The sequence below is a fragment of the Desulfovibrionales bacterium genome (assembly GCA_028715605.1).
In the GTDB taxonomy this organism is placed as follows: Bacteria; Desulfobacterota; QYQD01; order QYQD01; family QYQD01; genus QYQD01.
Genome location: JAQURM010000009.1, coordinates 57,672 through 99,297 on the forward strand (window position 1 = coordinate 57,672; position 41,626 = coordinate 99,297).

Genomic DNA, 41,626 nt, shown 5'->3' on the forward strand with positions numbered 1-41,626 from the left:
CCGCGCGTAAGAATAAGCCCCCATCCCTGACGCCAGTGATAAAGAGCGGGCTCCGTCTTGTAGAAGGGCTGGTCATCCCGCATTAACGGAGGTTCGGCGTAGGCGTTTGTGGATCGCGTCAGGGTTGTATCTATGCCGGGCAACGGGAAGAGCAGCGCCTCTTCTTCAGTCAACGGCAGCTCAAAAAAAGAATTTTCTTCCTCTTCCAGCGGTCCCTGACAGCAAATGGTGCAATGATACTGTCCGCAAAGGGCAGAATTTATGTGCCCCAATTCCCGCCTCAGCAGCTCCTGCTTTATCTCCAAAATGGTACCGGCCAGGATATCCATGGGTTTGTGGTCTAAATCAACGATCAGCCGCCCCCTGGTTTTTAATTCTCCTCTTTTAAATCTTTCGTAGGGTTCGAACACATCCAGATAGTCCTTTAATATGACCTGAGGATTATCATAAAACACACCGTCCAGCGTTATATTTTCTTTTATTTTAGCGACGGTCGCGGCAATGTCCGGCAGGCCGGTAGTCAGAAACAGCCCGCTGACCAGAAAGGTAAGAGGTACCAACGGCCTTTTAAGCAGCTCCATGCCGGAATACTGACCATCCATTGATCGCTCCTTACTAAAAAATTTTGGGCACTTTACATGATTTCTCCCTTAAAGTCCAAACCATTATCTTTCACCTGAAAATCCCCCTGTATCCCCCTTTTCCAAAGGGGGGATTGATGTGCCCCCGTTTCCCCCCAAAGGGGAACTTAACGAATGCCCCCCTTTACTAAAGGGGGGGGTGAGGGGGGATTATTTCCATTGTTCTTTGTTCGCCATGTGACATGTGTGTTTCATAGGCGAAACTAAGGATGTGATTATTTTGACAACAGCGGCGCTATCTCTTATAATAACAGCCTGTTTAAAAGTTTCAGGCAGTTTCGGGCTGTACAATTACTTTAAAAAGAGAGACTTATGATCGGCATATTTGATTCAGGCATCGGCGGCCTTACCGTAGTCAGGGCCGTTTTTCAGCAACTCCCGGACTATGAAATCGTATATTTTGGAGATACGGCCCGAACCCCCTATGGGACAAAAAGCCCGGCCACCATTATCGACTATGCTATCCAGGATACTGAATTTTTGCTTTCCAGGGGGGCCAAAATTATTGTCGTTGCCTGTAACACCGCCTCCAGTGTAGCCACAGAGGCGCTGCGGGACAGGTTCCCCGGCGTACCCATATTCGAGGTGGTAACCCCGGCCGTCGTCAAAGTCACACAGGTCACAAAAAATCACAACGTGGGTATCATTGGTACCAGAGCGACCGTCAATAGCAACATCTACGACAAAAAGATAAAAGACCTATATCCGGACATTAAGGTGTTCTCTAATGCCTGCCCGCTCCTCGTGCCTCTAGTGGAAGAAGGATGGCTTAAGCGCCGTGAGACCAAGATGATCTTAAAAAAATACCTTTACCCGCTGAAAAGAAAACAGATCGACACCCTGGTGCTGGGCTGCACCCATTACCCCCTGCTTAAAGATATTATTCAGGTGAAAATGGGTAAACGGGTTAAGATTGTGGACTCATCAGCGGAGCTGGCCGGTTATATTAAAAACTACCTGGCCGGGCACCCGGAAATTGAGGTTATACTCAAACGAGGCAACAATAACCAATTTTATGTCTCAGACCTTACGCCTACCTTTGCAGAGATTGCAAAAAAAATCCTGGGTAGGCCTATACACCTTTTGCTGGCATAGACCCGGCCGGCAAAAAGGAGGAAAGCATAATGAATATCTGCAAAAAAGTTTTTTTGATTTTAACGATGACCCTATTACTTACTTCATGCGCCTGGCTGACCCCAAAGGCGTCAGTACCAAGGCCCGAGCCGCTCCCTGCACTCCCTAAAAGGCCTCCGGTTAATTTTCGTATTGAAGGAACTACCGCCTATGTCAGCGTAGATGAGATGAAGGCCCTAATGGAATATGTGCTGGACTTAGAAGAGAGAAACAAGGCGGCGGACCGGGAATTAAGAAAGATCCGCGAGGCGTTGCAATAACAATGTCTCTACAAAAAGATACCGCGAAAAAAAATAGTAACGCACGCCGGGGGAAAAGACATTATATCTGTCATGCCTGCGGGAAAGAACTCCCCTTCTGCTGGACATGCCGGTGTGGGTTCCAGATTTGCCCGGCCTGTATGGAAGAAAACATGTGGGGACTGTCCGGTAATGCGGTTACCTGGATATGTCCGGATTGCGGAGAGATGTGTGTATTCTAGAGGGAATACGGACCGATCTGTTTTGACACGAGAGAGTTAATAACGTATATCAAATCTATCAGATTCCCCTTTATAATCCTCCCAGTTTACATCGACCTTATTCACTACTGCATGTGGCGGTCCCTGATGGCACCATTTCAGCATCTTCTCAACAGTCGGTTCATCTCCCTCGAAGACCGCCTCCACCTGCCCGTCATGCCTGTTTTTTACCCAACCCTTGAGTCCGAGGCGGGTGGCCTCCTCTTGCGTGGAGTACCGGAAAAAGACCCCCTGCACACGACCATTAATTATAACATGCGCTCTTACCATGGCCTACCCCCAAGATGCTGAATTCTGTCTCCTGACTTCTAACTCACGTCCCGATCAGCCTTTTAAATTCCTCTTCAGTCAGTATGGTCACTCCTAACTCCCTGGCCTTGGCCAGTTTTGATCCCGGGTCCTTACCGGCTACCACATAATTCGTCTTGCGGCTCGCAGAGGAAGATACTATCCCGCCCAGTTCCTTGACCTTGTTCTTGGCCTCATCTCTGGAAAAGGATTCCAGGCCGCCTGTAAAGACAAAACTCTGCCCGGCAAGCGGACGGGGTCCAATGGGAACAGGCGGGGCGGGGCGCACCCCGGCGGCAAGGAGGCGATGGATCACATCCTGATTTTTCTTTTCAGCAAAGAACGTAGTGACGCTGGCCGCTACCTGAGGACCGATCTCATCTATCTCCATGAGTTGCTCCATAAAGGCCTTTTCAATGGCCTCCATGCTGCCGAATTTTTCGGCCAGAATCTGGGCCGTCTTTTCGCCCACGTAACGGATACCCAGGGCATACAGGAAACTCGACAATGAGGTTTGCTTGCTTTTGTCAATCGCGACCAGGATGTTCTCTGTGGACCTTACGGCAAAGCGTTCCAAGGCCAGAATCTGCTCCCGGCTCAGATAATAAAGATCGGCCGCATCCTTAATAACGCCGGAGTCCACCAGTTGCGCCACTATCTTTTCACCCAGCCCCTCAATATCCATACCGCCCTTGGATGCAAAGTGGGCTATGGATTCCTTCACCTGGGCCGGGCAGGAGGCATTGGGGCAGCGAACGGCCACTTCGTCCGGCAGTTGCACCACCCTGGCCCCGCACACCGGACATCTCTCCGGCATGACAAATTTTTTTTCTTTACCGGTCCTCTTTTCCGGAATCGATTTAACTACTTCCGGTATGACCTCACCCGCGCGCTGAACCAGAACAACATCACCTGTCCGGATGTCCTTGCGGGCGATCTCATCCTGATTGTGCAAGGTGGCCCGGCTGACCTCAACGCCGCCTATATTCACCGGCTCCATAATAGCCACCGGCGTCAGGGTCCCGGTTCTCCCCACCTGAACCTGGATATCAAGAATACGCGTACTGGCCTGGTTTGCCGGAAACTTATAGGCCACGGCCCACCTGGGGCTGCGGGTCTTGACACCAAGGCGATCCTGAAGGCTGAAAGAATCAACCTTGATCACCATGCCATCGATCTCGTAGGCAAGACTGCGACGTCTCCCTTCGAGTTCCTGAAAATAATCGATACACCCCTCAATCCCTTTGCAACGGCGAATAAGGGGGTTCACCTTTATCCCCCACTTCGGCAGTACCGTGAGTATCTCCCATTGGCTGGTAAATGACCTGCCCTCCACCACCCCTACCCCATAAGCAAAGAAATCAAGGGGGCGTCTGGCCGTAACTCTGGGGTCTAACTGCCTCAGGGAACCGGCCGCGGCATTGCGCGGATTGGCGAAGGGCGACTCGCCGTCTCTAATGCGCTGCTGATTAATCTCTTTGAAGGCCTTGAGGCTTAAAAATACCTCCCCGCGTGCCTCAAGGCGTCCCGGTATAGACTCGCCACGTTGCAGCCTGAGCGGGATGGACTTTATGGTGCGCACATTCTGGGTTACATCCTCTCCGGTTACCCCATCACCCCTTGTCGATGCCGTACTAAGCAAACCGTCTTCATAGACAATTTCTATAGCCAGGCCGTCCATCTTGGGCTCAGCCACGTAGTCAATAAGCCCGTCCATGCGCAGAAACCTTTTTATGCGCTGTTCAAACTCCCGCGCCTCGCCCTCATCAAAGGCATTCTCCAGGCTGAGCATAGGAAGAGCATGCCTCGCCGTGCCGAATTTTTCCAGGGGCGCTGCCCCGACCCGCTGTGTAGGTGAATCCGGGGTAATAAGATGAGGGTATTTCTCTTCCAGTTCAATAAGCTCGCGCATTAACTGATCATATTCCGCATCGGAAATGACCGGGCTATCCAAAACATAGTAACGGTAGTTATGGTAATGGATATCCTCACGCAGCTTTTTTATCCTCTGCTCGATCTCTTTAGTTGTTTTCTCCATCCCCTGCTACCTAATGAGAACATTCTCGTCAATCTGGTTAAAACAAATCAGGAGGCGTAAGAAATCGGGTCCGGCACACCGGCCAATCTGAACCCTTTGAGGCGCAAGATACAGGAATCGCATCGTCCGCAGGCCACATCTTCATTCTTATAACAGGACCAGGTCAGATGCAACGGGGCCTTAAGCTCCAAGCCGCGGCGCACCACTTCTTCCTTTGAAAGGTCAATCAGCGGGGTCTCAATGCTTATATCTGTCTCGGGCCGCGTACCCAGCCTTATGAGATTATTATAGGCATCGAAATAGCCCTTTCGGCAATCCGGGTAACCGGAACTGTCCACCTCAGTGGCCCCGATGAAAACCTTCCTGGCGCCGATTACTTCAGCCCAGGATACGGCAATGGCGACGAGATGCGTATTTCGGAAGGGGACATACGTGGTTGGAATCTCTCCGCTTTGGATACGGCCGGCCTCAGGGACAGGAATGTTCCGGTCAGTAAGGCTTGAACCGCCTATCTGAAGGAGATAGCCGATATCGACGATCAGCCGCCTCGAAACGTCATAATTATCAGCAATAGCGTAAAAGGCGGTAAGCTCCCGCCCTTCCGTGCGCTGGCCGTAATTCACATGTAAAAAGGCGACCTCATATTGATGGGCAGCGATAGCTGCGGTCACACAGCTATCCAGGCCGCCGCTTACCAAAATAATGGCCAAGTCTCTTTTCACCTGAAAATCCCCCTGTATCCCCCTTTTCCAAAGGGGGAATGTAAGGGCTTCCCTTTTTCAAAGGGGGACTTGACGGATGCTCTCTTTACCAAAGGGGGGATTGTTTTCATTGTTCTTTGTGTCTCTTTGAGGCATGAGTGTTTCATTACACCATCCGCTCCCGGTCCGGCCAGAGATACTTATGCAATTGTATCTGCATCCTGGCCGCCAGCCGGTCAGCCAACATCCACTCGGCCAGGGTTTTGGCATCCATCTTTTGCCAGCCCGGCGACAGGACAGCCTGGGTATAGACCGGGATATGATGCCTGGACATCTTTTCCCTTGCCCATTCGTAGTCACTGCGATCCTGAATAACGAACTTGACCTGATCTTTTAGGTCGAGATAACGCATATTATTAAAGTCCATGTAGGCGGACATCCCGCTGGACGGGCATTTAAGATCCATGATTTTTACTACCCCTTGCGGCACATCTCTTAAAGAGCGGCTTCCGTTGGTCTCCAGAAGAACGACATAATTCCTATCTGCCAGGGCGTTGAGAAGCAGTACGGTCTCCGTCTGTAAAAGCGGCTCACCGCCTGTGACCTCAACTATTTTAGACCCGCAAGCCTCCACCTGGCGCAGTATATCTTCCTTACTTAAAATGCGGCCTTCGGTGTAGGCATAGGTGGTATCACAATAACTGCATCTCAGATTGCAACCACTAAGGCGTATAAAAAAACACGGCCAGCCGGCAAAGGTAGATTCTCCCTGGATGCTGTAAAACGTCTCGCATACGGTCAGGGGCAATTTAATCCTCCAGATAGCTGACGCCCGTCTCCGGTGTTTCACCGACGGTCACCCGATGGAGCCGGCACTGCTTGCCGTCAAAGTATGGCTTCAATCTCTCATAGATATAGGCGGCAATATTCTCCGATGATGGATTCTTTTCCTTAAAGTAAGGCAGTTCGTTCAGGTCGGTATGGTCTAAATCCGAGAGGACCTCGGAGAGGGTCTTCTTAATAATTCTGAAATCCACGCCCATACCCATATTATCCAGGGAGGCGCACCTCACAGCAACCTCTATTGACCAATTATGCCCGTGGTGTTTCTCGCAGTTCCCCGGATAATCCCGCAGGTGGTGGGCGGCTGAAAAGTGGGAACGGATAAATACTTCGTACATGTACAAGACCTCCTAATCAAAGCTGGCCAGAAACATGCCGCTTTTATCATCGAGTTTTCTTCTGGCCTCAAGCCCTTCTATTTCCATAATCAGCGCCTCAATGACCAAAAAGGTGCGGGCATCGCGCCTGACACAACCGACAACCGCTTCATCCCCTCTGCCTATGGCAGTATGCACATGAATCAAGGGTTCCCGGTCATTCCAGAGTATGCTCCCCAGTCCGACGATCTCTCTGGCATCACCGGTAAACTCCTTCCACATAGGCTTAGGCGGAATGTCCGGCCTTTCCGGGCCGGTTACCACCCCGGCCTGCCGCAGCCCCCCGAGCAGGAAAAACCAGGCCACTCTGATCCCCTTCTCTATGGCGACCTTTTTGATCCCCTCCAGCGGGTCATCTCCGTCACTAAAGTATAAAACAAAGGTACGCGCAATCCTGCCTTCTCTGTATTCCATTATAACCCCCTTATCAGCCGCCAGTGTTCAGCAACTCATAACTCCTTGCCCTTCTCCTGTCTCCTGACTTCTGTCTCCTGACTACTGTCTCCTGACTCCTATTCCCTTGCAGTCCCCGACCGCCGTTCCATAAGCCATATCAAGAAAATACTTAATTCATAGAGCACAAGAAGAGGGCCGGCCATAAGCAACTGATTTACGACGTCCGGCGTAGGAGTAATCAGGGCGGCCAGGATAAATATACCTAAGATAGCATACTTCCGGTTTCGTCTCAAAAATGATACGGTTACCACGTGCATTCTGGCCAGGAAGCACATCACCACCGGAAACTCAAAAACCAGACCAAAGGCCAGAAGAAGACGCGTAGCAAAGGAAAAGTATTCGCCTATGGCAGGCACAGCGCTCAGGTGCTCGGAATTGTAGCCCAAGAAAAATTTAAAAGCCACCGGAAACACGACAAAGTAGGCAAAAAGTAGTCCACAGACAAAGAAGAAGGTGGAGGCCAAAACGAATGGTACGGCCATTTTTTTCTCATGCTCATAAAGCCCGGGTTCAATAAAGGTCCAGACTTGATAAAGAATAACCGGGCCGGCCTCAACCACACCGGCAAAAAAAGCCAGTTTGAGATAAAGAAAAAATGCCTCCGGATAACCGGTAAATATAAGCGCATCACCCGGCGGAAGCAGCCTGTAAAGGGGACGGGCCAATAGGTCAAAAATCTCCTGTGAAAAGGCATAGGAAAAGAGAAACCCAATACCTATAGCCATGAATGAGATGACCAGACACCTGCGCAATTCTTCCAGATGGCCAGTGAGGGGGAGTTTTTCTGTCTTCATTAGCTATTGGGATGTGATGAGCTAATCACAAATGTGGCAGGGAGACACCTGATATCCAGAATAACAAAAAGTGGTACTTACCTTTTTGTACAGGTAAGTACCACAAGAAAACAAGCAGATAGAGAGGATATTATATTCCTCTCCATATCTCAAACTATCTATTAAACTTATTAAGGTGTTAGGATTTAACGACCTGATCCTTTAATTATTACTAGTGATGCGAGCCGCCGCCCTTTTTGAGGTCTTCGACCGTCTTCAGCACTACGTACGTCAGGGCAACCCCCAGGACCACGATAACGGTATAGGTAATGCCGAAAAATACCCCGTGGCCGGCATCCCAGGGAATCCCCCAGGGCAGAAAATTATGCACCGTATGAATCATAACCACACCTCACTACGTACTTGATTGTATTTTTTTGTAGCAAAACTCGCCGGTAAAGTCAATAATAAAGTGCCAGAAATAATTGATAATGTCGGTTGATTGTTGCCAGGATTGACAAAAAGCAGCTAATTCAGGGGAATAAGGGACTATTTTTCTTGCAGGAAAAAAGAAGTTATGTTAATAAAATAGAGACGTTAGCCCGGTTTCTTGTTCCAGAAAGGACTGACCAAGAGGCAAAGATTACTTGAAAGCCCATTCTTCATCGCCGGTAGATACATCTACCCTCAAACTGGATTTTAAAGATAATGCCCTGGCCAAAGCGCTATTTGGCGAACAAAACCAGAATCTCAAACTGCTGGAGCAGCACTTGGGTGTTCACGCCGGAGTCAAGGGCAACACATTGACTTTAACCGGTCTGTTGCCGGACGTCCAATTGGCCGCGGAGATATGCCGGCAGTTATATGACCTTCTGCACTCCGGCTATCCCATATACCCGCATGACGCGGAATATGCCATCCGGATTCTGAGCAGCGATCCCTCCGTAAAGTTAAAAGATATATTCCTCGATACCGTGTATATTACTTCCGGCAAGAGGGTGGTTACTCCCAAAAGTCTTGCCCAGAAAGAATATATCGACGCCATGCGCAAGCATGACATTGTCTTCGGCATCGGGCCGGCGGGTACCGGCAAGACCTATCTGGCCATGGCTATGGCCGTCTCCGCATTGGTGAAAGAAGAGGTCTTAAGGATTATACTGGCCCGCCCCGCGGTCGAGGCCGGAGAAAGACTTGGCTTTCTTCCCGGTGATCTCTATGAAAAGGTCAATCCCTACCTCAGGCCCCTTTACGATGCCCTGTACGATATGATGAACTTTGAGAGGGCCACTAAACTTATTCAGCGCGGGGTGATAGAAGTAGCCCCCCTGGCCTTCATGCGCGGAAGGACACTAAACGACTCTTTTGTTATATTGGACGAGGCCCAGAACAGCACCTCCGAACAGATGAAAATGTTTCTGACCCGGCTCGGATTTGGGTCCAAGGCCGTAATCACCGGGGATATAACCCAGATCGACCTTCCGGAAGGCAAACCATCGGGACTGATCGAGGCGCGTAGGATACTGGAGGGCATTCCAGGCATACGTTTTGTGTATTTCTCTAAAAGAGATGTCATCAGGCACAGACTGGTCCAGGAAATTATCCACGCCTACGAAAAAGTAGATGCCGAAAAAGGGCGTGCACATTAGTCAACTAACCCCCATGCCAGGCAAAGAAGAAAAACCGGCCAAGCCCATGTCCATCAGCGGCGCATTGTCAAGGCTGGGCGAAAAGACGCCGCAACTCCTTAGGGATGCGTCCTTTCAGCGCTGGTTAATGCTGGTCACGCTTAGCCTTTTCATAGCATTTCTTTTATCTCCAAGCTTGTCACAAAAAAATGTCCGGTACAAACCCGGTGATGTGGCCGAAGAAGATATAAAGGCTTCCCGCGATTTTTCAGTTGAATACTATCCGCCCCTGGGGGGAAACGGGCCTGAAACGGCTAACCCCGGTCTATCTCAAGGTACGGCGCAAATCGAAGATCCGCCGGGGCAGACAAACCTTGCCACTAAGTCCACAGAGACAGGCCGAATATCTGCCGGGGCAGAAGCACCCCAGGATCAGGGACAATCTATAGCAGCGCCGGTTTATCTCCAGATCAAAAAGGGAGAGATAATCGTTCGCGAAGGAGAGCGCATACAGGACGCGCATCTTATCAAACTAAAGGCCCAGCAAAGCCCTTCCCGGCAGGTGGATACCATCTCTATATTTCTGGGTTCAGCGCTGCTTACTGCCATTATCCTCAAAACGCTTTATAATGCCTCACTCAAGCGGGTTAAATCCTTCATAGCCAGCAATAAAAATCTACTTTTCTTCTGTGTGCTCTTGGCTCTCGTGCTTATTGCCGCAAAGATATCTCTGTTTGTTGTTCGGGCAGTCACTGTCAATATGCCGCAACTGGATCCGAATGTCCTTTTATATGCCCTGCCCGTCGCTTCCGCGGCTATGTTGGTAAGTGTGTTTTTCACGGCAGACATGGCCATTATATTTTCTCTGCCCGCCTCTATCCTGGCCGCCCTGCTCCTCGCAAACACCCTGGAATTTTTTATCTACTTTCTGGTAGGCAGCATAATCGCCTCCCGCAACGTCTCCCAGTTCAAGGAACGGGGAAATGTATTGAAGGCCGGCGCCATAGTCGGACTGGTCCAGGTGCTCATGATTATTGCTTTTAACCTCTCTACCGGTTCTTTCTTTGCCTTTAAAACCATTGAAGGTATGTTTACCGCCTTTGCGGGGGGCTGCCTTCTGGGGATCATAGTCATCGGTCTCATCCCCATTGTAGAGATCCTCTTTGGATATACCACAAATTTCAAACTGCTTGAACTGGCCAGCATGGACCATCCGCTCCTGCAAGAACTGATGGTGCAGGCCCCGGGGACATACCATCACAGCGTGATCGTAGGAAGTATGGTAGAGTCAGCCGCCCGGGCCGTTGGCGCGAACTCATTGCTGGCCAAGGTCAGCGCCTATTACCACGATATCGGTAAAACAAAAAAACCCGTTTATTTTATTGAAAACCAAATAGGGATGGACAACAAACATGAAAGGCTCGCTCCTTCTATGAGCAGCCTTATCCTTATCTCCCATGTCAAAGATGGCGTAGAATTGGCCAGAAAACATAAATTAGGCACAGAGATGATCGACATCATCCGGCAACACCACGGTACAAGCCTTATTTCTTATTTTTATGAAAAGGCCAGGAGCGCGCAGGATTCAGACCAGTCTGCAGTCCGTATAGAGGATTTTCGCTATCCCGGCCCCACACCCCAGACCAAGGAGGCCGGGCTGATAATGCTGGCCGACGCGGCTGAGGCTGCCTCCCGGACCCTCAATGATCCTACGCCGGCCAGAATCCAGGGTATGGTCCAAAAGATCATAAATAATATCTTCGCCGACGGCCAGCTCAATGACTGCGAGCTCACGCTCAAGGATATGCATCAGATAGCAAAGAGCTTTACACGCGTCCTGACGGGTATATTCCATCAGCGCATTGAATATCCGGAAACGACTGCCAGGGGTAACGGAGTAAAAAAAACCAATGCCGATTCTGATCAGCAACAAACAAAAGACGATAAGGATCGACCGCCGAAAGATAAGGGAAAAAGCGGAGAAACTTTTAAGAAACTTGGCTCATCCTGACGCCGAGCTGAGTATTCTTTTCGTAAATGACGAAGAGATAACCCGCTTGAATGAACTCTATCTGAAACGGAGCGGACCGACCAACGTCATATCATTTCCCATGCAGTCCCCGGATCTCCCCGGCATACACCCTGAAATCCTGGGAGATGTGGTTATTTCCATGGAGACCGCCGGTCGGGAGGCCGGGCAGGAAGATATCAGCCTCGAGGCAAAAACAGACTGGCTTCTTGTCCACGGTATATTACACCTGTTAGGTTACGATCATGAAAAGGCGAAAGACGCCCGTGCGATGTTTAAAAAAGAAAAAGAAATGTTAGATATTTTAAGGAGGGACTAGAAGTGGCAAAACTGGCGGTAAATGTCGATCACATAGCCACAGTACGGCAGGCCCGGCGTACTATAGAACCGGATCCGGTGGCAGCCGCGGCTATAGCTGAACTGGCCGGGGCAGAAGGGATCATCATCCATCTGCGCGAAGACCGGAGACATATCCAGGACAGAGACCTCCATATCCTGAAACAGACCGTAAAGACCAAATTAAATCTGGAGATGGCCGCCACGGAAGAGATGATTAGCATCGCCGGCCAAATCAGACCGGACATGGTTACCCTCGTTCCGGAAAAAAGGGAGGAATTAACCACAGAAGGCGGCCTGGACGTAAGCCGGAAATCTTTATTGAAAAAGGCGATAGCCACACTCAAGAAAAACGGCATACTGGTAAGCCTTTTCATCAATCCGGAACCGGCTGATGTCAAGGTCTCGCAAGGATTAGGGGCCGACTTTGTAGAAATCCATACCGGACGCTACGCCGATGCCCAAAATGAGGTCGAAAAGAAGCAGGAATTATTTCGCGTTAGAAAGGCCGTGGAAACCGCCCATAGACTAAAGCTCAGGATCAATGCCGGCCACGGCCTTAATTATATAAACATCAAGCCGCTGGTGGCCTGGCCGGAGATAGAGGAATTCAGCATCGGCCATAGCATCATAGGGCGGGCAGTCCTGGTGGGTATGGAAAAGGCGGTAAGGGAGATGCTGGCCTTAATCAGGCAGGGGTGATAAGTGATGTGTCAAGCTGATCGCTGAAGGGGCTGATGGCTATTTATTATGATTTATGGCGTAGGTACAGATATCGTTGAGATCGCCCGTATCCGCGAGGTGCTGACAAAGTTCGGAACCCGTTTCCAGGAAAGAATTTTTACGCCGGTCGAAAATGCCTATTGTCTTAAAAAAAAGGAGTCGCACCTGCATTATGCCCTTCGCTTCGCGGCCAAGGAGGCCTTTGCCAAGGCGATTGGCCTGGGGATGCAGTCTGGTATAACTTGGAGAGACATCGAGATATCCAATGAGGCATCCGGAAAGCCGATATTGAACCTATATGGGCCAAGCGCTGAACTCTGTGGAAGGCTGGACATACAACGAAAATTTGTCAGTCTTTCCCATGAAAGAGATTATGGCATAGCCGTGGTTATCCTCGAAACGGATAGCTCGTAGCTATCCTGTTATACGTTCACCGTTATCCGTTTACTGTTGTCCGTAAGAAATCATAAGAGTCGAGTCTATGCGACCTAAAAACCGTCTTTTTTGGGAACGGTCAACGGTGAACGGTTATGTTATCCCGGAGGTTTTACATGAAGCTCGTTACTGCATCTGAGATGAGAGAAATAGATAGAACCGCCATCGAGAAATACGGCATCCCCGGCCCGGTGCTTATGGAAAATGCGGGGCACGGCGCGGCCGAGGCCATCCTCGCGGCCAGGCCCGAATTAAAAGGTGGACAAAAGGTGGCCATCTTCTCCGGCCCGGGCAATAATGGCGGTGACGGGTTCGTCATCGCTCGCTGGCTCGCCGAAAGAGGCGTACTGGTTACCGTCTATCTCCTCACCTCCCCGGAGAAGCTCAAAGGGGATGCCTTAACCAATTATAAGGTCATCACGCATCTCGATATCCCGGTCATCGCCGTCCCCGGCGATCAGGAATGGGCAAGATACCAGGATCGGGCGGCGAGCGAAAATGTCTTTTTTATTGATGCCATCTTTGGCACCGGCCTTAAAGGAGACGTCCGGGGGGTAATGGCCACGGTTATAAACTGGCTGAATGAGCTAAAGAAACCGGTCTGGTCTCTTGATATCCCATCCGGTCTGGATGCCGATACAGGCCGGCCTTTGGGCACGGCGGTGAAGTCGGATTGCACCATAACCTTCGGCCTGCCCAAGATCGGCCAGATAGTTCCTCCAGGGCCGGAATTTATCGGCTCCCTCAAGATAATAGACATAGGAATACCGGCAAGGGCCGTAGAAGAAAATAGAATCCGCCGCGAACTTCTCGACCGTAATATATGCTATGATTGGATTTTGCCCCGGCCGCCGGACAGCCACAAGGGCACCTATGGCCACGTCCTGATTATTGCCGGTTCACCCGGGAAGAGCGGCGCGGCCATCCTCACCTGCCTGGGGGCCCTACGTTCCGGAGCCGGATTAGTCACGTGCGGCCTGCCGAAGAGCCTCAACCCTGTATTTGAAACTAAAGTGACCGAGGCTATGAGTGAGCCGCTTCCTGAGACTATTGACGGCACCCTTTCTACCGCCGCCTATGATCGTATTATGGAACTCATAGAAAACAAGAAGGTCCTGGCCATCGGGCCCGGCCTCTCCCTTCATCCTGAGACCCAGGCCCTCATACGACGTTTGGTGGCCGAAGCAGATATCCCTATGGTTATTGATGCCGACGCCATAAGAGCCATAAAAGGATATTTGCATATATTAAAAGAAAGCATTAATATACGTATTTTAACGCCACATCCGGGTGAAATGGGCCGGCTGGCGGACAAAAAAACCTGGGAGATACAGGAAAACCGCCTGTCTATGGCCGAAGGACTATCAAAAGAATATGGTATCTATACCGTGCTCAAGGGAGCAGCTACGCTAATTGCGGCCCCTAACGGAGAAACGGCCGTAAACTCTACCGGCGGCCCCGCCCTGGCTAGCGGGGGCATGGGTGATGTATTGACCGGAACGATCGCGGGATTTATGGCTCAGGGGTATAACCCTTTCCGGGCGGCCTGCCTGGGGGTATTCTGCCATGGGCTGGCCGGTGACAGATTGTCCGGTCAGAAGAAAATCTCCGGAATCCTGGCCACGGAAGTAGCTCAGGCCATACCCGGGATACTGGCTGCACTTCGCACCCCCGGAGACAACGCGCATGGCCAAAGCGATAACCATCACCTGTAAAAATCCCGTTGAGACCTTTAACCTGGGTATCGGCCTGGGGAAAATTTTAATGGGCGGCGACGTGGTGACTTTACAAGGCGAACTTGGGGCCGGTAAGACCTGGTTCACCAAAGGAATCGCCCACGGATTGGGGATAACGAATACTAATGCCGTAACCAGCCCCTCTTTTACCATAATTAATGAATACCAGGGGCGTTTGCCGCTATTCCACATGGATTTTTACCGGCTGGAAAACGAAGAGGCGGCATCTGATCTGGGGCTGGAAGAATATCTCTATGGGCAAGGAGTGACCGTAATAGAATGGCCGGAACGTCTGGCCGGGATTATACCTGCCGGCCGTCTGGAAGTCCGCTTTATCTTTTCGGCGGAAGATAAAAGAGAGATTGTACTTATACCCCATGGTAAAGACTGGGAAGAAAGAATTGCAAAAATTGCCGAAAATTTAGTATGGTAATTGGACGCAGATAAACGCAGATTACCAGGATATTAACAGCTTCATATTTACCGCAGAGATCGCAGTAGTCAATAGTCAGTGGTCAGTAGTTATTTGCAACGGACAACGGACTACGAACAACGGGCAATAGGCGCTCAGCGGTAAAAAAGCTTTTCTGCGGATATCGGCGAAAATCTGCGTACTATTTTATAAGGCCTTGGAGGAGAATTCTGAAGCATGGCTTTAATCGTACAAAAATACGGCGGGACATCGGTCGGTGATACAGAACGGATCAGACGGGTAGTCCGGAGGGTCATCGAAACCAAAAAACAGGGAAATGACGTGGTGGTCGTGCTTTCCGCCATGTCCGGCGAAACAAATAAGCTTATCTCGCTGGCCCATCAGATAACTGAAGACCCTGATCCGCGCGAACTGGATGTACTTGTTTCTACGGGTGAGCAAATAACCATCGCCCTCTTTGCCATAGCCGCCAAAACCATGGGCTGCGATGCCCGTTCTTTTCTCGGCCACCAGGTCCGTATTCTAACCGACAACGCCTATGGCAAGGCCCGTATTACAGATATTGATACATCTCTGATCAGAGAAAACCTGAAACAGGGACGTATTATAGTTATTGCCGGGTTCCAGGGCATAGATGCCGATGGGAACATTACCACCTTGGGGCGGGGCGGATCAGACACTACAGCGGTCGCGCTGGCGTCCGCGCTGGGCGCCGATCTATGCGAGATATTTACAGACGTAGAAGGGGTCTTTACCACCGATCCCAATGTCTGCTCCAATGCCCGCAAGATAGATCGCATCTCTTATGATGAGCTGCTGGAAATGGCCAGCCTGGGGGCAAAGGTCATGGAGATCCGGTCGGTAGAATTTGCGAAACGATATAATGTTCCCATGCATATACGTTCATCTTTCAACAACAATCCAGGAACAATGGTTGTACAGGAGGAAGAAGAAATGGAAGATAGAGTGGTGACGGGCGTGACCTATAACAAAAGCGAGGCCCGCATTACCCTGACCAAGGTGCCGGACAAGCCGGGCATTGCTGCCAGGATATTCACACCTATTTCAGATGCCAACATTGCTGTGGATATGATTATTCAGAACACCCGGGCCTCAGACCTGACCGATCTCACCTTTACCGTACCTAGGGCCGATTTCAGAAAGGCCATGGAGATAGTGCAACGGCTCGGAAAAGAGATCGGCTGTGAACGCGTTATGGGTGATGAGAACATCGCCAAGGTCTCCCTGATCGGTCTGGGTATGCGTAACCACGTAGGTATCGCCGGCAAGATGTTCGGCGCCTTGGCCGCACACAACATAAACATCATGATGATAAGCACCTCTGAAATAAAGATTTCAGCAATTATAGACGAGAAATATACCGAGCTGGCCGTGCGTGTCCTGCATGATGCATTCGAATTGGGAGGCACAAAAGACCTGCCGGAAACCACGTAGTAAATTCGAATTTCGAAATTCGAATTTTTAAGAGGTATCAAGAATGCGACGTATAGAAGTCTATGATACTACATTAAGAGACGGCACCCAGGCCGAAGATTTTAACGTTTCGGTCGAAGACAAGGTACGGATTTCTCTAAAGCTCGATGAATTGGGTATCCACTATATTGAGGGTGGGTGGCCCGGGTCAAACCCCAAGGACGTACAGTTCTTTAAGGAAATAAAAAATTACGCCCTTTCCTCAGCCAGGATTACGGCATTTGGCAGCACCCATAATCCGCGCGCCACACCGGAACAAGACATCAACCTGCGCGCCCTTGTAGAGGCACAGACAGAGGTTATTACTATCTTTGGCAAGACCTGGGATGTACACGTTCGTGATGCCTTGCGTATCAGCCTGGAGCGTAATCTGGAGATAATCCGTGATTCCTTAGCTTATCTCCGTCCCCATGTAAAGAGGCTTTTTTATGATGCCGAACATTTCTTTGATGGATTTAAGGCCAAGCCGGATTATGCCCTGGCCACGCTGGGGCAGGCTGTCGCTGCCGGTGCAGACTGCCTTGTCCTCTGTGATACCAATGGCGGGACGTTGCCCCAGGAAGTGGCTAAGATCATCGGTAAGGTAAAAAAAGAATTTAAAAATGTCTCCTTTGGCATTCATACCCACAACGATAGCGGATTGGCGGTGGCTAATTCCCTGGTTGCCGCGGAGCTGGGGGCTTCTCAGGTACAGGGAACGATGAACGGCTATGGTGAACGCTGCGGGAACGCCAACCTGTGTACGATCATTCCCAACCTGATGCTGAAAATGAGGATACCGTGCATCACAGATGAGCATCTCACCAGGCTCAGTGAGATATCGCGGTTTATAACGGAAATTGCCAACCTGCCCCACAACAAATATCAACCCTATGTAGGGGCCAGCGCCTTTGCTCACAAGGGAGGCATCCACGTAAGCGCCGTGCAGAGAAATCCGGAAACCTATGAACACATCCGTCCGGAAAAGGTGGGAAATATACAGCGGATACTTATATCCGACCTCTCCGGAAAGAGCAATATCCTCCATAAGGCCATGCGGTACGGCCTGGACCTCGAAAGTCGTGATCCGGTTGTACTGGAGATATTGAAGCAACTCAAGGAACTGGAAAATCAGGGATATCAGTTTGAAGGGGCCGAGGCCTCCTTTGAACTCTTGATGCAAAGGGCCCTCGGTACGCAGAAAAAATATTTCGATCTTCTCGGGTTCCGGGTCATTGACCAGAAATCAAAAGAAGCCGATGAGGCGCAGGCGGAAGCAACCATCATGCTTGGAGTCGGCGGGAAGGTCGAGCATACGGCCGCCATCGGCAATGGGCCGGTAAACGCCCTGGACAATGCCATCCGTAAGGCCCTGGAAAAGTTTTATCCGGAACTCAAGGAAATTCACCTCGATGACTATAAGGTACGCGTCATCCCTGATAAGACCGGCACCGGCGCCCGGGTAAGAGTGCTTATCGAAAGCAGCGACAGGGAAGATACCTGGGGCACGGTGGGCGTTTCCACAGACATCATCGAGGCCAGTTGGCAGGCCCTCGTGGATGGCATTAATTATAAGCTCCTTAAAGACAGCAAAAAGAAAAAAGGGGTGAGTTAGCGTTTACACGTTTGAACGTTTATGACCAGATACGAGCAACAGGCCATCCTATTACTGGCTGTTATCTTGCTCGGTGTCTATCTTTACCTCTCTTATGGCAGAACTCCCGGGTCAGCCTCACCTACAGAGTCATTTCCCACCCAGGGTCTAAAATACGTCCGAGTCATGGGTGAAGTCCGATCTCCCGGCCTCTATACTTTCTACTTACAACCATCAGTCAAAGAAGTAATTGAAAGGGCGGGCGGTTTGAAACGAAATCACTTGCCCTCCCCTGCCCTCCCGTCACAGAAAGTGCCTACCGCTACAAAGCTTCTGGTTACCCCTAAACCGGAGGGGACAGATGAGGTTAAAATTATTCCCATGACGAATCCCGAACGCCTTCTCCTGGGCATACCCATGCCCTTAAGCACGGCCACGGAACAGAATCTGGAACTCATCCCCGGCATCGGGCCGCAACTTGCCCGGCGCATCATTATCTTTCGCGAACAAAATGGACCGTACGAAGACCTTGCTGATCTTATGAATATCAAGGGGATCGGGGAAAAGAAACTAAAAGAAATAGCACCCTATGTAACTGTAAAAAATTGAATTCCCCCCTTTTTCCTAATTTTTGGTCAATACCTGTAAAAATGTGAAAAGTTTTACACACAGTGGAAATGAAGTTCTCACAATTGGTATTTCATTTCCACTTCTTAATTGATTGACGGCCTATACCAGATTTCCCCATTTATTATAACTAATTGACAACGTTATATTTATTATATTCCGGAGTCATTTTAAATACGTTGGCATAAAAGTTGCTTTTTATTCCAGACAAAAAAGTGTCGGCAACAATCATCGTTGCCATATGGCATGTAGGTATTGCATTACATCTCAGGAGAACAGTATGAAAAAGCGGTTGGCTTTGCTTGTTTTATTGATCATTTTTGTCTCGTCACAGGCTTTTGCAATAGAGATCCCCTTTAGCGATACTTCTTACTATTGGCCTACATGGGAAAACGGAACGACTGATGATACTAGGGATACCATTGGAATACCAAATTTTACCGGAGGTAAGGTATCTATATCAAGCAATGGTCACCTTGAAAACATTTGCTTTAATTATAAGGCAGATAATTACCTGAGTATTTGGAATGTCCTGAAACCGAGCGACCTTTTTATTGATATTGGAGCGGATAATACCTGGGACTATCTGGTGAAGACAAATGGGCAAAAAACAGCGGGCGATTACGGTCTTTTCTCTATTAATATTTCCTCGATAAAGGGTGACAATGACTCATCCTATATACTTTCGGGTAATGACAATACAGGTACTTGGTATGGTTACTGTATCAGGGACCGTCACCCGATTGCGATTAATCTGGGCACTTCCACTACTGCACAAACCACCTATTTTTCGGGTTGGCAAATCCCCGGAGCCACAGGCACTGAAGTCACCTCTTTTTTTGACTTCTCAGATTACCCAATATACCTTGGTTCAGATGACTTCATTATCAGCTGGACCGTGAATTGTTCCAACGATGTAGTATATGAAAGGTTTACGGGGGGCGGCACTCCGGTTCCTGAACCGGCTACCATGACCCTTTTGGGCTCCGGGCTGATAGGCCTGGCCGCGCTCGGCAGAAAAAAATTTTCTAAAAAATAAAGCTCTAGGCCATTAGAAATTAATCTGGTAGTCTGAGTGCCGAAAAGGACCACTTTGTGGGCACCATTTAAAGTCGACAAATGTTTCTTTGGGCCTGCCAGAATCAGAGGCAGACTTGGCCTTCAAAAGAGGCCTAGGAACCAATAAAAGGAATAATGACAATGGAAAAGAGATTATTAGCAGGATTGGTCGTAGGATTTTTTATAGCCTGGATAACTGGAACGGCAGAAGCTATACAGCTAACACCATCATCGGTTACGGGCACTGGAACTTTTAACAACTCAGTTTCGCTTCTGTACGATAACTATATCCCTACCGAAGGGACTCAATGGCAAACAAATACAGTTTGGTGGTATGGCACATCACCTACTTTTACTTTCGATTATGGCACGACATTTCATATTGAAGATATGATTCTTTCTATTGACAATAATGATACATACAGAGTGGACTATTCGCTGGATAATCAAAACTGGAGCGAATTGTTCACAATTGCCAGTTCATACGGTGAGATAGGGTGGGGCATGGACACTATGAGCACTATTTCCGGTGGTCCTGAATACATTTCGCAAATTGATTTTGTTAATCCTATTTCAGCCCAATACCTTCGCATTTATGCCACAGGAGGAGATAATAAGTATTCAGTTGGTGAATTTCAGGCTTTCGGCACAACTCCAGTCCCTGAACCTGCCACCATGCTTCTCTTTGGTACCGGTATAGCGGGCTTTGCCGGAACCAGGCTAAAAAGAAGGAAAAAGTGACCAATTGAAAGGCAGGGTCATTAAGGCTCTGCCTTTCCCATTTTAATCGGCGGCAAAAAACACCGAACCAGGCATCCAAGCGGACGGCGGGAAGCTGGTTGCGTCGTTACACGGCAAGGTTCTTGGCCACCGCTGCTTAGTTTGCTTGTTGAGTCTATGGGAACAGTCCGAAACACTTCAATAATTTCTTGACCTCTCATAAGAATCTGTGCTGACATTGAGGCAGTTGGAGTTTACCAAGACCATTAAGGATATCCGAAAGCCTGACCTTCTAGTTCTCGGTGAGGTTCCAGAGATTTTTCAACCAGATGTATTTGGTCCCTTTAAGTTCTTTGCACTCTGCTTCGGCCAATGTATCGGCCTCCATTTTTCGGACCTTATCAATCGCCTCCATGAGATGACGTTGGCCAACTGATCCCATGTTCCGGACATTCCACTCTCCTGGGCCGGTAGCAAAGAAAGACCGGGATACCCCAGAGGAAAATATGTCTCCAACTCCTCTCTTGAGTTTGTCCTTTGGGCGGATGCGTCTCCCGCAAACACTGCACGGCAACTTACGCCCCTTTTTTGGCTTCAACTTCATCCTCAGTTCGTTAACGAAAAAATTAGCCGAAACTACACAATGGTCCTTGCCTCCGAACGTAAAATGTATAATACTGTTAACAAACATGAGTCAACCTTCGTTCCGGGCATTCTCGCGAACCCTACAAAGGGATTTGGCTCATATTCTTACGAAGAGCCAAAAGCTTCTCGTCTAAACCTATATAACAGGGGTATCCAATCCAGGGGAGGGAAGGATGTCATTTATGCGTAAGTTCTTACTTATAACGATAAGCTTCCTTCTGGTAGAAATAGCATCATCATGGCTGATGGATATACCTTCTGCTGCTGCCTTACCGATAACTCTCTCAAATGTCCCGGCCTACAATTGGTACCACGGCTGTGGGCCTACTGCCGCCGCCTCTGTTATCGGCTACTGGGACCTCCACGGCTATGACAACTTATTTGATGCCAGTGGATGGGATAGCGTCTATCTCACGGCGAACGTCCAAAACCATATTTCCAGTCCGGCACACAATGAAAAGTATGATCCGACGCCGGATAACAGCAATTTACCTGAACCGCCCGACACCAGTATCGCTGACTTTTTTCATACCTCGGAAGATCCTCTTGGCTACGGTTGGAGTTACCAGTCTTTCTCCAATGACGCTTTTATCGGATACGCCAACTATCGTGGATATACTTTTGACGCCTGGTACGAGCCATATAGTAGCAATTCCACATGGGACAGTTTGATTGCTGAAATCGATGCCGGACGGCCTTTGATGTTCCTGGTCGATACTGACGGCAACGGGGGTACGGACCACTTCGTACCGGTATTGGGATACGACCCGGATAATCTTTGCTATGGACTGTATACTACCTGGAGCGAATATGAAACCCTTGTATGGAAACCCTTTCTTGGACTTGGTAACCCTTGGGGAGTGGGATACGCCACGTTTATCCAACCTCTCGATCCTCCAGATGTAACGATCCCCGAGCCTTCAGCCATACTTCTCTTAGCCAGCGGCCTGATTGGCCTCGTAATAAGAAAATGGACGACTCATCGCTCCTAATTTACTAAGTTACATTAAACCTAACAGTACATAAACAAGGTGAAAATAAATTACTAAAAGAAGAAAAATTTTTCTCCTCAAGTGGTAACCTTTTTCCACTTTTTATAAAGACTCATTTAAGCATATGTTATAAAAACAATAAGTTAAAACTATGGCATAAGATTTGCTTTTCTTGGAATAAACTACCATAAAGGGCTTATATTGACGGAGAGAAATGAGGATGAAAACTTTAAAAAGTTTTTTTATATTCGTATGGATGGTTCCCGTTGCGCTGGTGAGTTTAGCTTTATCTCCGATACCTGTCCTGGCGCTGCCATTGACGATTGGACTTGATACCGAGTTCTCCGGCGCACAGGCTCCTTCTTCCCCATCCACTCCATGGCTCACTGCGACTTTTATAGATAACACTGATGGTACGGTTGTATTGAAGATGGAGGCTACGAACCTGACTGGATCAGAATTTGTAAGTGATTGGTATCTCAATCTCGATCCCAATCTTGCTGTCACTTCCTTAACCTTTACTTACGATACATATTACTCTAGCGTCCAGGCAACCTCGTTTTTGACCGGAAGTAACGCCTTTAAGGCAGATGGAGACGGGTATTTTGATATCAAATTCTCTTTTGATACAGCAAGCGTATCTACTCGATTCGGTGAGGATGATTATTCGGTTTACGTAATTTCAGGTATCCCAGGACTTACCGCTTCATCCTTCAATTTTTATAGTGCTCCAGGAGGCGGCAACGGTAGCTATAGATCAGCAGCCCATGTCCAGGGCATTGATGATCCAAATTCCCCAGGCATAGACACTGATGGAAGTGGCTGGATCGGAGATGGAGATACAGGTGGTGGAAATCCTCCGGTTCCTGAACCCGCTACGATGCTTCTCGTCGGTTCCGGTTTGGTTGGTCTGGCAGGAATCAGGCGAAAAAAGTTCTTTAAAAAAATATCGTGATCTCACCGGGTCAGTCTCTCTATCCCTAGTTTCTCAAGTGTCTCCTTTTTGGGAATACCATTATTGTCCCAGCCGCGCAGTTCATAGTATCTATTCAGACACTGCTCTTTATCTTCCTCACTAACAAACGCCTTACAGCCTTTGGCCACTCCAGAAGGCAGGGGTTCATTCATGGCCCTGGCCGGGAGGCTATCGTCCTTGCGCGTTATCCCCTCTCCACAATTAAAGCCTCGAATAAGGGTGAATATTCGATTACCTATCTCCTGAATCTTCTCTTTATTCAATCCCAAACCCGTTGCGGCCTTAAAATAATCAAGACACATCTGGTGCGTAATAGTGTACAGGGCAAAAGCGCATATTATGTAGTTATCTCTGGCAATAGTCTCGTTTTGGGCCTCCACCAGCTCCTTGACAACCTCCATGGCCGGTTTATCAGGCGGACTATGCTCCGCAAGGCCATCGCGTAAGTGGCTGGCCCCGATATCAGCGGTCATATAGGCCAGCCCCTGGCCTAACTGTCCCCGTGTATTCCAGGCTGGAATCTCAAGACCTTTCACATGCATGGCAAAATCACGCGAACCGTGTCCCCACATCCCGGCTAATCTTTTGGCGCCCAGCCCCAACTGCCCGCCTATGCCCCTGCGATAAGCAATCTCCTCAATCAATGACAAAAGCCTCGTTTCATCGCCGAACTTAATCTTTTCTTTTATTATCCATTTTTCCGAACATTCCATGGCAAAGGCGATGACATTGCCGGTCGAAATCGTATCCAGGCCGTAAAGATCACATAGCTCATTGGCCTTAACCACGGCCTCATATCTCTTTAAGCCGCAGTTTGCCCCCAGCATAGCCAGGGTCTCATACTCCGGCCGGTCTTTACCTTGAGCAACCATAATGCCGCCACAGGCAATCGGGCAGGGACAACAGGGATTGAATTTAACCTTATTCTCCCTGTGGATGGTCTCCCCATCCAGTCCCTCATAGTATTCCCACTCACCTTTTTGAAAATTGAGGACCGGTAAGCGGTCTTTCCGGTGGGAATATTCCAATACTGACGAGGTGCCGTAAAGATAAAAGCCGGCGTTATCTTTACGCCTCTGCGCTGCGGCCCGAACGGCCCTTTGATTTAATTCCTTTATCTTTTTAGCATCATGAACCGGTATAGCCAGCGTGCCGTTTACCGCTACGGCCTTAAGGTTCTTCGCCCCGAAGACCGCCCCGGCTCCTCCCCGGCCCGCGGCGCGGCGCCTGTCACTAATCAGGCAGGAGAAAAGCGCCCTGTTTTCTCCGGCCACGCCGATGGAAACTACCTTCGTATCCTTGCCTTCCGCTGACTTTATAATCTTTTCTGTTTCAGCCGTGGTCCTTCCCCACAGGTGCGTGGCGTTCTTTATCTCAGCGCGGCCATTGGTTATAGAGACGTACACTGGCTCCTTGGCCTTGCCTTCTATGATCGCCAGATCAAAACCGCAGTATTTGAGGCCAGGGCCAAACAGCCCCCCGCTATAGCTATCCAGAAATATGCCGGTAAGGGGAGACTTGGTAATGACCGCGAAACGGCCACTAGATAGAATTTCCGTACCCTGAAAAGGCCCTGTAGCCAGGATAATTCTATTTTCAGGAGAAAGGGGGTCGATGCCCTTTTTAAGACCTTTTATAAAGTAGTAGGCCCCGATACCCTTGGCGCCAAGGTATTTGGTGATAATCTCCTCAGGTATCTCTTCTGTCTCGGTTTTCCCGCTGGTAAGATTTACCCTAAGAAGCTTCTTCCAATAACCGGTCATTTCGCCCCATCCTGCCTTGCTAAAGATCAATCCAGGGATTTACTGACAAGCAAAAAAATTCGTATCAGATTAGCTGGTTGAAAGAGTATTCTTAAATCCCTCCCAACCTCCCTTTTCCAAAGGGAGGAGAAACACCTCCCCCTTTGAAAAAGGGGGATTGAGGGGGATTTTGGCTTTTATAGCGCCTTGCCCAGGCATATTTTTCAAAAACCTAAGGTGTTACTTCATTTATTATTTCTGCGGCCCGCAGAGTGAGGTCTTTTAGTCGCTCAGGTAGGACAACTGAAGGAGGTTGGCGGCTTTAGGCGAGGCACTACCCACTTAAACAGCGCCACAAAAAAGGCTATGACCAGTATTATAATCAGCACATTTTCCATGTCGTCTCCATTTCATTAACACTCCAATAATGTACCCAAAAACAGTTCCTGTCAAGTTTGTACTTAGTGGACTTTTCCCACATATTATGGAAGCCATTGTTCCTGAGCGTAACTTGCTGGAGCAATGGGGTACCTTTCGAGGAGGAGCAGGAAGGGGAAAGTCCGCCTCAGGCGGAAAGGGGTAAAACCCTTCCCCACCTGCGAGCCCCGAAAGGGTCACTGCGCAGGCCGTGAAGCGAAGGAATGAGGGCTTCCATAAAATATGGAGATGTGGCCCCGGCAATCTCTACCTCCGGGGAATAATGCTGAAGATTCTCCCTTTATCGTGCGCTCTTTTCTGAATCAGGTAATCTCCATACAGGTCCAGGCGGATTCGCTCCATGCCGGGGAGGAGTTTTTGCGGGAACCTTTTCTTTTCAATCTCGCGGGAAACTTTTTCATACAACCAATAGACAGAGCCCTTAGGTCTTTTGGAAAGAAAGCGAACCAGCTTATCCTTTATCTCCTGGTCCTCTTCGTTCTCCGCTAGTTGTTTAAGCTTTTCTTCAATTACGTCATCGACATGAGGGCTAAGGAGCGTTTTTAAAAGGACCAGGGCCTCATTGCCACGCCCCCAATCAAAAAACAGTTGTATCTTTTCGCCCTGGTAAAGGGCATTATTGGGATCGATGGCCAGAAGCTTATCATACCGGGCCAGGGCCTTAGAAAAGGCAAACTTCCGGGCGTAAAGCCGGGCCAGCTTGAGCAATCCCCCCTCATTATCCGAATATTTCTCCACCCAGTCTTCATATTCCTTTAGTGCTCTATCCACATCCACATGCTCCAGGGCCTGGGCCAAAAACCATCCGGCCAGGAAGTGCTCGGGATTGTTCTCTTTGATCTTCCGGTACAGAGTCACCTTCTCCGGCCAGTCAAGGAGTTCACTTTTAAAGAAATCATCATTCCAAAAGATATCAGGACGGCGCCGGCATAGCCCTTCGATCTCCAGGCCAATAGTCTCAAAATATATGCCGTCACCGGCTTCGACCAGAGATTTTCTGAGTCCGGTTAATGCCAGCGCTGAGTATGGCATTTCCTGTAACGCCGCATTATAAACGGCCACGGCCTGCGGAAATCGTTCGCTTCTATAGTAATTTTCGGCCAGCCCGGTCCGCGCCTCTCCGGCCGTATCGCCACTGCTAAACATTGATTGATAAATACCCGCGGCCTCGTCCCATTTTTCGCGCCCCATAAGTATTCGGGCCAGTAGAAGACGATACCCGTCGCTGCCGCTGTGAGAGGCAAGATAACTCCTTAGAAGTTCCTCAGCCGCCTTGTACTCATTATCTCTCAGATGGAGAAGGGCCAGGCCCCGAATCCCCGCCGCCAAACCCGGATCTTTTAAGATCATCTTCTGATATTCCGCCCGGGCATAATCCGCACGTCCTTCGTCAATGTAAAGCTCTGCCAGTCCGCCGCAGGCGACTTCAAGGTCAGGGCAGCGTTTTAAAATGTCTGAATACATCATCCGACTCTTATAGTAGTTACCGGAGAGCCTTGCCAGACGGGCAAGGCCAAGCAGGGCCTCCTGGGAGTCGGGATTTTCGGCCAGCAGACGGACATAACACTTACCGGCCTCTTCATAATCCTTCAGGCCCTCGTAAGTGCGGGCCAGACCGAACGTTGCATCCTTATCATCGGGATAAGTAGCCAGTATCTTCTTATATGTATCCAGGGCTAAATCCAGCTCACCCCTTACCTCATACGTCTTTGCCAATCCCTTCGATGCCTCCGGGTTCTTAGCATCAGCAGCAAGAACAGAGCAGAATAACTTTTGGGCCGCAGCCACCCGGGCCTGTTCAATAAGGAGATGGGCCAAGGCCAGCTTTGCTGGCGAGAGGTCAGGATAAACCTCGACCACCGTCTGCCAGGCCCGGGTGGCCTCACCTATCCTGCCCAATGTCTGTAGTATTGTGACCCTCTTCACCAGGGCCTCTTTATTCTTAGGCTCAAGGGATAAAACATCCTCAAGGGGCTTAAGGGCCTTTTCCTGTTCACCCATTTTCAGCCATATATCAGCCAAATCAATTTTAAGGCCTGTTTTTTGGGGGTACTCCTGGCTTAGTTTCTCATATATGGCAGAGGCCTCTGTATATTCTTTGGTCTTTAGGTAAATTCCGGCCAGTTCTTTAAGAGCCTCTTCGTCCTTTGGGGCAAGGGACAGGTAGGTCTTATACTGTTCTATAGCTGCCGGGTATTGTCCGCCGGCAGAAAGGGCTTGAGCAAGTACAACCATCCCCTCTCTGTGTTTCGGTTCAATCTTTAACAGGGCCTGGAGGCTGACTGCGGCATCTTTGTAAAGCCCGAGTTCACTTTCAATCTGCCCTATCTTAAAAAGGAGCTTACTGTCATTTCGATTTTTGGCCAGCGCCTCTTTCAGATGAGGCAGCGCCTCTTTCTTCTTCTCTTTCTTAAGATAAAGCTGGGCAATCTTATCATGGCCCGCCAGATTATCCGGATAAGTTTTCAGAAATCCGGCAAGCACCTCTATGGCCTCTGTCTCACGACCGGCGCTTATAAGAGAGTCCACATAACGGTGAATAAAAACCGGATCGTTGCCTTTAAGGCCGATCAGCCTTTGGTAATAGGCTACGGCTTCGCCGTATTTTCCCAGGTTATCCAGACAGATAGCCATCTTATAAATCAGATCCACGTCTCGGGGGTTTAAACTCAATGCCTTAAGTAGATAATTAGATGCCTCTGAATAGCTTTTTAGCTTAAGATAAGCCTCTCCCAGACCCTTCAGGGCGGAAAAATTCGCGGATTCCTTTAAAAGTATCTGTTCGTAAAGTTTTACGGCCCTTTTTTCATTCTCGTGGGCAGCCAAAAGTTCGGCCAGAGGAAGCATGGCATCGGTGCGGTCAGGCTTTGACTCTAAAAAAATCTCCAGGGCCTCTATAGCCTCTGTATCTTTCCCCATATATCTCAATATCTGGGCCATCTCAAAACGGGCGTCATCCAGGTTAGGCTTGATCTCCAATACTTCCCTGTACAGAACCAGGGCTACGTCATATTTCTTCTGGCGGGTAAATTTACGCGCCAGGTCCCATTTGCTTTTCCATCGCGGCGCATCTTCCTGTTTCATAATTATTCTTGTGCCGGGAACCGCAGGCGGAGAAGCGGCCTTATTACCCGACACCTTGTCGGCTGCCGTTACATCCGCAACCCCCATCAGGAAAAACCAGATTAGGAGGACACAACCCTTTCTTATCATCCTCTTCCTTCCCTCAGTCGTGGATCGATAGCATCCCTTATACCTTCACCAAGGAGGTTATAGCCAAGCACAGTAATAAGTATAGCCATACCCGGATAAAAAGAAAGCCACCAGGCTACTTCAATACTGTCCTTGCCCGCGGTAAGGATATTACCCCAACTCGGCGTGGGCGGCTGGACACCAATACCCAAAAAACTCAGGGCAGATTCGGTCAGTATGGCCGCAGCTACGCCCAGAGTGGCAGCGACCAGTACCGGAGCCATGGCATTCGGTATAATATGCCTCCATATTATGCGGGTATGGCTGGCTCCTAAGGCCCGGGCCGCCAGGACATAGTCCCTCTCCTTTATGGACAGTATCTCCGCCCGAATCAAACGGGCCATTCCCATCCACCCCGTTGCCCCGATGACCACCATGATATTCCAGATGCTGGGCTCAAGCAAGGCCACGACCGCCAGAATCAAAAAAAACGTCGGGAAACAGAGCATAATATCCACAAAACGCATAATAATCGTATCCACATAACCAGCGTAATAACCAGCCATAGCCCCTAAAAAGACACCGATAACCATAGCGATACCCACGGCTACAAACCCTACCATAAGGGATATGCGCCCTCCCCAGATAATCCGGCTGAGGACATCGCGGCCCAACTGATCAGTGCCAAGGGGATGGTCATAACTGGGTGGTTCCAGGATAGATTTGATATCAATATAACTTGGATCGTAGGGAGAAAGTACAGGGGCCGCCAGAGAAATGATAAAAAGAAGCCATACAACCCCCGCCCCTATTAACCCCAGGCGATGACGTCTGAAGCGCCGCCAGAATTCTTTAACCAAGGCCCTTGTCATTACTTATCGCACCCGTATCCGTGGATCAACCAGGGCATAAGAGATATCCGCTACCAGGTTACCGATAAGGGTCAGAACCGCCCCGATGACCAGCTCACCCATGACTACCGGATAGTCTCTGGCCATGACCGCCCCGTAAAATAGCTGTCCCATGCCTGGAATGGCAAATATCGATTCAAAGATGACGCTGCCGCCGATGAGGCCGGGGATAGACAGGCCCAGGACAGTCACCACCGGAAGCAAGGCATTGCGCAGGGCGTGTTTATAGATAACCACCCGTTCAGGCAGGCCTTTAGCCCTGGCCGTAAGGATATAATCCTGCCGTATTACCTCCAGCATGTTGGACCGCATATAGCGCGAAAGGCCGGCTAACCCGCCGAACGCCGAAAGCAGGACCGGGAGAATGAGATGCCTGCCCAGGTCAACCGTTTTACCCCAGAAACCAAGGTATTCATAGTTCAGGGACTTGAGGCCGGATATGGGCAGCCAGTCCAGATGTACGCCAAAAACGAGCATCAAAAGCAGTGCCAGCCAGAAGGTCGGGGTGGCAAACCCTATAAAGACAAAAAGCGTGGTGGCCTTGTCAAAAAGAGAATACCGGTGAACCGCAGAGAGTATCCCGATGGGTATGGCCACAACTAAGATAAGAACCAGAGAGAGGATGTTGATAAAGAGGGTGACCGGCAACCTCTCCATGATCTTCTCCTGTACCGGCCGGTTGTCAGACGAAAAAGACCGGCCAAAGTCAAATCGCACCAGTCTCTTCAGCCAGTCAAAATACTGTATAGGGAGGGGCTTATCCAGGCCGTAGATGGCGTTGAGGCGGGCCCGGGCCTCCAGAGAGACCTTGGGCTGCATCATGGTCTGCATCTCCGTGGGCGCGCCAGGGGCAAGATGCAGGACGGCAAAGGAGATAACGGTTATCCCCAGAAAAATTGGAATCATGAGGAATAATCTTTTCAGGATATAAGTGGCCATTATCTATTAGCTTTCAGCATTCAGCTATTATCTGTCAACTATCATTTGAATCGTTCACCGTTATCAGTTCGCCGTTGTCCATGAAAAGGGCGAAAAACGTCTTCTTCGGTGAACGGTCAACGGTCAACGGTTACTATCTTATACCTCTGCTCCGTCTTTGGCACATACCACTTAATCAGGTTATAGGTTATACCCGCGGCGGCGGGTTCAATACCCTGAAAACGGGCCTGAACCACGGGAAGGGCGTCCGGGACATAGAGAAACACATAAGGCACTTCCTCGGCCAGTATCTCCTGAATACGCCAGTAAATTTTTCTGCGTTCCCCTTGGTCAAAGGTGCGTCTGCCTTTTTCCAGCAAGGCATCTACCTCTGTATTTCTATAAGAGATGAAGTTTAACTCTCCGGGTCTTGTCTTGGAAGAGTGCCAGACGTCGTATATATCGGGGTCCTGGCTTATTGTCCATCCCAGGAGAGTAGCTTCAAACGCCTTTTTCTCGATAAATTCCTTGATAAAGGCAGCCCATTCAATAATCCGGATATTGACATTAATGCCGACCTCTTTCAGCCGGCGCTGGATGATCTCTGCCGTCCGAGCACGGATATCATTCCCCTGGTTGGTAATAATGGTGAAACGAAATGGTATCCCACCCTTGTCCAATATGCCGTCACCATCCGCATCCCGCCACCCCGCCTCTTGTAGAAGTTCCCGGGCCTTGACGGGGTCGTAGGGATATTGCCTTATATTGGGATTATAGGCCCAGGTGCCGGGTTTATACGGCCCGGTGGCCTCCTGCCCCAGACCAAGCAGAACCCCTTCGATAATCTCTCCGCGATCGATGGCATAGGAAATGGCCTGCCTTACCCGCCTGTCCCTGAACTTTTCATCTTCCAGATTAAACCCCAGATAGGTATAGGCAAAGGCCGGATAGCGGTACTTGTTAAAGTTCTCTTTAAACTTTCGATACTCCGTCTGCCGGGCATATTGAAGCGGGCTAAGGCCCATGTTATCTATACCTCCGGCCTTAAGTTCCATGAACATGGTAGCAGAATCGGGGATAATCCTGTAGATAAAGCGATCGATATAGGGACGGCCCTCGAAGTAATCGGGATTATAGGCAAGGACAACCTTTTCCCCGGCCTTCCATTCCTTGAAGATAAAGGGGCCTGTGCCTATGGGATGGCGCACCAGAGGGCTCTTCATGATATCCCTTCCTTCCAGAAGATGTCCGGGCAGAACAGAAATCCCCCAACTGGCCAGGGCCGGGGCAAAAGGCTTTTTATAGGTAACCCGGAAGGTATAAGGGTCCGTCGCCTCCGCCCTTTCCACCTGAAGGAAGTCTTCGGCATAGGCGGTTGGGGTGCGAGGATCGATCATAGTCTTATAGGTAAATAAGACGTCTGCGGCGGTAAAAGGTTGGCCGTCATGCCACCTTACCCCCTTTCGCAGATGAAAGGTAATGACCAGCCCGGATTTTGAGACCTCAAACGATTCGGCCAGATCACCCACCAGCTTCAGGTCTTTGTCATATTTCACGAGGCCGTTGTATATGAGGCCGGCCACCTCATGAGAAGAACTATCGGAAGCAAGGATCGGAATTAAATTTGAAGGCTCTCCGATAGACCCGGTGATCAGGGTGTCGCCATAGCAGGGCGGTCCGGCTGCTGCCGGACGCCCCGGGGTCTCACTGCTGTCTTCCGGCCGGGAGCAGGCCGGGCAAGATATGAGGGCAAGAACCCCCCAGACCAGGAGCATGCGGCCGCTGATTTCCAATATCTTTGCCGGCGCTTTCATATCCAAGAACGCATTATACGGCAAACATTCCCTTGAAACAATCTTTGTTTTATTATAGTCTGGTCGGCAGTCGGCCATCAGCATGAAGCCGGTTCACCGTTTACTGTTGACCGTTTACCGAAAGAAAATATCGGACAACGGTGAACGGATAACGGATAACAAACATGCTGACAGCTAATCGCTGATCGAAGAGAACTCCCAGCCGGCCTCAGGCCGACCGTAGGCCGGAAACGGTTGTTTTTTTGAATGAGCGCCGCCCATGACATCCCAGCCACTACTTTCCGTCCAGGACTTAACGACATATTTTTACACCGAAGAAGGCACCTTAAAGGCGGTTGATGGCGTAAGCTTCACTGTGGAAAAGGGCGAAACTGTCTGCGTCGTAGGCGAGTCCGGCTGTGGCAAGAGTGTCACGGCTCTGTCCATACTGAGGCTCATCCCGGACCCTCCCGGCAGGATAGTCTCCGGTTCAATCCTGTTCGACGGCCGGAATATTATGAAACTGGGAAAGGAAGACCTGCGCAGACTCCGGGGACGACGGATTTCCATGGTCTTCCAGGAGCCGATGACCGCGCTCAATCCGGTCTTCACCATAGGCGACCAGATCACAGAGGCCATACTCGTACATGAAAAGATGACGCACCATCAGGCCGAACAAAAGGCCGTTGAACTCCTCGGCCTGGTCGGCGTCCCCTCACCTGCCGAACGGATAAGGCATTACCCCCACCAACTGAGCGGCGGACTAAGACAAAGGGTTATGATCGCCATGGCCCTGGCCTGCCGGCCGGACCTTGTAATTGCCGATGAACCGACCACGGCCCTGGACGTCACCATCCAGGCCCAGATACTGGATCTGCTCACCGGGATCAAAAAGAAAACCGGCATGGCCCTCCTTTTGATTACCCACAATCTCGGCGTGGTGGCCGAGGTAGGCCAAAGGGTTATCGTCATGTACGCCGGACGCATAGTTGAAGAGGCCGATGTCGATAACCTCTTTTCCCGGCCGCTCCATCCCTATACCAGGGGGCTCCTGGCCTCTCTGCCGCACGTCTCGTTGGATAAGGAACCACTACACCGCCTCACGCCCATACCCGGCACGGTCCCGGCGCTTTCCGCCCTGCCCGGAGGCTGCACCTTTCAGAACCGCTGTAACGAGGTACATAAAGAATGTCTCAGCACCGAACCACAACTTCTTGAGGTAGAAAAAGGGCACTTCGTGCGGTGCTTTTTAAAGGCAGACCGGCCATGAAACCAGTGGTTGAAGTCAAAGACCTGTTTAAACATTATCAGGTGCGGAGCGGCTTCTGGGGCGGGAAAGACCACGACTTACAGGCCGTGGCCGGCGTTAACCTTACCATCATGCCGGGCGAGATATTAGGGTTGGTGGGTGAAAGCGGCTGCGGCAAGTCCACATTAGGCCGCCTCATACTGAAACTAGAGGAACCTGCCTCAGGCCAGGTTTTCTATAAGGGCCGGGACGTCTCCTCTTTATCCCAGAGACAGATGCGGAATTTGCGCAGGGATATGCAGATCATATTCCAGGATCCCTACTCGTCGCTTAATCCACGCCGGAACATATTCGATATTGTGGCCGAACCGTTCGTAATCCACAAGCTCTGCCGCGGCAGGACAGAACTGATCGAAAAGGTCACCCATATACTCGGAGAGGTGGGTATTGGCGAAGACCAACTCTATCGCTATCCGCATGAATTCAGCGGCGGACAAAGGCAGAGGATCGGCATCGCCCGTGCCTTAGCCCTGCATCCGGAATTCATCGTGGCGGACGAGCCGGTCTCTTCCCTGGACGTCTCGATACAGGCCCAGGTAATCAATCTCCTCCTGGACCTCAAAAACAAATTCAATCTTACCTATCTCTTTATTGCCCACGACCTTCAGGTCGTACATTACCTGAGCACCCGCATCGCCGTCATGTACCTCGGAAAAATCGTGGAAATAATAGACAAAAATCTCCTCGGACAGGTCCCCCACCACCCCTATACCGAGGCCCTCTTGGCGGCCGCCCCTTCTCCTGACCCTACCCGCCGTCAAAAGCGTATAGTCCTGGAGGGAGATCCACCCAGCCCCTTAAACATTCCACCGGGCTGTCCCTTTCACCCCCGCTGTCCATACCAAAAGGACATCTGCACGACGGATAAGCCCCTCTGGCACGAAGCCAGCCAGAGGCAGTGGCTCTCCTGCCATATCCGGTAGGGCCAGTGGTTTTGGTGGGTTTAATGATTTCCTCTTTGTTTTTAAGCACGCAAACCGCGCATGGAATAAAATAAGAATTGACATTCCAATTTTACACGGTATAATTGAACTATGATTACAAGAATGCCTAATCTGCCCTTTAGGCGCAGAAGTATCTTCCTCTTCGGCCCGAGACAGGTGGGGAAGAGTACGCTGGTTAAGCACCTGTTAGCGGGTACGGATTATCTTGAGATCGATCTCTTAAAAAGGGATGTGTTCTTGAAATACAAGACGAACCCGGATCTGCTCAGGGCGGAGACAGAGTTTTTAGCAAGGAGTAAAGGCAAGGTCTTCATATTTATAGATGAGATACAGAAATGTCCCGAACTCCTTGACGAAGTGCACTATCTTATCGAGAAGTTCAGAAATAGAGTATCTTTTGTATTGACGGGGTCAAGCGCCCGGAAACTGAAAAGGGTCTCCGTAAATATGCTGGCCGGGAGGGCCTGGCAATATTTTTTATTCCCTTTTACTCATATAGAACTAGGCGAAAAATTCGACCTTGACGAAGTCCTGCTCAGGGGAACACTTCCTCCGATAATTGACGAACCGCTTGAAGATGCGTTCCGGACGTTGAGGGCCTACGTGCAGACCTATCTGAAGGAGGAAATACTTGACGAGGCTATCGTCAGGAATATCGGAGCATTCAGCCGGTTCCTGGACATGGCGGCCGACCAGAGCGGGAAAATCGTAAATTTTTCCACTATATCCCGGGAGGCCGGAGTAAGCAGTAAAACCATAAAAGGATACTATCAAATACTTGAGGATACACTGATCGCCGTTAAACTGGAACCCTACCTGAAAAGCGCCCGGAAGCGGTTGACGATACATCCCAAATATTATCTCTTTGATCTGGGTGTCATCAATACCCTTAACGGCAGAACCTCCGTTTCATCAGTGGGAGGGCCAACCGTATATGGAATGTTATTTGAACACCTTATAGTCCTGGAGACCTATCGTCTTGTCCGGTATGCCGAAAAACCTATTCGCATCTTCCACTGGAGGTCTGCGCATGGAGCAGAAGTAGATATGGTGTTAGAAGAGGGAGACAACTTATGGGCCATTGAGATCAAATCGTCACGGGTAGTAAAATCCGGCGATCTCAGGGGGCTAAAAGCGTTCAGGGATGATCACCCCCGTGCCGTATGCCTCTGTGTTTCTACGTGCGATACACCGTATATGGTCGGAGAAGTTCCGGTTATCCCCTGGAAGATGGCATTTGGAATGGGTTACCTTAACCTTGTTACATAAGTTGTTTCGGTGGGCACAATAACACTGTCACCTTACGGGGCTAGGCTGTAGCTGTGGTCACAACATGAAGCCATAGATAACGTTTTCCATCTCGCTGTAGTTTTTCGAAACGACTTTAAACCCTTTCAATTTCAGTTCCATGGCTATGGACCTGAGCCTTTTAACGTCGGATGCCTGAGGACTGACCTTAACCTCGTAAGCCTGGCTTTTGTCCACAATGAAGTCTATTTCAGTTCCGCCTTTCTTCTGATAATAGTTGAGTTCTCCCTTGAGCGCGAGACTTTGAAAGATACTGTTTTCAAAAAGGCTGCCCGGATCCAGTCTGGCAAGATGATTCGCCAGACCGGTGTCACACACGTACACCTTGGGCATCTTTCTGATCTCAGTGTCTTTTCCACTGCTGAATGGTCTTATTCTCTTTATAAAGTACGTTCCTTCCAAGAATGAGATATATTCACTCAACGTAGGTCTGGAAATTCCCAATTCCTTGGAAATCCTTTGAATGTCCAGTCTGGAGCCGAGTCGTTGCATCAGGAGCAGCATCAAGTCACGAATCACGTCATTTCTGCGGAAATCTCCCAACTGGAGGATTTCCAGTTGAAAAAAGGAGGAGAATATCTCTTCCAGCGCCCTCCTTTTTTCTTCGGCGCTGCTTTTCAACACCACCCCCGGGAAACCGCCGAATAAAATATACTCGTCATAGAGCGGCCTGATCGCCTCATAGATAGGACGGGTGATATCGGTAGCCGTTTCGGGTATCCTTAGAGCGCTCCCTTTGAACAGAAGAAATTCCCTGAAGCTTAAAGGAAAAAGCTCAAAGATATACTTTCTTCCGGCAAGGGACTCGGTAAACAGGTTCTTAAGGTAGAAGCTGGCTGAGCCGGTTAAGAAGAATTTTACATGGTAATGATCGATAAAATATTTGAGCACAGACGGCAGGTTTTTTACCATCTGTATCTCATCCAAAAAGACAAGAGGCCTTCCGGTGAAGTCGATTCCCAGGAACTCAAGGGATACCTTTATGCGGTCGTAATTAGTCTCCTCGAAATATTTTCTGTTTAATGGATTTTCCAAATCCAGAAAAAGCTTGTTCCTGGACTTTATCTGGTCAAAGACCAGATGGAGAAGCGTAGTCTTGCCGGTTCTACGCATGCCGGTAACAATAATCGCCTCCGGAGAATCGAAATACGGTCTGATTTTTTCATAGATATCTCTTGGTTTAATCATGCCGCTAATTTACATTAAGTCAAACTATTTGTCAAATAATACCTGCATAATGTTAATATGCTATTTCTTGTCTAAAGGGAGGATGACTTGGATGGGCCGGAAAGCGATACTAGTATCTTGATGACCCGGGCCATTTCTTATATCTCATTGTGCAATGCTTTCGGTGGGCAAAGCCCACCCTACAGGGCTTCTCAATCAAGCACGTAGAGAATTGCATTATTTCATGGCTGTCCCCAATTTCCCAACACTGTGGATTTTGTTCAACGATAGTGTCTTCACGAGTTAATTCCCGGTATCAATATCTTTATTCCTCCTATAGCCCGGTTGTGCTCATAAGGTTACACAATTTGTCGCGACAATTTGTGCCCGCCTACATCCCGCACTCGGGTTCCTAGGAAGTGATTTTGGAAGGTCTTTGTGTAGCGCCATTATGATAATTGTCTAATCATTTTATTTATGGTTTGCGCCAGTTCGGGAATATGGTTTTTGCAAACGTCGTATATTACCTCTGCATCCGTTTCAAAATAATGATGGCTTATGATATCCCGCATGCCTTTGGCTTTACTCCAGTCAACCTGAGGAAACCTCGGCAACAGGGATTTGTTTGTGGTTTTGTCCAGATTTTTCAATGCTTCACCAATTGCAATCAGCAGCATGCATATGCTGTCAAGTTTTTCCATGCCTGCCGGCGAGCCTGTAAAATCGCTTACTGTTTTTACAGGCTCAAAACGTTCTAAAATTGTCTGCGCTGCCTGATAAATCTGCCCCAGTATTTCTAAAACAAGCTCTCTGTCATACATATACGGCTTCCTTGTCTATCCTTTTCTTTAAAAATGCATTCATTCTGTCCCTGTATCTTACTATATCCACAGGCTTCTGAAACTTCTCCTCCAGATCCTGCTTAATGCCGACAAGGTAGAACAGATCCGGTTTGCCAAGCTCAACAACAACGTCAATATCGCTTTGCTCATTCATGTTGTCTCTGGCCGCTGAACCGAAGACACCGATCCGTTTGATTTCGTATTTATCCCTGTTCATCTCCACAAAGCCGCGCAGGGTCTGTATTATTTCATCCCTTTCCATTTGTTCGCCCTCCTGTAGTCACTTCCATAATTGCGTCCTACGGGACGTTTCTTACGTTGCATAACACCCATCCGCCTTCTATCCAATCGCTTGTGTAATACTGACGGAGTTTACACTCTTTTTCAAATCAAAAGAAAAGCAACGCAAGAAACAACGCCCCTGCCGGTCCTTTGGGCTGACCCCTATATATACTGCTGCTGTCTTGCGCCTTGGTGGTCCCTATGGAACTATATCAAAGGATATCTAATCCTTTTCTTATATCAGCAATAGAAAACATTTCCAGCCTCTGAAAGAATTCAACATTCTTGGCCGCAGACAGAACCACGGCCTTATCATCATCGCTGGTGACAAGGAGCCATATTTTCATTTTTGCAAAGAGGCTCTCTACCAGTTTTATCTGCTCTAGCGTAACCAACTTAAGCTCGATCCTCTCGCTTAGAGACGACATCCTTTCCCGTATTAGGTCATTAAGCATGTTTAATCGCCAAATAATTATTTCTGGACGAAGGGCGGTGAAATTGCCGAAGAATATATAGGTCATTCCTGAAAAATCGTTCAATAAATTGAAACCGAACGGGGCTCCCATACGAAATATGTCTTTTTCGCCAGCCCAGTAGGGTGGGCTTTGCCCACCGTCTTTGTCGTCCTTCATTCTCTGCCGACATCGATCGGAATCTCCACCGGTGTCGCACCCCAATCCGGCGAGTACATCCCTTTCTCAACATAACGATGAAATGTCGAATACGGCCAGTCCTTCGGTGCATCTACAATCCGATGCTTTACCAGATTGTAATGGATGTAATCACAATGAGCCGAAAAATCCTGATCGTCTCGAATCATGTGTTCCCAAAAACGTCTTTGCCACACCGTACCTTCTCTATGCTTCTTTCGAGACGGGGTTGGATTCGGGGTGTCCAGCCAACCCCGGGCCCTCTTGGTAAACTCAGTCTTTATCAGCGCCCAACGCAACGAATAATTGATGTCTCCATCCGGTAAACGCCAAATGCAGTGCATATGATCCGGCAGCAAGACCCAGGCTTCAATGATGAAAGGATGCGAATTGCGCACCCTTGCGGTGATTTCACGTAACAGTGCTCTCGATTCTTCCAGACAAAGAATCGGCTGCCGTTGGTGCGTAACCACCGTGAAAAAATATGTATTTCCCTCCCGTGCCCTTCGATAATTCGGCATTTAATATTACCTGTCTCCCCAACATATTGTCAGGATTTTCGGTGGGCAAAGCCCACCCTACGGGGCTGTAAGAGGCTATGGCCTGTTGCCCTTCCTTTGATATGAGCCAGTCTATAAACGCCGTCGCCTCTTTGTATTTCACATGCTTATGCCTTTGTGGATTCACCGCCATAACTCCGTATTGATTAAAGAGGGTGGGATCGCCTTCCAGGGCAATTATCATCTCCAGCTTATCTTTGTCTTTTGTCGCCAGCCAGGTACCTCGGTCCGTAAGCGTGTAGGCGCGCTTTTCGTTGGCAATCCTCTGTGTCTTTTCCATTCCCTGGCCCACTTCAAGATACCACTTCTGTCCCTTCGGGTCTGTACCGGTCTTTTCCCATATGGACAATTCCTTCGTATGCGTGCCTGATTTGTCACCCCGTGATACAAACGGACAGGCGCTTTCTACAATTTTATGAAATGCTTCTGCTGCGGATTTGACGCCCCTTACCCTGGCCGGATCATTTGCGGGGCCGATAATGACGAAATCATTGAACTCGGATTCGCGCATGATTTAATAGCCCTCACAATTCATTCTAATGTGAAGAGTAACCGACTAGCAATGGAACGCACCATAATTGCCAGTCCACGCAATGGATTGATTCCTCATTTTTTCTTGCACACACACTTTCTGAGAGCAACTAAACGCCAAATTTCTTTGCGAGCTTATCAGCCTGTTTCGTATCCCAACCGTATTGCGTGGCAAATTGTTTTATTTCTTCCTTTGTTGGTAAAATTCCAGCTGATTTCAGCTTCTTGAAAATAGCTTTAGCCAATGACAGATTAGAAGGCTCCAAAATCGAGAGTCGACCAAGTGGCCTTAGTGAGCTTGTCAGATCTTTAATAGCATCTTCCGTCGATTGGTATTGGTCTGGTTCGATCATGCTGTTTTCCTTTCTAACGAGTCTGTAGAAAAAGGTCAAATTTAGAGGACTCTGAAGCCTTTCACGTTTATAACCTATCGAAATTATTAGATTGCAATTTCTCCAAAACGGCCCGAATAGGGTTTTTCTACAGGCTCAACGCCCCGCATAACCGACTGGCAATTCCGCTACGCGGAATTGCCAGTCCGAGTTGATGCGGTTGTTAGGTCTATGCGGTCTATGAATATATTTTTGCTCCACATGAACTTATGCCCTTTTCATCTATAATCGTTGCTTCATAGAGTGTTCGTTCTATTCCAAATTCTTTCTCTGGTTGCTGGCCATATTTCACAAGAAAAATATCAAACTCACGGATTGGATTGCCTGTCACCCAGCCTATATCTTTTTCTAAATCCTCTTGCTTTGTTTTTGATACAATTTCCCGAGCTAAATTTATAGCAGGTTTATACATCTTTTCGCTTGTGTATTTGAACCGTTGTCCGTATTTTCCTTTGCCCTGCAAATCTTTAAAGCTTAAATCTTTCGGAAGTCCTGGGATTTTCTTATGCAGCCAGCCCCAGTCTAGAAATATCTTTGAAATAACGATATCTGGTTTTATCACCTGAAAACCAAGATCCATCATAAAGTGTAAGGCTGTCAGATTGCCTCGATATCCTATTTTCATCAAATTCCCGTGTATGGCCCACACATTTTCATCGCTGTAACCATTTTTTACAAAATCAAGAACCGGTATGTTTGTACCCTTATTGTTAAGAAAATCTATTAATAGCCTCGCCACAGACACTATCTTAACAAGTTTCTGGACATTGCCGATTGTTTGCTTATTTAAAAAGTCACCTGTCCTATTAAAAAAGTCATGAACTTGATGCCCACCTCTAATAAATGTATGTCCTAATGCTTCTATATTCCAATCTTCCCCAGAAAATCTTTCGTAATCATCGAAAATACTTTCTATATCATTTATCTCTGTTGTAGCGGTCTGCGATAAAATGTAGGCATATCTGATTTTTGTCCATAAGTGATGCCAAATAGCGGTTGCTGTATTCTTATCTGTTCCACGATATTTCCTTAATTCAGCGTCATCACACAGCTTTTCCACGCCTTTTTTTAGTCTTTCTTTATTCTTCCTATGTATATCTGGATTATTAGACAGGGGTCGAGTTGCCTCTTCGTAAACAGCCTTCCGAGTTTTGCGATAAAGTTCGGACATCTCATGTACATCATTTCCATTCATGATGTTTTCCCCCTTTCTTGGACCTAACGGTAAAGATTGTATACGGAGTGAAGCGTAGCGGAATTCCGGATACAATCATGTTGAACGGAGCCGCGCCCCCATTGTCTATGGGGATTCAATCGAGCGACTTCGTTGTAACAAGTTTCATTAATGGTGAATTCAAGTTGCAAGTGCACCACTTGATCTATGCCAGAAGACTTCATGGGGAGACCGGTAGCCAAGGCACTTTCTTGGTCTATGATTAAGCTTTTTAACTGCAACCGCAATATCTTTTTCAG

General features: G+C 49.0%; 43 protein-coding genes (1 of these 43 running past the window's edge). 20 read left to right on the plus strand and 23 right to left on the minus strand.

The window, feature by feature from the left end; translation table 11 throughout:
* Window positions 1-602: the 5' portion of a YkgJ family cysteine cluster protein gene (locus PHT49_09515; GenBank protein ID MDD5452116.1), read on the minus strand. Its footprint begins 313 nt before the window's first position; only the first 602 of its 915 coding nucleotides appear in the window; its start codon is at window positions 600-602; its stop codon lies off the left edge, out of view.
* A gap of 351 nt (window positions 603-953) precedes the next feature.
* Here PHT49_09515 and murI point away from each other — a divergent pair, with 351 nt between their 5' ends.
* The 3 genes from murI to PHT49_09530 are packed head-to-tail and all read left to right on the plus strand — an operon-like array spanning window position 954 to window position 2,256.
* Complete coding sequence (gene murI, locus PHT49_09520) at window positions 954-1,736, plus strand: glutamate racemase (GenBank protein ID MDD5452117.1); 783 nt, start codon at window positions 954-956, stop codon at window positions 1,734-1,736.
* Between the two features lie 29 nt (window positions 1,737-1,765).
* A complete protein-coding gene (locus tag PHT49_09525; protein MDD5452118.1) occupies window positions 1,766-2,035 on the plus strand; it encodes a hypothetical protein in 270 nt (89 codons plus the stop codon).
* 2 nt (window positions 2,036-2,037) lie between these two features.
* Window positions 2,038-2,256: a hypothetical protein gene (locus PHT49_09530; protein ID MDD5452119.1), complete on the plus strand. Its 219-nt coding sequence runs from the start codon at window positions 2,038-2,040 to the stop codon at window positions 2,254-2,256.
* 36 nt (window positions 2,257-2,292) lie between these two features.
* On the opposite strand, the gene PHT49_09535 is transcribed toward PHT49_09530, so the two are convergent.
* The 8 genes from PHT49_09535 to PHT49_09570 form a co-directional block, all read right to left on the minus strand.
* On the minus strand, window positions 2,293-2,565 hold the full coding sequence (locus PHT49_09535; protein MDD5452120.1) for an acylphosphatase: 273 nt from the start codon (window positions 2,563-2,565) through the stop codon (window positions 2,293-2,295).
* 43 nt (window positions 2,566-2,608) lie between these two features.
* Window positions 2,609-4,621 (minus strand): NAD-dependent DNA ligase LigA, encoded by a 2,013-nt coding sequence (gene ligA / locus PHT49_09540; GenBank protein ID MDD5452121.1) that lies wholly within the window; start codon window positions 4,619-4,621, stop codon window positions 2,609-2,611.
* A gap of 47 nt (window positions 4,622-4,668) precedes the next feature.
* Window positions 4,669-5,343, minus strand: coding sequence for a 7-cyano-7-deazaguanine synthase QueC (gene queC, locus PHT49_09545; protein MDD5452122.1), 675 nt, complete (start codon window positions 5,341-5,343; stop codon window positions 4,669-4,671).
* Between the two features lie 145 nt (window positions 5,344-5,488).
* The gene (locus tag PHT49_09550; GenBank protein ID MDD5452123.1) at window positions 5,489-6,130 is read right to left on the minus strand and encodes a radical SAM protein; all 642 of its coding nucleotides are present in this window, start codon (window positions 6,128-6,130) and stop codon (window positions 5,489-5,491) included.
* A gap of 1 nt (window position 6,131) precedes the next feature.
* On the minus strand, window positions 6,132-6,503 hold the full coding sequence (queD, locus tag PHT49_09555) for a 6-carboxytetrahydropterin synthase QueD (protein ID MDD5452124.1): 372 nt from the start codon (window positions 6,501-6,503) through the stop codon (window positions 6,132-6,134).
* A gap of 12 nt (window positions 6,504-6,515) precedes the next feature.
* Window positions 6,516-6,956, minus strand: a complete 441-nt coding sequence (locus PHT49_09560; GenBank protein ID MDD5452125.1) for a DNA-binding protein — start codon at window positions 6,954-6,956, stop codon at window positions 6,516-6,518.
* A 98-nt stretch (window positions 6,957-7,054) separates the two neighbouring features.
* Window positions 7,055-7,792 carry a twin-arginine translocase subunit TatC gene (gene tatC, locus PHT49_09565; GenBank protein MDD5452126.1) on the minus strand — a complete coding sequence of 246 codons (738 nt, stop codon included), beginning with the start codon at window positions 7,790-7,792 and terminating at the stop codon, window positions 7,055-7,057.
* A 211-nt stretch (window positions 7,793-8,003) separates the two neighbouring features.
* Entirely contained in the window at window positions 8,004-8,174 is a 171-nt protein-coding gene (locus PHT49_09570; GenBank protein ID MDD5452127.1) for a hypothetical protein, read from the minus strand.
* Between the two features lie 244 nt (window positions 8,175-8,418).
* On the opposite strand from PHT49_09570, the gene PHT49_09575 reads away from it, so the two are divergent.
* The 12 genes from PHT49_09575 (at window position 8,419) to PHT49_09630 (ending at window position 20,582) form a co-directional block, all read left to right on the plus strand.
* Window positions 8,419-9,417 (plus strand): PhoH family protein, encoded by a 999-nt coding sequence (locus PHT49_09575; protein MDD5452128.1) that lies wholly within the window; start codon window positions 8,419-8,421, stop codon window positions 9,415-9,417.
* A gap of 13 nt (window positions 9,418-9,430) precedes the next feature.
* Window positions 9,431-11,407 carry an HDIG domain-containing protein gene (locus PHT49_09580; GenBank protein MDD5452129.1) on the plus strand — a complete coding sequence of 659 codons (1,977 nt, stop codon included), beginning with the start codon at window positions 9,431-9,433 and terminating at the stop codon, window positions 11,405-11,407.
* On the plus strand, window positions 11,307-11,744 hold the full coding sequence (gene ybeY, locus PHT49_09585; protein ID MDD5452130.1) for an rRNA maturation RNase YbeY: 438 nt from the start codon (window positions 11,307-11,309) through the stop codon (window positions 11,742-11,744). The genes PHT49_09580 and ybeY overlap by 101 nt, the downstream gene beginning before the upstream one ends.
* Before the next feature lie 2 nt (window positions 11,745-11,746).
* On the plus strand, window positions 11,747-12,463 hold the full coding sequence (locus tag PHT49_09590) for a pyridoxine 5'-phosphate synthase (protein MDD5452131.1): 717 nt from the start codon (window positions 11,747-11,749) through the stop codon (window positions 12,461-12,463).
* Window positions 12,464-12,511: 48 nt separating this feature from the next.
* Entirely contained in the window at window positions 12,512-12,898 is a 387-nt protein-coding gene (gene acpS, locus PHT49_09595) for a holo-ACP synthase (protein ID MDD5452132.1), read from the plus strand.
* A gap of 137 nt (window positions 12,899-13,035) precedes the next feature.
* Entirely contained in the window at window positions 13,036-14,634 is a 1,599-nt protein-coding gene (locus tag PHT49_09600) for an NAD(P)H-hydrate dehydratase (GenBank protein MDD5452133.1), read from the plus strand.
* Window positions 14,606-15,088 carry a tRNA (adenosine(37)-N6)-threonylcarbamoyltransferase complex ATPase subunit type 1 TsaE gene (tsaE, locus tag PHT49_09605; protein ID MDD5452134.1) on the plus strand — a complete coding sequence of 161 codons (483 nt, stop codon included), beginning with the start codon at window positions 14,606-14,608 and terminating at the stop codon, window positions 15,086-15,088. The genes PHT49_09600 and tsaE overlap by 29 nt, the downstream gene beginning before the upstream one ends.
* A gap of 216 nt (window positions 15,089-15,304) precedes the next feature.
* Window positions 15,305-16,543: an aspartate kinase gene (locus PHT49_09610; GenBank protein MDD5452135.1), complete on the plus strand. Its 1,239-nt coding sequence runs from the start codon at window positions 15,305-15,307 to the stop codon at window positions 16,541-16,543.
* A gap of 43 nt (window positions 16,544-16,586) precedes the next feature.
* Window positions 16,587-18,176: a citramalate synthase gene (cimA, locus tag PHT49_09615; GenBank protein ID MDD5452136.1), complete on the plus strand. Its 1,590-nt coding sequence runs from the start codon at window positions 16,587-16,589 to the stop codon at window positions 18,174-18,176.
* A 21-nt stretch (window positions 18,177-18,197) separates the two neighbouring features.
* A complete protein-coding gene (locus tag PHT49_09620) occupies window positions 18,198-18,764 on the plus strand; it encodes a helix-hairpin-helix domain-containing protein (protein MDD5452137.1) in 567 nt (188 codons plus the stop codon).
* Between the two features lie 298 nt (window positions 18,765-19,062).
* Window positions 19,063-19,821, plus strand: coding sequence for a PEP-CTERM sorting domain-containing protein (locus PHT49_09625; GenBank protein MDD5452138.1), 759 nt, complete (start codon window positions 19,063-19,065; stop codon window positions 19,819-19,821).
* Between the two features lie 161 nt (window positions 19,822-19,982).
* Window positions 19,983-20,582, plus strand: coding sequence for a PEP-CTERM sorting domain-containing protein (locus tag PHT49_09630; GenBank protein ID MDD5452139.1), 600 nt, complete (start codon window positions 19,983-19,985; stop codon window positions 20,580-20,582).
* A 271-nt stretch (window positions 20,583-20,853) separates the two neighbouring features.
* On the opposite strand, the gene PHT49_09635 is transcribed toward PHT49_09630, so the two are convergent.
* The gene (locus PHT49_09635; GenBank protein ID MDD5452140.1) at window positions 20,854-21,159 is read right to left on the minus strand and encodes a transposase; all 306 of its coding nucleotides are present in this window, start codon (window positions 21,157-21,159) and stop codon (window positions 20,854-20,856) included.
* A 229-nt stretch (window positions 21,160-21,388) separates the two neighbouring features.
* Here PHT49_09635 and PHT49_09640 point away from each other — a divergent pair, with 229 nt between their 5' ends.
* Both PHT49_09640 and PHT49_09645 read left to right on the plus strand, forming a co-directional pair.
* A complete protein-coding gene (locus tag PHT49_09640) occupies window positions 21,389-22,198 on the plus strand; it encodes a C39 family peptidase (protein MDD5452141.1) in 810 nt (269 codons plus the stop codon).
* A 220-nt stretch (window positions 22,199-22,418) separates the two neighbouring features.
* On the plus strand, window positions 22,419-23,153 hold the full coding sequence (locus tag PHT49_09645) for a PEP-CTERM sorting domain-containing protein (protein MDD5452142.1): 735 nt from the start codon (window positions 22,419-22,421) through the stop codon (window positions 23,151-23,153).
* 2 nt (window positions 23,154-23,155) lie between these two features.
* On the opposite strand, the gene PHT49_09650 is transcribed toward PHT49_09645, so the two are convergent.
* From PHT49_09650 to PHT49_09670, 5 genes are all read right to left on the minus strand, one after another.
* The gene (locus PHT49_09650) at window positions 23,156-24,937 is read right to left on the minus strand and encodes an aldehyde ferredoxin oxidoreductase family protein (protein ID MDD5452143.1); all 1,782 of its coding nucleotides are present in this window, start codon (window positions 24,935-24,937) and stop codon (window positions 23,156-23,158) included.
* 663 nt (window positions 24,938-25,600) lie between these two features.
* Window positions 25,601-28,567: a tetratricopeptide repeat protein gene (locus PHT49_09655; GenBank protein MDD5452144.1), complete on the minus strand. Its 2,967-nt coding sequence runs from the start codon at window positions 28,565-28,567 to the stop codon at window positions 25,601-25,603.
* A complete protein-coding gene (locus PHT49_09660; protein MDD5452145.1) occupies window positions 28,564-29,418 on the minus strand; it encodes an ABC transporter permease in 855 nt (284 codons plus the stop codon). Before PHT49_09660 ends, PHT49_09655 begins: the two co-directional genes overlap by 4 nt.
* 3 nt (window positions 29,419-29,421) lie before the next feature.
* A complete protein-coding gene (locus PHT49_09665) occupies window positions 29,422-30,396 on the minus strand; it encodes an ABC transporter permease (protein ID MDD5452146.1) in 975 nt (324 codons plus the stop codon).
* Between the two features lie 116 nt (window positions 30,397-30,512).
* On the minus strand, window positions 30,513-32,189 hold the full coding sequence (locus PHT49_09670) for a peptide-binding protein (GenBank protein MDD5452147.1): 1,677 nt from the start codon (window positions 32,187-32,189) through the stop codon (window positions 30,513-30,515).
* Window positions 32,190-32,448: 259 nt separating this feature from the next.
* Here PHT49_09670 and PHT49_09675 point away from each other — a divergent pair, with 259 nt between their 5' ends.
* The 3 genes from PHT49_09675 (at window position 32,449) to PHT49_09685 (ending at window position 35,690) form a co-directional block, all read left to right on the plus strand.
* Window positions 32,449-33,438, plus strand: coding sequence for an ABC transporter ATP-binding protein (locus tag PHT49_09675; protein MDD5452148.1), 990 nt, complete (start codon window positions 32,449-32,451; stop codon window positions 33,436-33,438).
* Complete coding sequence (locus PHT49_09680; GenBank protein MDD5452149.1) at window positions 33,435-34,400, plus strand: ATP-binding cassette domain-containing protein; 966 nt, start codon at window positions 33,435-33,437, stop codon at window positions 34,398-34,400. The genes PHT49_09675 and PHT49_09680 overlap by 4 nt, the downstream gene beginning before the upstream one ends.
* A 111-nt stretch (window positions 34,401-34,511) precedes the next feature.
* Window positions 34,512-35,690: an ATP-binding protein gene (locus tag PHT49_09685; protein MDD5452150.1), complete on the plus strand. Its 1,179-nt coding sequence runs from the start codon at window positions 34,512-34,514 to the stop codon at window positions 35,688-35,690.
* Window positions 35,691-35,747: 57 nt separating this feature from the next.
* On the opposite strand, the gene PHT49_09690 is transcribed toward PHT49_09685, so the two are convergent.
* The 8 genes from PHT49_09690 to PHT49_09725 all read right to left on the minus strand — a co-directional run bounded on the left by PHT49_09690 (window position 35,748) and on the right by PHT49_09725 (window position 41,348).
* Entirely contained in the window at window positions 35,748-36,917 is a 1,170-nt protein-coding gene (locus PHT49_09690; GenBank protein MDD5452151.1) for an ATP-binding protein, read from the minus strand.
* 428 nt (window positions 36,918-37,345) lie between these two features.
* Window positions 37,346-37,717 carry a DUF86 domain-containing protein gene (locus PHT49_09695; GenBank protein ID MDD5452152.1) on the minus strand — a complete coding sequence of 124 codons (372 nt, stop codon included), beginning with the start codon at window positions 37,715-37,717 and terminating at the stop codon, window positions 37,346-37,348.
* Window positions 37,710-38,000: a nucleotidyltransferase domain-containing protein gene (locus PHT49_09700; GenBank protein MDD5452153.1), complete on the minus strand. Its 291-nt coding sequence runs from the start codon at window positions 37,998-38,000 to the stop codon at window positions 37,710-37,712. The genes PHT49_09695 and PHT49_09700 overlap by 8 nt, the downstream gene beginning before the upstream one ends.
* 232 nt (window positions 38,001-38,232) lie before the next feature.
* Window positions 38,233-38,652: a hypothetical protein gene (locus PHT49_09705; GenBank protein ID MDD5452154.1), complete on the minus strand. Its 420-nt coding sequence runs from the start codon at window positions 38,650-38,652 to the stop codon at window positions 38,233-38,235.
* Entirely contained in the window at window positions 38,649-39,143 is a 495-nt protein-coding gene (locus PHT49_09710) for a transposase (protein MDD5452155.1), read from the minus strand. The genes PHT49_09705 and PHT49_09710 overlap by 4 nt, the downstream gene beginning before the upstream one ends.
* On the minus strand, window positions 39,082-39,741 hold the full coding sequence (locus PHT49_09715) for a substrate-binding domain-containing protein (GenBank protein MDD5452156.1): 660 nt from the start codon (window positions 39,739-39,741) through the stop codon (window positions 39,082-39,084). Before PHT49_09715 ends, PHT49_09710 begins: the two co-directional genes overlap by 62 nt.
* A gap of 130 nt (window positions 39,742-39,871) precedes the next feature.
* A complete protein-coding gene (locus PHT49_09720) occupies window positions 39,872-40,114 on the minus strand; it encodes a hypothetical protein (protein MDD5452157.1) in 243 nt (80 codons plus the stop codon).
* Between the two features lie 217 nt (window positions 40,115-40,331).
* Window positions 40,332-41,348 carry a hypothetical protein gene (locus PHT49_09725; GenBank protein ID MDD5452158.1) on the minus strand — a complete coding sequence of 339 codons (1,017 nt, stop codon included), beginning with the start codon at window positions 41,346-41,348 and terminating at the stop codon, window positions 40,332-40,334.
* Window positions 41,349-41,626 lie beyond the last annotated feature (278 nt).

Excerpts from the sequence above, each read along its gene's own strand:
- PHT49_09525 (MDD5452118.1), top strand. The coding sequence starts at position 1,766 with ATGAATATCTGCAAAAAAGTTTTTTTGATTTTAACGATGACCCTATTA.
- PHT49_09535 (MDD5452120.1), bottom strand. The coding sequence starts at position 2,565 with ATGGTAAGAGCGCATGTTATAATTAATGGTCGTGTGCAGGGGGTCTTT.
- ligA (MDD5452121.1), bottom strand. The coding sequence starts at position 4,621 with ATGGAGAAAACAACTAAAGAGATCGAGCAGAGGATAAAAAAGCTGCGT.
- PHT49_09685 (MDD5452150.1), top strand. The coding sequence starts at position 34,512 with ATGATTACAAGAATGCCTAATCTGCCCTTTAGGCGCAGAAGTATCTTC.
- PHT49_09580 (MDD5452129.1), top strand. The coding sequence starts at position 9,431 with ATGCCAGGCAAAGAAGAAAAACCGGCCAAGCCCATGTCCATCAGCGGC.
- queD (MDD5452124.1), bottom strand. The coding sequence starts at position 6,503 with ATGTACGAAGTATTTATCCGTTCCCACTTTTCAGCCGCCCACCACCTG.
- PHT49_09675 (MDD5452148.1), top strand. The coding sequence starts at position 32,449 with ATGACATCCCAGCCACTACTTTCCGTCCAGGACTTAACGACATATTTT.
- PHT49_09700 (MDD5452153.1), bottom strand. The coding sequence starts at position 38,000 with ATGGAAAGGGATGAAATAATACAGACCCTGCGCGGCTTTGTGGAGATG.
- PHT49_09660 (MDD5452145.1), bottom strand. The coding sequence starts at position 29,418 with ATGACAAGGGCCTTGGTTAAAGAATTCTGGCGGCGCTTCAGACGTCAT.
- ybeY (MDD5452130.1), top strand. The coding sequence starts at position 11,307 with ATGCCGATTCTGATCAGCAACAAACAAAAGACGATAAGGATCGACCGC.
- PHT49_09610 (MDD5452135.1), top strand. The coding sequence starts at position 15,305 with ATGGCTTTAATCGTACAAAAATACGGCGGGACATCGGTCGGTGATACA.
- PHT49_09705 (MDD5452154.1), bottom strand. The coding sequence starts at position 38,652 with ATGAAGGACGACAAAGACGGTGGGCAAAGCCCACCCTACTGGGCTGGC.
- PHT49_09620 (MDD5452137.1), top strand. The coding sequence starts at position 18,198 with ATGACCAGATACGAGCAACAGGCCATCCTATTACTGGCTGTTATCTTG.
- PHT49_09625 (MDD5452138.1), top strand. The coding sequence starts at position 19,063 with ATGAAAAAGCGGTTGGCTTTGCTTGTTTTATTGATCATTTTTGTCTCG.
- PHT49_09715 (MDD5452156.1), bottom strand. The coding sequence starts at position 39,741 with ATGCGCGAATCCGAGTTCAATGATTTCGTCATTATCGGCCCCGCAAAT.
- PHT49_09720 (MDD5452157.1), bottom strand. The coding sequence starts at position 40,114 with ATGATCGAACCAGACCAATACCAATCGACGGAAGATGCTATTAAAGAT.
- PHT49_09600 (MDD5452133.1), top strand. The coding sequence starts at position 13,036 with ATGAAGCTCGTTACTGCATCTGAGATGAGAGAAATAGATAGAACCGCC.
- PHT49_09695 (MDD5452152.1), bottom strand. The coding sequence starts at position 37,717 with ATGTATGACAGAGAGCTTGTTTTAGAAATACTGGGGCAGATTTATCAG.
- PHT49_09670 (MDD5452147.1), bottom strand. The coding sequence starts at position 32,189 with ATGAAAGCGCCGGCAAAGATATTGGAAATCAGCGGCCGCATGCTCCTG.
- PHT49_09680 (MDD5452149.1), top strand. The coding sequence starts at position 33,435 with ATGAAACCAGTGGTTGAAGTCAAAGACCTGTTTAAACATTATCAGGTG.
- PHT49_09665 (MDD5452146.1), bottom strand. The coding sequence starts at position 30,396 with ATGGCCACTTATATCCTGAAAAGATTATTCCTCATGATTCCAATTTTT.
- tatC (MDD5452126.1), bottom strand. The coding sequence starts at position 7,792 with ATGAAGACAGAAAAACTCCCCCTCACTGGCCATCTGGAAGAATTGCGC.
- murI (MDD5452117.1), top strand. The coding sequence starts at position 954 with ATGATCGGCATATTTGATTCAGGCATCGGCGGCCTTACCGTAGTCAGG.
- PHT49_09650 (MDD5452143.1), bottom strand. The coding sequence starts at position 24,937 with ATGACCGGTTATTGGAAGAAGCTTCTTAGGGTAAATCTTACCAGCGGG.
- PHT49_09640 (MDD5452141.1), top strand. The coding sequence starts at position 21,389 with ATGCGTAAGTTCTTACTTATAACGATAAGCTTCCTTCTGGTAGAAATA.
- cimA (MDD5452136.1), top strand. The coding sequence starts at position 16,587 with ATGCGACGTATAGAAGTCTATGATACTACATTAAGAGACGGCACCCAG.
- acpS (MDD5452132.1), top strand. The coding sequence starts at position 12,512 with ATGATTTATGGCGTAGGTACAGATATCGTTGAGATCGCCCGTATCCGC.
- PHT49_09655 (MDD5452144.1), bottom strand. The coding sequence starts at position 28,567 with ATGATAAGAAAGGGTTGTGTCCTCCTAATCTGGTTTTTCCTGATGGGG.
- PHT49_09725 (MDD5452158.1), bottom strand. The coding sequence starts at position 41,348 with ATGAATGGAAATGATGTACATGAGATGTCCGAACTTTATCGCAAAACT.
- PHT49_09690 (MDD5452151.1), bottom strand. The coding sequence starts at position 36,917 with ATGATTAAACCAAGAGATATCTATGAAAAAATCAGACCGTATTTCGAT.
- PHT49_09630 (MDD5452139.1), top strand. The coding sequence starts at position 19,983 with ATGGAAAAGAGATTATTAGCAGGATTGGTCGTAGGATTTTTTATAGCC.
- PHT49_09530 (MDD5452119.1), top strand. The coding sequence starts at position 2,038 with ATGTCTCTACAAAAAGATACCGCGAAAAAAAATAGTAACGCACGCCGG.
- PHT49_09570 (MDD5452127.1), bottom strand. The coding sequence starts at position 8,174 with ATGATTCATACGGTGCATAATTTTCTGCCCTGGGGGATTCCCTGGGAT.
- tsaE (MDD5452134.1), top strand. The coding sequence starts at position 14,606 with ATGGCCAAAGCGATAACCATCACCTGTAAAAATCCCGTTGAGACCTTT.
- PHT49_09645 (MDD5452142.1), top strand. The coding sequence starts at position 22,419 with ATGAAAACTTTAAAAAGTTTTTTTATATTCGTATGGATGGTTCCCGTT.
- PHT49_09560 (MDD5452125.1), bottom strand. The coding sequence starts at position 6,956 with ATGGAATACAGAGAAGGCAGGATTGCGCGTACCTTTGTTTTATACTTT.